This window comes from Curtobacterium sp. SGAir0471 (assembly GCF_005490985.1).
Lineage (GTDB): Bacteria > Actinomycetota > Actinomycetes > Actinomycetales > Microbacteriaceae > Curtobacterium.
Map to the genome: position 1 here is coordinate 564509 of NZ_CP027869.1, position 56381 is coordinate 620889.

The 56381-nt window shown below is 72.7% G+C and carries 55 protein-coding genes (2 of these 55 running past the window's edge); 27 read left to right on the top strand and 28 right to left on the bottom strand.

Annotation, left to right across the window (positions count from 1 at the left end; translation table 11 throughout):
• Positions 1–34: the 3' end of a hypothetical protein gene (locus C1N91_RS02700; RefSeq protein WP_137766496.1), read on the top strand. 395 nt of this gene lie to the left of the window's left edge; only the last 34 of its 429 coding nucleotides appear in the window; the start codon falls outside the window, past its left edge; the stop codon is at positions 32–34.
• An 85-nt stretch (positions 35–119) separates the two neighbouring features.
• Here the strand turns inward: C1N91_RS02700 and purF are convergent, their stop codons facing one another.
• The gene (gene purF, locus C1N91_RS02705; RefSeq protein ID WP_058727426.1) at positions 120–1577 is read right to left on the bottom strand and encodes an amidophosphoribosyltransferase; all 1458 of its coding nucleotides are present in this window, start codon (positions 1575–1577) and stop codon (positions 120–122) included.
• 71 nt (positions 1578–1648) lie between these two features.
• Here purF and purM point away from each other — a divergent pair, with 71 nt between their 5' ends.
• The gene (purM, locus tag C1N91_RS02710; protein ID WP_137766497.1) at positions 1649–2749 is read left to right on the top strand and encodes a phosphoribosylformylglycinamidine cyclo-ligase; all 1101 of its coding nucleotides are present in this window, start codon (positions 1649–1651) and stop codon (positions 2747–2749) included.
• A 432-nt stretch (positions 2750–3181) separates the two neighbouring features.
• On the opposite strand, the gene C1N91_RS02715 is transcribed toward purM, so the two are convergent.
• The 10 genes from C1N91_RS02715 to C1N91_RS02760 form a co-directional block, all read right to left on the bottom strand.
• Positions 3182–3403, bottom strand: coding sequence for a DUF3073 domain-containing protein (locus C1N91_RS02715; RefSeq protein ID WP_058727428.1), 222 nt, complete (start codon positions 3401–3403; stop codon positions 3182–3184).
• Between the two features lie 169 nt (positions 3404–3572).
• The gene (locus C1N91_RS02720) at positions 3573–4013 is read right to left on the bottom strand and encodes a DoxX family protein (protein ID WP_137766498.1); all 441 of its coding nucleotides are present in this window, start codon (positions 4011–4013) and stop codon (positions 3573–3575) included.
• A gap of 175 nt (positions 4014–4188) precedes the next feature.
• The gene (locus C1N91_RS02725; RefSeq protein WP_058727430.1) at positions 4189–4455 is read right to left on the bottom strand and encodes a DUF3072 domain-containing protein; all 267 of its coding nucleotides are present in this window, start codon (positions 4453–4455) and stop codon (positions 4189–4191) included.
• 125 nt (positions 4456–4580) lie between these two features.
• Positions 4581–5336, bottom strand: coding sequence for a hypothetical protein (locus C1N91_RS02730; RefSeq protein ID WP_137766499.1), 756 nt, complete (start codon positions 5334–5336; stop codon positions 4581–4583).
• A gap of 13 nt (positions 5337–5349) precedes the next feature.
• Positions 5350–7587 (bottom strand): APC family permease, encoded by a 2238-nt coding sequence (locus tag C1N91_RS02735; protein ID WP_137766500.1) that lies wholly within the window; start codon positions 7585–7587, stop codon positions 5350–5352.
• A gap of 140 nt (positions 7588–7727) precedes the next feature.
• The gene (locus C1N91_RS02740; RefSeq protein WP_066652167.1) at positions 7728–8309 is read right to left on the bottom strand and encodes a PadR family transcriptional regulator; all 582 of its coding nucleotides are present in this window, start codon (positions 8307–8309) and stop codon (positions 7728–7730) included.
• Positions 8306–9151: a DUF4097 family beta strand repeat-containing protein gene (locus tag C1N91_RS02745; protein WP_137766501.1), complete on the bottom strand. Its 846-nt coding sequence runs from the start codon at positions 9149–9151 to the stop codon at positions 8306–8308. The genes C1N91_RS02740 and C1N91_RS02745 overlap by 4 nt, the downstream gene beginning before the upstream one ends.
• Positions 9152–9314: 163 nt before the next feature.
• Positions 9315–10622 (bottom strand): ABC transporter substrate-binding protein, encoded by a 1308-nt coding sequence (locus C1N91_RS02750; RefSeq protein WP_137766502.1) that lies wholly within the window; start codon positions 10620–10622, stop codon positions 9315–9317.
• 106 nt (positions 10623–10728) lie between these two features.
• Positions 10729–11631, bottom strand: a complete 903-nt coding sequence (locus C1N91_RS02755; protein WP_058727436.1) for a carbohydrate ABC transporter permease — start codon at positions 11629–11631, stop codon at positions 10729–10731.
• Between the two features lie 10 nt (positions 11632–11641).
• On the bottom strand, positions 11642–12598 hold the full coding sequence (locus tag C1N91_RS02760; RefSeq protein WP_082688224.1) for a carbohydrate ABC transporter permease: 957 nt from the start codon (positions 12596–12598) through the stop codon (positions 11642–11644).
• A 139-nt stretch (positions 12599–12737) separates the two neighbouring features.
• On the opposite strand from C1N91_RS02760, the gene C1N91_RS02765 reads away from it, so the two are divergent.
• The 4 genes from C1N91_RS02765 to C1N91_RS02780 are packed head-to-tail and all read left to right on the top strand — an operon-like array spanning position 12738 to position 17150.
• A complete protein-coding gene (locus tag C1N91_RS02765; RefSeq protein WP_137766503.1) occupies positions 12738–13958 on the top strand; it encodes an ROK family transcriptional regulator in 1221 nt (406 codons plus the stop codon).
• A complete protein-coding gene (locus tag C1N91_RS02770; RefSeq protein ID WP_137766504.1) occupies positions 13955–15067 on the top strand; it encodes an ROK family protein in 1113 nt (370 codons plus the stop codon). The genes C1N91_RS02765 and C1N91_RS02770 overlap by 4 nt, the downstream gene beginning before the upstream one ends.
• A gap of 38 nt (positions 15068–15105) precedes the next feature.
• Positions 15106–16122: a Gfo/Idh/MocA family protein gene (locus C1N91_RS02775; RefSeq protein WP_137766505.1), complete on the top strand. Its 1017-nt coding sequence runs from the start codon at positions 15106–15108 to the stop codon at positions 16120–16122.
• Positions 16119–17150, top strand: coding sequence for a Gfo/Idh/MocA family protein (locus tag C1N91_RS02780; RefSeq protein ID WP_137766506.1), 1032 nt, complete (start codon positions 16119–16121; stop codon positions 17148–17150). The genes C1N91_RS02775 and C1N91_RS02780 overlap by 4 nt, the downstream gene beginning before the upstream one ends.
• Positions 17151–17219: 69 nt before the next feature.
• Here the strand turns inward: C1N91_RS02780 and C1N91_RS02785 are convergent, their stop codons facing one another.
• Positions 17220–18089, bottom strand: coding sequence for a sugar phosphate isomerase/epimerase family protein (locus tag C1N91_RS02785; protein ID WP_137766507.1), 870 nt, complete (start codon positions 18087–18089; stop codon positions 17220–17222).
• Complete coding sequence (gene yczE, locus C1N91_RS02790; RefSeq protein WP_137766508.1) at positions 18032–18778, bottom strand: membrane protein YczE; 747 nt, start codon at positions 18776–18778, stop codon at positions 18032–18034. The genes C1N91_RS02785 and yczE overlap by 58 nt, the downstream gene beginning before the upstream one ends.
• Before the next feature lie 61 nt (positions 18779–18839).
• Between yczE and yczR the strand changes: the two genes are divergently transcribed.
• Both yczR and C1N91_RS02800 read left to right on the top strand, forming a co-directional pair.
• Entirely contained in the window at positions 18840–20291 is a 1452-nt protein-coding gene (gene yczR / locus C1N91_RS02795; RefSeq protein ID WP_137766509.1) for a MocR-like transcription factor YczR, read from the top strand.
• A 77-nt stretch (positions 20292–20368) separates the two neighbouring features.
• The gene (locus tag C1N91_RS02800) at positions 20369–23761 is read left to right on the top strand and encodes an efflux RND transporter permease subunit (protein WP_137766510.1); all 3393 of its coding nucleotides are present in this window, start codon (positions 20369–20371) and stop codon (positions 23759–23761) included.
• A 124-nt stretch (positions 23762–23885) separates the two neighbouring features.
• Here the strand turns inward: C1N91_RS02800 and C1N91_RS02805 are convergent, their stop codons facing one another.
• Complete coding sequence (locus C1N91_RS02805) at positions 23886–24140, bottom strand: hypothetical protein (protein WP_058728551.1); 255 nt, start codon at positions 24138–24140, stop codon at positions 23886–23888.
• Positions 24141–24231: 91 nt separating this feature from the next.
• Positions 24232–25293 (bottom strand): alpha/beta hydrolase, encoded by a 1062-nt coding sequence (locus C1N91_RS02810; protein ID WP_175415886.1) that lies wholly within the window; start codon positions 25291–25293, stop codon positions 24232–24234.
• A 363-nt stretch (positions 25294–25656) separates the two neighbouring features.
• Here C1N91_RS02810 and C1N91_RS02815 point away from each other — a divergent pair, with 363 nt between their 5' ends.
• Both C1N91_RS02815 and C1N91_RS02820 read left to right on the top strand, forming a co-directional pair.
• Complete coding sequence (locus C1N91_RS02815) at positions 25657–26538, top strand: polyphosphate kinase 2 family protein (RefSeq protein ID WP_137766512.1); 882 nt, start codon at positions 25657–25659, stop codon at positions 26536–26538.
• Positions 26539–26803: 265 nt separating this feature from the next.
• Positions 26804–28825 carry a DEAD/DEAH box helicase gene (locus C1N91_RS02820; RefSeq protein ID WP_137766513.1) on the top strand — a complete coding sequence of 674 codons (2022 nt, stop codon included), beginning with the start codon at positions 26804–26806 and terminating at the stop codon, positions 28823–28825.
• 77 nt (positions 28826–28902) lie between these two features.
• On the opposite strand, the gene C1N91_RS02825 is transcribed toward C1N91_RS02820, so the two are convergent.
• Positions 28903–29412, bottom strand: a complete 510-nt coding sequence (locus tag C1N91_RS02825) for a mycothiol transferase (protein WP_137766514.1) — start codon at positions 29410–29412, stop codon at positions 28903–28905.
• Between the two features lie 20 nt (positions 29413–29432).
• On the bottom strand, positions 29433–29987 hold the full coding sequence (locus tag C1N91_RS02830) for a MarR family winged helix-turn-helix transcriptional regulator (protein WP_175415887.1): 555 nt from the start codon (positions 29985–29987) through the stop codon (positions 29433–29435).
• 258 nt (positions 29988–30245) lie between these two features.
• On the opposite strand from C1N91_RS02830, the gene C1N91_RS02835 reads away from it, so the two are divergent.
• From C1N91_RS02835 to C1N91_RS02850, 4 genes are all read left to right on the top strand, one after another.
• Complete coding sequence (locus C1N91_RS02835) at positions 30246–30845, top strand: hypothetical protein (RefSeq protein ID WP_137766515.1); 600 nt, start codon at positions 30246–30248, stop codon at positions 30843–30845.
• Between the two features lie 43 nt (positions 30846–30888).
• Positions 30889–32121, top strand: coding sequence for a S24/S26 family peptidase (locus C1N91_RS02840; RefSeq protein WP_137766516.1), 1233 nt, complete (start codon positions 30889–30891; stop codon positions 32119–32121).
• A gap of 91 nt (positions 32122–32212) precedes the next feature.
• Positions 32213–33376: a metallophosphoesterase family protein gene (locus C1N91_RS02845; protein ID WP_137766517.1), complete on the top strand. Its 1164-nt coding sequence runs from the start codon at positions 32213–32215 to the stop codon at positions 33374–33376.
• Complete coding sequence (locus C1N91_RS02850) at positions 33376–36396, top strand: AAA family ATPase (RefSeq protein WP_137766518.1); 3021 nt, start codon at positions 33376–33378, stop codon at positions 36394–36396. The genes C1N91_RS02845 and C1N91_RS02850 overlap by 1 nt, the downstream gene beginning before the upstream one ends.
• 19 nt (positions 36397–36415) lie before the next feature.
• Here C1N91_RS02850 and C1N91_RS16585 read toward each other — a convergent pair whose 3' ends face one another.
• Positions 36416–36592, bottom strand: a complete 177-nt coding sequence (locus tag C1N91_RS16585) for a hypothetical protein (RefSeq protein WP_158407726.1) — start codon at positions 36590–36592, stop codon at positions 36416–36418.
• Positions 36589–37395 carry a class E sortase gene (locus tag C1N91_RS02855; protein WP_254678317.1) on the bottom strand — a complete coding sequence of 269 codons (807 nt, stop codon included), beginning with the start codon at positions 37393–37395 and terminating at the stop codon, positions 36589–36591. Before C1N91_RS02855 ends, C1N91_RS16585 begins: the two co-directional genes overlap by 4 nt.
• Positions 37396–37506: 111 nt before the next feature.
• On the opposite strand from C1N91_RS02855, the gene C1N91_RS02860 reads away from it, so the two are divergent.
• A complete protein-coding gene (locus C1N91_RS02860; protein ID WP_137766519.1) occupies positions 37507–37938 on the top strand; it encodes a GNAT family acetyltransferase in 432 nt (143 codons plus the stop codon).
• A 1-nt stretch (position 37939) separates the two neighbouring features.
• Here C1N91_RS02860 and C1N91_RS02865 read toward each other — a convergent pair whose 3' ends face one another.
• Complete coding sequence (locus C1N91_RS02865) at positions 37940–38944, bottom strand: EamA family transporter (RefSeq protein WP_137766520.1); 1005 nt, start codon at positions 38942–38944, stop codon at positions 37940–37942.
• 35 nt (positions 38945–38979) lie between these two features.
• Between C1N91_RS02865 and C1N91_RS02870 the strand changes: the two genes are divergently transcribed.
• The 6 genes from C1N91_RS02870 (at position 38980) to C1N91_RS02895 (ending at position 45470) form a co-directional block, all read left to right on the top strand.
• On the top strand, positions 38980–40110 hold the full coding sequence (locus C1N91_RS02870; RefSeq protein WP_137766521.1) for a CPBP family intramembrane glutamic endopeptidase: 1131 nt from the start codon (positions 38980–38982) through the stop codon (positions 40108–40110).
• A 9-nt stretch (positions 40111–40119) separates the two neighbouring features.
• Positions 40120–41964, top strand: coding sequence for a DNA helicase RecQ (recQ, locus tag C1N91_RS02875; RefSeq protein WP_137766522.1), 1845 nt, complete (start codon positions 40120–40122; stop codon positions 41962–41964).
• A 139-nt stretch (positions 41965–42103) separates the two neighbouring features.
• Positions 42104–42817: a lysophospholipid acyltransferase family protein gene (locus C1N91_RS02880; protein ID WP_082687369.1), complete on the top strand. Its 714-nt coding sequence runs from the start codon at positions 42104–42106 to the stop codon at positions 42815–42817.
• Between the two features lie 121 nt (positions 42818–42938).
• Positions 42939–43322 carry a hypothetical protein gene (locus C1N91_RS02885; protein WP_137766523.1) on the top strand — a complete coding sequence of 128 codons (384 nt, stop codon included), beginning with the start codon at positions 42939–42941 and terminating at the stop codon, positions 43320–43322.
• 499 nt (positions 43323–43821) lie between these two features.
• Complete coding sequence (locus C1N91_RS16830; protein WP_217496453.1) at positions 43822–44487, top strand: M23 family metallopeptidase; 666 nt, start codon at positions 43822–43824, stop codon at positions 44485–44487.
• A gap of 116 nt (positions 44488–44603) precedes the next feature.
• Positions 44604–45470 (top strand): NAD(P)-dependent oxidoreductase, encoded by an 867-nt coding sequence (locus tag C1N91_RS02895; RefSeq protein WP_217496454.1) that lies wholly within the window; start codon positions 44604–44606, stop codon positions 45468–45470.
• A gap of 56 nt (positions 45471–45526) precedes the next feature.
• On the opposite strand, the gene C1N91_RS02900 is transcribed toward C1N91_RS02895, so the two are convergent.
• Together C1N91_RS02900 and C1N91_RS02905 are read right to left on the bottom strand one after the other, a co-directional pair.
• On the bottom strand, positions 45527–45799 hold the full coding sequence (locus tag C1N91_RS02900; protein WP_137766525.1) for a hypothetical protein: 273 nt from the start codon (positions 45797–45799) through the stop codon (positions 45527–45529).
• A gap of 9 nt (positions 45800–45808) precedes the next feature.
• Complete coding sequence (locus C1N91_RS02905; RefSeq protein ID WP_137766526.1) at positions 45809–46330, bottom strand: MarR family winged helix-turn-helix transcriptional regulator; 522 nt, start codon at positions 46328–46330, stop codon at positions 45809–45811.
• Between the two features lie 147 nt (positions 46331–46477).
• Here C1N91_RS02905 and C1N91_RS02910 point away from each other — a divergent pair, with 147 nt between their 5' ends.
• On the top strand, positions 46478–47371 hold the full coding sequence (locus tag C1N91_RS02910; RefSeq protein WP_137766527.1) for an alpha-E domain-containing protein: 894 nt from the start codon (positions 46478–46480) through the stop codon (positions 47369–47371).
• A 162-nt stretch (positions 47372–47533) separates the two neighbouring features.
• Here C1N91_RS02910 and C1N91_RS02915 read toward each other — a convergent pair whose 3' ends face one another.
• Together C1N91_RS02915 and C1N91_RS02920 are read right to left on the bottom strand one after the other, a co-directional pair.
• Positions 47534–48880 (bottom strand): MFS transporter, encoded by a 1347-nt coding sequence (locus tag C1N91_RS02915; RefSeq protein ID WP_137766528.1) that lies wholly within the window; start codon positions 48878–48880, stop codon positions 47534–47536.
• On the bottom strand, positions 48877–49296 hold the full coding sequence (locus C1N91_RS02920; protein ID WP_058748673.1) for a MarR family winged helix-turn-helix transcriptional regulator: 420 nt from the start codon (positions 49294–49296) through the stop codon (positions 48877–48879). The genes C1N91_RS02915 and C1N91_RS02920 overlap by 4 nt, the downstream gene beginning before the upstream one ends.
• A 119-nt stretch (positions 49297–49415) precedes the next feature.
• Between C1N91_RS02920 and C1N91_RS02925 the strand changes: the two genes are divergently transcribed.
• Positions 49416–50168: an SDR family NAD(P)-dependent oxidoreductase gene (locus C1N91_RS02925; protein WP_137766529.1), complete on the top strand. Its 753-nt coding sequence runs from the start codon at positions 49416–49418 to the stop codon at positions 50166–50168.
• A gap of 157 nt (positions 50169–50325) precedes the next feature.
• On the opposite strand, the gene C1N91_RS02930 is transcribed toward C1N91_RS02925, so the two are convergent.
• The 3 genes from C1N91_RS02930 to C1N91_RS02940 are packed head-to-tail and all read right to left on the bottom strand — an operon-like array spanning position 50326 to position 52726.
• Positions 50326–51285 (bottom strand): acetamidase/formamidase family protein, encoded by a 960-nt coding sequence (locus tag C1N91_RS02930; protein ID WP_137766530.1) that lies wholly within the window; start codon positions 51283–51285, stop codon positions 50326–50328.
• 21 nt (positions 51286–51306) lie between these two features.
• Positions 51307–51579 (bottom strand): hypothetical protein, encoded by a 273-nt coding sequence (locus C1N91_RS02935; RefSeq protein ID WP_137766531.1) that lies wholly within the window; start codon positions 51577–51579, stop codon positions 51307–51309.
• Positions 51580–51589: 10 nt separating this feature from the next.
• Entirely contained in the window at positions 51590–52726 is a 1137-nt protein-coding gene (locus tag C1N91_RS02940) for an inorganic phosphate transporter (protein WP_137766532.1), read from the bottom strand.
• Positions 52727–52813: 87 nt separating this feature from the next.
• On the opposite strand from C1N91_RS02940, the gene C1N91_RS02945 reads away from it, so the two are divergent.
• The 3 genes from C1N91_RS02945 to C1N91_RS02955 all read left to right on the top strand — a co-directional run bounded on the left by C1N91_RS02945 (position 52814) and on the right by C1N91_RS02955 (position 55218).
• Positions 52814–53683, top strand: a complete 870-nt coding sequence (locus C1N91_RS02945; protein ID WP_137766533.1) for an alpha/beta hydrolase — start codon at positions 52814–52816, stop codon at positions 53681–53683.
• A gap of 83 nt (positions 53684–53766) precedes the next feature.
• Complete coding sequence (locus tag C1N91_RS02950; RefSeq protein ID WP_137766534.1) at positions 53767–54816, top strand: lipoate--protein ligase family protein; 1050 nt, start codon at positions 53767–53769, stop codon at positions 54814–54816.
• 72 nt (positions 54817–54888) lie between these two features.
• A complete protein-coding gene (locus C1N91_RS02955; protein ID WP_137766535.1) occupies positions 54889–55218 on the top strand; it encodes a hypothetical protein in 330 nt (109 codons plus the stop codon).
• A 19-nt stretch (positions 55219–55237) separates the two neighbouring features.
• Here C1N91_RS02955 and C1N91_RS02960 read toward each other — a convergent pair whose 3' ends face one another.
• On the bottom strand, positions 55238–55522 hold the full coding sequence (locus C1N91_RS02960; protein WP_137766536.1) for a GNAT family N-acetyltransferase: 285 nt from the start codon (positions 55520–55522) through the stop codon (positions 55238–55240).
• 93 nt (positions 55523–55615) lie between these two features.
• Between C1N91_RS02960 and C1N91_RS02965 the strand changes: the two genes are divergently transcribed.
• A protein-coding gene (locus tag C1N91_RS02965) for a hypothetical protein (protein ID WP_137766537.1) crosses the window boundary here: on the top strand, positions 55616–56381 show its 5' portion. It continues 569 nt past the right edge of the window; 766 of the gene's 1335 nt are visible here — the first part of the coding sequence; it begins with the start codon at positions 55616–55618; the stop codon falls past the right edge of the window.

Consider the following 56381-nt stretch of genomic DNA (forward strand, 5'->3'; position numbering starts at 1 on the left):
CGTGACCGGACCCGTCGAGCGCACCGACCGCTGACGGTCGCTACCACACGACGGACGGGAGGCCCGGTACCAGCTGGTACCGGGCCTCCCGTCCGATGCGTGTCGCGTCGCGACGCGACTCAGCTGAGCTGGTTCGCCTCCACCCACGACAGGTACTCCGGGGTCACCGTGCCGGTGACGTACTCGCCGGTGAAGCAGCTCATCTCGAGGTCGGTGACGTCCGAGCCCTCGATGATCGCGTCGCGCATGTCCGCCACCTCCTGGTAGATGAGGTGGTCGCTGCCGAGCACGCGGTTGATCTCCGGGATCTTCCGGTCGTGCGCGATGAGCTCGGCGCGCGTCGGCATGTTGATGCCGTACACGTGCGGGTAGCGCACCGGGGGAGCGGCGCTCGTGAACGTGACCTCGTTCGCACCGGCGGCGCGGGCCATCTCGACGATCTCGCGACTCGTCGTGCCGCGGACGATCGAGTCGTCGACGATCAGGATGTTCTTGCCCTTGAACTCGGACGACATCGCGTTGAGCTTCTGGCGCACCGAACGCTTGCGCTCGGCCTGCCCCGGCATGATGAACGTGCGGCCGACGTAGCGGTTCTTGAAGAAGCCCTCGCGGTAGTCGATGCCGAGCTTCTGCGCGACCTGCATGGCGGCCGGCCGGCTCGAGTCCGGGATCGGCATGACCACGTCGATGTCCCCGGTCGGGGCGTACTGCGCGATCGTGTCGGCCAGGCGGTTGCCGAGCCGGAGCCGGGCGTCGTACACGGAGATGCCGTTCATCACCGAGTCGGGACGCGCGAGGTAGACGTACTCGAACGAGCACGGCACCAGGCGCGGGTCCTTCGCGCACTGCCGGGCGTGCATCTGGCCGTTCATCTCGATGAAGACGGCCTCGCCCGGGGCGATGTCGCGGACGATCTCGTAGCCGCCCGACTCGAGCACCAGGGACTCGCTCGCGACGACCCACTCCGGCTGCCCGGCCTCGTCGAACTTGTGCCCGAGGATCAGCGGCCGGATGCCGTACGGGTCGCGGAACGCCAGCAGGCCGTGCCCGGCGATCGTGGCGATCGTGGCGTACGAGCCCTCGACGCGCTCGTGCACGCGCTCGACGGCGTCGAACACCTGACCGGCGTCGAGCTCGCTGCCGCGGACCTGGCCCTGGAGCTCGTGCGCCAGGACGTTCACCAGCAGCTCGGTGTCGCTCGTGGTGTTGAGGTGGCGGCGGTCGATGTCGAACAGCTCGCGGGTCAGCTCGCGGGTGTTCGTCAGGTTGCCGTTGTGGACGAGCACGATGCCGTAGGGCGCGTTCACGTAGAACGGCTGGGCCTCTTCCTCGTTGCTCGCGGCACCCTTCGTGGCGTACCGGACGTGCCCGAGGCCCATCGTGCCGAGCAGGGCACGCATGTCACGGGTGCGGAATGCTTCTCGGACGTGTCCACGCGTCTTGTGCATGTGGTGGACGCGACCCTCGACCGTGGCGATGCCCGTCGAGTCCTGGCCCCGGTGCTGCAGCAGCAGCAGGGCGTCGTAGATGGATTGGTTGACGGGCCCCTGCGCAACGAGGCCGACGATGCCGCACATTCGCGGTGTGCTCCAGACCGTAGGATCGGGTGGTACCGAACAAGTCTGCCATGCTCCGCGGAGGACCACGCATGCCGAACCCGTACGCTGCCGCCGGCGTCGACACCGCCGCCGGCGACCTGGCCGTCGAGCTCATGAAGTCCGCCGTCTCGGCGACGCACAACGCCTCGGTGCTCGGTGGCGTGGGTGGCTTCGCGGGGCTCTACGACGTCTCGTTCCTGAAGGACTACGACCGCCCGCTGCTCGCGACCTCGACCGACGGCGTCGGCACGAAGGTCGCCATCGCGCAGGCGATCGACAAGCACGACACCATCGGCCAGGACCTCGTCGGCATGGTCGTCGACGACATCGTCGTGGTCGGCGCGAAGCCGCTCTTCATGACGGACTACATCGCCTGCGGCCGCGTCGTGCCGAACCGCATCGCCGACATCGTCGCCGGGATCGCCCGCGGCTGCTCGGCGACGGGCACCGCGCTCGTCGGCGGCGAGACCGCGGAGCACCCGGGGCTGCTCGGGCCGGACGACTACGACGTGGCCGGCGCCGCGACCGGTGTCGTCGAGGCCGACCGGCAGCTCGGCGCGCACCTGGTGCAGGACGGCGACGTCGTCGTGGCGATCGAGTCCTCCGGTCTGCACTCGAACGGGTACTCGCTCGTCCGGCACATCCTGTCCGGCAAGGGTGTCGGTTACACCGACCAGCTGGCGGAGTTCGGCACCGGGGTCTCCGTCGGCGAGGCGCTGCTCGAGCCCACCCGGCTCTACACCGCACCGCTGCTCGACCTGCTCGAGGCCCGACCCGGTGTCGTCCACTCGCTCTCCCACGTCACGGGTGGTGGCATCGCGGCGAACCTGGCGCGCGTGCTGCCCGTCGGCACCTGGGTCGAGGTGGACCGCTCGACGTGGACGCCCCCGGCGGTGTTCCGGGTGCTCGCGGACATGGCGGGGACGCCGGTCGAGGACACCGAGGGCACGTGGAACCTCGGCATCGGGATGTTCGCCGTGGTCGCTGCTGCCGCGGCGCCGGCGGTGCTCGAGGACCTGCGCGCCGCTGGGCTTCCCGCGTGGACGGTCGGCACGGTGTCGACCTCGGCGCGGGAGCTGGCCGGGTTCGAGCAGGGCGCCAAGGGCGTCGACGGCGGGGCCGTGCGGCTCGTCGGTTCCTACGCCGGCTGACGCCCGACGGCTGACGCCCGGGCCGGGCAGGCTGCCACGGTGCCGGCGCTGTGACCCTTCCGGTCGCACGACGTGCCGCGCGCGGTCGTTCGGGTCGTAAGACATGCCGCTCACTTCGGAGTTGAGCGGCACGTCGTGCGACCAGGGGACTCGGCAGCGTCCGACGGGGCTGCCGGGTCGAGCGGACCCATGCGGGCCGTCGACCTCGCCCTCCGTCGTCGGCGTGACCGTTCCGGTCGCAGGACATGCCGCGCGTGGTCGTTCGGGTCGCAGGAACTGCCGCTCACTTCGGAGTTGAGCGGCAAGTCGTGCGCCCGGAAGCGCAGGGGTGCCGAACCCGGGTGCGCCGAGCCCCGGTGCACCGGGCGCGGGCGCCCGCGCACACGACGACGCCGCGCGACCCCGGAGGGTGCGCGGCGTCGACGGTTCAGGTCAGGCGGACTTGTTCTGGTCCTGCTGGGGCTCGAACTCGTCCTCGTCGTCACCCGGTTCCTCACCGTACTGGTCAGCCCAGCGGTCGACGTAGGAGTCTTCGTCCGAGTGTTGCCCGGCGGAGAGCTCGCGTTCGAGCGCACCGTAGTTCGTGTCCGGACTGAAGTACTTCAGCTCCCGGGCGACCTTGGTGTGCTTTGCCTTCTGACGGCCGCGCCCCATGCGTGACCCCCTCGTGATCGGCTCTGGTCCGGTCCTGGCGGGTGCGTGGTTGCCACCCGGGGAACCGAACGGTTCGTGGTTTGAAATCTGCCGATCACTCTACCATGTACCCCGTTCCCCACCTGCCCGTCGGCGTCCCCCGCGGGTCGGCCGAAGACCTGATCAGGACTCAGGCCGGGAGTGGTTCGGGAACGCCGCGCTTCCGGCGAGCGGCCCGCAGCACGAGGGCGTCGACCGAGAACCGCCCGGGCCCGGTCAGGGCGATCGCGAGCGAGGCGACGGCGAGCACCAGCACGTACTCGAAGCCGCCGTCCTGCGCGAAGAAGCCCGCCGTGGCGTGGGCGAGCAGGCCCGCGACGACCATGTCGACGGCGAGCAGCAAGCCGACGATCCGCGTGGCGACGCCGAGCACGAGCAGGACACCGCCGACGAGTTCGAGGCCGGCCACGACGGGGGCTGCGACCTCGGCGAGCGGGACGCCCATGCCGGCGAAGCCCTGGGTGACGCCGGGGATGCCCTGGGCGAACTTCTGGGCGCCGTGGGCGATGAACACCGCGCCGAGGACGATGCGGAGCGCGGTCAGGCCGATGGAGGTCGATGTCGTTCGCATGGCGCCGACGCTATGCGGTGACGTGTCATCGACCGGGTTGCCGCGGCGGATTGACCGGACTCCACCAGGGGTCGTCCAGACGACGGTCCACCGAAGCGGGGACCGGCGCTCAGGAACGACCGAAGCCGGTCCGCAGCAGTGCGGACCGGCGTCGGATGAGCGGGAGGGGGGTAGGTCAGGAGTCCGCGCCGCGCCCGGTCTGCTGCTGCAGGCGGTCGATGTGCTCGGACGCCTCGGCCTTCGTCAGGTCAGCGGGGAGCTCCTCGCCGGCCTCGCGGGCCAGGGTGTCGAGGTAGCTGCGCTGCGGGCCGGTCATCGGCTCGTCGCCGGTCACCCACTGCTCCGGGTCCTTGCTCGCGGTCGTCGAGGGGTCGGGACGCTCGCCGCCCAGGGTCTCGCCCTGGTGCGACTCGTCGGGGGTCTGGTCTGCTGCGTCGGTCATGGCGCCGAACCTACGCGCGACGGCGGGCACGACACGCAGCGACGGCGTCCCCCGGACGACCCGGGCCGAGCACCCGAGACGACGACCCGCCCCGCCGCCACGGCGCCCCCGCCGACGGGCGACGCTCAGACGGGCGTCGCCGTGTACCGCACCAGGTCCGGCCCGACGCCGCTCGTGGCGATCGGCACCTCGGCGTCGCCCTGACGGATCCAGATCGTCGCCGCCTGCTCGTCGATCCGGACGACCTCGTGCAACGACCCGTCGAGCAGCACCGCCGCACGCACCGACACCTGCCCGGTGGACGCCCGCGGCGGGAGGCCGACCACGTCGGCGTCGTACGCGGCGTGCCGGCCGGGGGAGAGGAACGGCGACACCGGCGTGGTCACCACCTCGAGCCCGTCCTCGACCGCCCGCACCGCGACCAGCCGGACCGCCTGGTCTGTGGGCAGGGGGACGTCGACGACCGGGGCGTCGACCGGGCCGGCCAGCGCGCGGAAGGCGGGCCGACCGTCAGGGGCGAGCCGCGCCTCCAGGCCGTCGATCCGGACGCGACCGCGGCCCCGCGAGTCGGCGTAGAGCCCTGGTTCGAGCCCGGAGCGCCGTGCCTCGAGCCGGGTGACGACGACGCGGTCGGGCCGGTACCAGTCGCGGAGCGTGGCGGGGTCCACCCAGCCGATGCTGGCGACCCCGCGGGCGAGGTCGGCGCCGTCGTCGGCGGGTCGTTCGTCGAGGGCGCCGAGCGGGTGCTCCCCGCGCACGGCGACGAGTCCGGCGTACGGGCCGGCCGCCGATGGTTCGTGGTCGAGCACCTCGACGCGCTTCGAGACCTTGCCGCCGTGGCCGTCGAAGGTCGCGAAGGTGCGCAGGTCGGAGATCGTCATGTCGCCGACGATGCTACGACCGGCCGCCGTCACGGCGTGCAGGTGCGGGGACGAGGAGGCGTACCTCGCCCGTGCACGCGGTCTGGTCGACGCCCTCGGCGGGCCCGGCGGGACGCGTCGCGCGCCGTGCCCGGGCGCCGTCGCGGAGCACGGGTTGCACGCTGTTCCGCTGCACCGAACGGAGCACCCGGTCCTCCTGCGCCTCGTGGTGGAACACGCCCTCGGGTGAGCGGCGGAGCGCAGGACGGATCGGCTCGCCGCGGCGCTCCTGGCCGGGCAGCGGCCGCGAGCGTCGCCCGTACAGCAGCTCGGACGAGTCGAGCAGCCACGGCACCAGGGCCACGGTCACCCCGTGCACGAGCAGCAGCTTCTTGCGGATCCGGCGGCCGCGGTGGTTGTGCAGCAGCGATTCCCACCAGTGCCCGACGACGAAGACCGGCGTGTAGACGGTGACGACCTCGGACCCGTGCTCGGCCCGGTGCGCCTTGATGTACCGGATGAGCGGCATCGAGATGTCGCGGTAGGGGCTCGGCACGACGGTGAGCGGGACCTCGATGCCGTGCTCCGCCCACTGTTCCTGCAGTCGTCGGGCCTCGGCGTCGTCGATCGCGACGTGCACGGCCTCGAGTCCGGCGTGCTGCGCGGCGATGGCGTAGTCGATGGCCTTGAGCACCGGCTTCTGCAGCCGGTTGACGAGGACGATCGCGTGGTCGCCGGTCGCGCCGAACTGCGTATCGACGTCGGCCTCGATCTCGTGCGAGACGTCGCGGTAGTACCGGTTCACGCCGAGCATGAGGACGAACAGCACCGGCATGATCACGAACACGAGCCAGGCGCCGTGCGTGAACTTCGTGATGGTGACGATGACGAGCACCACGAAGGTGAAGGTCGCGCCGATCGCGTTGATGGTCAGCGAGCGCCACACCTGCCCGCGGTCGACCGGGCCGTCGGCGGTGCCCTCGCGGTCCGAGCGCAGCAGCCGCAGCCAGTGCCGGACCATGCCCGTCTGCCCGAGGGTGAACGACACGAACACGCCGATGATGTACAGCTGGATGAGGCTCGTGACGTTCGCCCGGTAGACCACGAGCAACGCGACCGCGACGAGCGCGAGCACGATGACGCCGTTCGAGTAGATGAGCCGGTCGCCCCGCGTCGACAGCGCCTTGGGGGCGTAGGAGTCGCGCGCCAGGATCGAGCCGAGCAGCGGGAAGCCGTTGAACGCCGTGTTCGCGGCGAGGAGCAGCACCGCGGCCGTCGTCGCCTGCACGACGAAGAACAGGATGCTGCCGTCGCCGAAGGTCGCGGCGGCGATCTGCGCGATGAGCGAGCGCTGCGGGGTGGTGGCGCAGGCGGTGAAGCCCTGCAGGTCGCAGGCGTGCTCGGCGTAGTGCACGCGGGAGACGAGTGCGAGCGTGATGAGCCCGACGAACAGCACGATTGCGATCGAGCCCATCAGCACGAGCGTCGTCTGGGCGTTCCGGATCTTGGGCCGCCGGAAGGCCTGCACACCGTTCGCGATCGCCTCGACGCCGGTCAGGGCGGAGCAGCCGGACGCGAAGGCGCGCAGGAGCAGCAGCACGAAGGCGGCCTGGGTCGTGTGCTCGACGTTGTCGATCGTGTACGCGGCGGACTCGGCGACGGGGGCGTTCCCGAGGGCCGTGCGGACCAGGCCGGTGACGACCATGACGAACACCGAGCCGACGAACAGGTAGGTCGGCACCGCGAACGCCTTGCTCGACTCGCGGACGCCGCGCAGGTTCACCCCGGCGAGCAGCACCACGAAGGCGACCGCGATCTCGATGCGGAACGGGTCGAGGCCGGGCAGCGCCGAGATGATGTTGTCCACGCCGGACGCCACCGACACGGCGACGGTCATCACGTAGTCGACGAGCAGGGCGCTCGCCACGACGAGGCCGGCCTTCTCTCCGAGGTTCCGGTGCGCCACCTCGTAGTCGCCGCCGCCGGACGGGTACGCCTTGACGAGCTGTCGGTAGGACGCGACGACCACGACGAGCAGCAGCACCACCACGGCGGCGACCCCCGGCGCGAAGGTCAGGAACGCCATCCCGCCGAGCAGCAGGATCATGAGGAGCTCCTGCGGCGCGTAGGCCACGCTCGACAGCGGGTCGCTCGCGAAGATCGGCAGCGCCAGGTGCTTCGGGAGGAGCTGTCCCTCGAGCTTCTCGGAGGGCAGGGGATCCCCGATCAGTCGCGCCTTCAGCGACCGGATCTCGTTCGTCACGAGCGGCAAACCTACTCAGTTGCGCGCACGAGTCAACACTGTGGGAACGGACAGGCAGTACGGCCCGCGCGACGGGCGCGCGGTCGGCGTGCGCCGACGGAGCAGCGGACGGGAGGCGCGGATCGCCACCACCCGTCCGCCGGCGGCCGTCAGACGGAGCGGCGCAGGGCCTCCAGGCCGTCCCGCAGGCGCGTCACCGTGTCCTCGGTGAGCGTCCCGCGCGTCGCCCGGCGACGCAGGTCCGCCCGGACCTGCTGGCGGAACGCCGCGATCGCCATCTCCACCTCGCGCAGGGCGCGGGCGCCCTCCGTCGGGACGTCGACGGGCTCGTCGGCGGTCTGCCCGCGCGGGGCCTGCGCGCTCGCGGCGAGGTCCGCGCGGAGGGAGCGCATGGCCTCGCCGACCGAGGCGCGGACGCCGTCGGCGAGGGACCGCACCGAGTCGGCGACCCCGGACTCGACCGCGGCGAGCTCCTCGGCGCGGGCGTCGAGCTCGGCACGACCGGCGTCGGTGATGGCGTACACGGTCTTGCGGCCGTCGACGGTCTTCGTGACGAGCCCCTCGGACTCGAGCTTGGCGAGCCGCGGGTACACGGTGCCGGCGCTCGGGACGTACGCGCCGCCGAAGCGCTCGCCGAGGGCCTGGATGAGCTCGTAGCCGTGCATCGGACGGTCGGCGAGCATGGCGAGCAGCGACAGGCGCAGGTGGCCGTGCGCGAACACGGGGCTCATTCGGGCACCACCGTCTCGTCGATCGCGGTGTCGGTCGTGGCGGGCGCGGGCGGCGCGTGCAGGACCGCGATGTCGCCCGAGACCGAGTTGACCTTCAGGTCGAGCCACTGCCCGGACAGCTCCCCGCCCTGCTTGACGTACGAGCCGCGGACCCCGCGGATCTCGGAGTCGTCGAACTGCAGCTTGCCGGACGCGGTGCTGACGGTGCAGCGGTAGGGGACGCCGTCCTCGAGCCGGACGCTCACCGAGCCGGAGACCGTGTTGATGCGGGCGGCGTCGGGGGTGCCCTGCAGGTCGAGCACCACGTCGGCGTTCACACCGTCGGCCGTGAAGCGGGGGATCGCTCCCGTCGCGACGACGTCGCCGGACACGGTGCGGAGGGTCAGCGCACCGTCGAGGTCGCGGACCGTGGTCGACCCGGAGACGGCGTGCACGGCGAGGTCGCCCGCGAGCCCGTCGACGACGACGTCGCCCGAGACGGTGTTCAGTGACGCGCCGCGGTTCGTGCCGGAGAGCAGGACCCCGGCCGAGACCACGCCGATCGTGACCCGGGCGTCGCGGGGGACGAGCACGCTGACGTCGGCGGTGGCGCGGCCGCGGAACGACTTGAGGAACCCGAGCGGGTCGTCCCACCGGATCTGCGGGTGGTCGATGGTGAGCGTGTCGCCGTCCAGCTCGATCTTGAGCGGCTTGCCGGACACGCCGTGCACCTCGACCCGTGCGGTCGGCTCGTCGTGCGCCACGACGTCGACCTGTCCGCCGGCGAGTCCGACGCGCAGGGCGCGGACGATGCCGGTGTCGATCACCTTGGGCTCCTCGACGAGCCACTTCTCCTGGGCCATGTTGCCTCCTCGAACTCGCGTTGTATCGCGTCTGTGAAGTCACGATACATCGCGTTCCGCGAGTTGTCACCGGGTCGCGGCGCGGAACGGCCGGTCGTCGCCGGGGCGCGACGCGGGACGGCCCCGCTCCCGGTCGGGAGCGGGGCCGTCCTGAGGGCAGGGCCTACTTCGCGGCGTCGTCCAGTGCCGCCTGGGCCTTCTCCGCCGCTGCGTCGAGGGCCTCCTTCGGGCTGGTCTTCAGCAGCATCGCGGACTGCAGCTGCGTCGACAGGGCGGCGCTCACCTCGCCGTACGCGGTGATCGACGGGCGGGCCTTCGCGTACTCGAGCTCGTCGGCGAAGGCCTTCAGGCGCGGGTTCTCGTCCAGGTACTTCTTCCACGTGGCGTTGTCCGCCGTGGCCTGGTTCGCGGGGAGCAGGCCGGTCGCGATGTCCCACTTCGCCTGGGTGTCCGGGCTGAGCCACCACTGCAGGAACTTCCACGAGGCGTCCTGCTTCGCCGACGTCGTCTTGATGATGTACGAGTTGTTCGTGCCGAGGTTCATCGCGGGCTGCTCGATGCCGGGCAGTGCGAAGACGCCGACGTTGTCCTTGCCGAGCGTGCTGTCGATGGTCGACAGGTCGTACGCACCGGTGATCGCCATCGCGGCCTTCTTCGACGTGAGCGCGGGGACGGCGCCGTTCGTCGAGGTGGTGAGGAGCGACTGCGGGTAGGCCGAGCCGTCCTGCAGCATGTCCGTCCACGCCGTGAGCGCCTTCACGCCCGCGTCGCTGTTGAACTCCACCTTCGTGTTGTCCTCGTTGAGGAACTCGCCGCCGGCGCCCCAGAGCATCGACTGCCACGTGAAGACCGGCCACTCACCGGTGCCGATCGGCAGGTAGGCGCCGTACTGGGTCGTGCCCTTCGTGAGCTTCTTCGCGTCGTCCTGGAACTCCGCCCACGTCTTCGGGGTGTCGGTGATCCCGGCCTCCTTGAACATCTCCTTGTTGTAGACGACGGCGTAGTCACCGATGTCGGTCGGCAGCGTGTACTGCTTGCCGTCGAACTCGCCGGTCGAGAGCATGCCCTCGGTGAAGCTGTCCTTCGTGACGTCACCGCTGGACAGGTAGTCCTCGAGCGGCAGGACCTTGCCGGTCTGGATGACCTCGCCGGTCTGCTGCGGCGTGCTGTCGCCGAGCACCATGTCGGGGCCCGTGTCGTTCTTCAGCGCGTTGATGAGCTTCGCGTCGAACTGGTCGGACGAGGCCGCGTACTGCGGCTGGACGTCGATCTTGTCCTGCGAGGAGTTGTACTCGTCGATGAGCTTCTTGACCTCGGTGGCCTGGGGCCCCGTGTAGTTGTGCCAGACCGTGATCGTGGTCTTGCCGCCGCTGCCGCCGGAGTTGCCGGTGACGGAGCCGCCGGAACACCCGGACAGGGCCAGTGCGGCGCCCACGGCGAGGGCCGTGGCACCGAGCAGTCGCTTGCGCATGAGTCGTCCTTTCTCGGACTTCGGGTGGAGCGAAGGTGGCTTCGCGTGGTGCGAAGGGTGATGAGGAGGAGTGGAGCGAGGGATGGTGCGGAAGGGGGGAACGGGATCAGCGGAGTCCGCCGGCCATGGCCGACACGATCTGCTTCTGGAAGATGATGAAGACGATGAAGACCGGCAGGATCGCCAGCGTCGAGCCGGCCATCAGCAGGTTGAAGCTCTGGCTCGCGTTCGCCGACTGCAGCTGCGTGAGGCCGACGGAGACGGTGAAGAACTCGGTCCGCGACGCCACGAGGAACTGGAAGAAGAAGTTGTTCCAGTTGTAGACGAACGACAGGACCGCGAAGGAACCGATCATCGGGGTCGCCATCGGCGTCACGACGGACCACATCCGCCGCCACACCCCGGCGCCGTCGACCCGGCTGGCGTCCTCGATCTCGCTCGGGAACGAGGTGAAGAACTGCCGGAACAGGAAGGTGCCGAGGATCGACGGGATGTTCGGGACGATGAGGCCCTGGTAGCTGTTCAGCCAGTGCAGCGACGACAGCAGGGTGATGAGCGGCGTGAACACGACCTCGAACGGCACGAGGAGCGCGGCGAGCAGGACGACGAACACGATGTTCTTGCCCTTGAACTTCAGTCGCGAGAACGCGAAGCCCGCGGCGAGGCTCGTCACGATCTGCCCGGCCGTCGTCGCGATGGCCACGACGGTCGAGTTGAAGAAGTACAGCCCGAAGGGGGCGACGGTGAAGATGTCGGTGTAGTTCGACAGCTCCCACTGCCGCGGCAGGAAGGTCGGCGGGAAGGCGAGCGCCTCCTCCGAGGACTTGAAGCTCGTCAGCAGCATCCAGAGGAACGGGCCGAAGAACAGCACGACCGCGACGAGCAGGATGACGTGCCGCAGGACGGCGGGCGAGTGCTTGCGGAACAGCACGCCGAACGGGCGGCTGCGGTGCGGACGGGAGGCGCGGCGCGCGTCCGACGGGAGGGCGCGGGAGGCGATCTGGGTCACGGTGGCGGTCCTAGTTCAGCTCGATGGGGTCGCGGCGGTTGATGACCCGCAGCTGGACGACCGCGACGAGGATGCCGACGATGAGCAGGAGGACGGCGGCGGCACTGGCCGAGCCGCCGTGGAAGAACACGAAGCCCTGGTTGTAGATGTAGTAGAGGATCGTCTCGCTCGAGTTGATCGGGCCGCCCTGCGTCAGGACGTAGACCTGTGTGAAGACCTGGAGGGCACCGATCACCCCGGTGATGGCGAGGAAGCCCGTGGTCGGCGCGACCAGGGGGAGCGAGATCCTGAAGAAGCGGCGGATCGGGCCGGCGCCGTCGAGCGTCGCGGCCTCCATGTAGGAGGCCGGGATGTTCGTGAGCGCGGCCGAGTAGATGATCATCGTGTAGCCGACCCCCTGCCAGATCGAGAACACGATCACTGAGACCAGCGCCCACGGCTCCGAGGTCAGGAAGCCGATCGGGGGCGCGCCGAGCGCGGTCACGACGCCGTTCACCAGCCCGCCGAGCGGCGACAGGATGAAGCTGAAGATGAGCGCGCTGCCGACGATCGGGGCGATGTACGGCACGAAGAGCAGGGCGCGGTAGACCCCGCGGCCGCGGAACGGCTGGGCCAGCAGCGCCGCGAAGAACAGCCCGAGCGCCATCGTGATCGGCACCACGACCACCACGTACAGCGCGGTGTTGCCGGCGGCCCGGAGGAACTCGCCGTCCTGGAACAGACCGGTGAAGTTCGACAGGCCCACGAAGCCGTTCGTCTCGCCGGACGCGGGGTTCCAGTCCGTGAACGAGTAGTAGACCGTCTGCGCCAGCGGGTACAGGTAGAACAGCGCCAGCAGCACCGTCGTCGGGGCGATGAGCACGTAGCCCGCCCGCCCCTCGCGTCGTTCCATCCGGCTCGCGTCCGCGGTGGACGACCGTCGACCGGGAACGCGCACCCTGGTCGGGTTCTGAACCGCACTCGTCATGCGGACCTCCTCTTGGCTCGTCGTTGAACGCTAGGAATCGGCTGTTTCGAGCAGATTACCGTTCGATCACCAAAAGTAAATAGTCGAATCTGCAACGACTTCGTTCGGCAATCGACCGTTTCCTCGCTACAGTGACGGCATGCACGAGCAGCACTTCCAGGACATGGACCGGAGTCCGGGGTCCGTCGGGGACGTCCTCCGACTGATCCGCGTCTCGGACACGACCTCGCGCTCGAGCATCGCCAGGAGCACCGGGCTCGCCCCCTCCACCGCATCCGCCCGGGTCGATGCGCTGACCGCGCTCGGACTCGTCCGCGAGAGCGGCGCCGAGGGCTCCCGCGGTGGTCGACGCGCTCGCCGCCTCGAACTCGTCGCGGACGCCGGCTACGTCGCCGCGGCCGACCTCGGCGCCCACCACGTGCGCATCGTGCTCACCGACCTGGCCGGCCGGATCGTCGCCGACACCGACGCGCTCGAGCACGGCGCAGCGACGGTGCCGGTCGCCGCGGGGCCGCGCGCCTCGGTCGCCGCGCTGTGGGACCGGTTCGTCGAGCTCGCCCGCGACAGCGGCCTGGACACGACCCGCTTCCGGGGTGCCGCGATCAGCGTGCCCGCACCCGTCTCGTACCCGGGCGGCAGCATCGCGACCCCGTCCTTCGAACCGTCGTGGCACGGCGCCGTGCTGCCCGAGCTCTTCGCCGAGCACACCGACGCCCCGGTGCTCGTGGAGAACGACGCGAACCTCATCGCCTTGGCCGAGCGTCCGGGCCCGGACCGCAAGGGCACCCTCGTCGCGGTGAAGCTCGGCACCCGCATCGGTTCGGGTGTGCTGCTCGACGGGCGACTGCACCGCGGGGTGAGCGGCGCCGCCGGCGAGATCAGCCACACGCCCGTCGACGGCGAGGCCGCGATCGGCTGCACCTGCGGCGTACCGGACTGCCTCGAGTCGGTGGCGTCCGGCGGCGCGATCGTCGCCCGGCTGCGCGCGGCCGGACGGCAGGTGAGCGGGACGAGCGACGTGCTCGCGCTCGCCGCGCAGGGCGACGCGGTCGTCCTCGACGAGCTCCGCCGAGCGGGGGAGCACATCGGTCGGGTGCTCTCCGGCATCGTGAACTTCTGCAACCCGAGCGAGGTCGTGCTCGCGGGCGCGATGTCGGCGTCCTCCGTGCTGGTCGCGACGATCCGCGGCGAGCTGTACCGGTCGTGCCTGCCGATGGTCGCGGACGCCCTCGACGTCCGGGCGAGCGCCTCGCCGCGCGATGCCGGCATCCGTGGTGCCACGGTGCTCGCGATCGACGAGGTCCTCGCACCGGCGCGGATCGACGAGCTCGCCCGGGCGGCGGCGGAGCGCAGCGCATGACGAGCGGCGCGCAGCGCACGACGGGCGGCGCGCAGTGCGTGACGAGCGGCGCGCAGCGCACGACGGGCGCAGCGCAGCGCCCGACGAGCGCATCGCGACCCGGCAGCCCGGAGCAGTCCGGGGCGATCGTGGCCGTCGACGTCGGCGGGACGACCGTCAAGGGGATGGTGCGGGTCGGCGAGGTCGTCCTCGACCGCGTGGTCGTGCCCACCCTCGGGCCGGTCGACCCCGCCGACGCCGTCGGTGGCCCCGCGCTCGCCGCCGTCACCGCCGTGGTCGACCGCCTCGCCACGGCCGCCACGACCGCGGGGCACCCGCTCGCCGCCATCGGCCTCTGCACACCGGGAGTCGTCGACGCCGAGACCGGGACGGTGCTCGTCGCCGTCAACCTCGACTGGCACGACCTGCCGCTCGCCGCGCTCCTGCGCGACCGGTACGGCGTCCCCGTCGCCGTCGCGCACGACGCCCGCGCCGCCGCGACCGCCGAGATCGCCGCCCGCACCGCGGCTGGTCGGGACGTCACCGAGATGGTCTTCATCCCGATCGGCACCGGGGTCTCCGCGAGCCTGGTGGTCGACGGTCGCCTGGTGGTCGGCGCGGCGGGCGGTGCCGGCGAGGTCGGGCACGTCTGCGTCCGACCGGGCGGCGAGCAGTGCACGTGCGGGCAGCGCGGCTGCGTCGAGGTGTACGCCTCCGCACGGAACATCCGGCGCCGCTACCGCGAGGGCGGCGGCACCATCGACGGAGCGACCGACGAGATCGTCGCCGCCGTCGACACCGACCCGGTCGCCGCGGCGGTGTGGGACGACGCGGTCGACGCGCTCGCCGCCGGCATCGCGATCCTGTCCGCCGTGCTCGACCCGGCCGTGGTCGTCGTCGGCGGTGGACTCGGCGAGTCCGGGGAGCGCCTGCTCGCCCCACTGCGCACCGCGGTGGACGCCCGGCTCGGCTGGCGTCCCGCGCCCCGCATCGAGCAGTCCCTCGCGGGCTCCGGCGCCGGCCTGGCGGGAGCCGCCCTGCTCGCCCGCACCGCCGCGGGGTCGAGCCCCGCCGCGACGACGCCGTCCGCCGCGACGACGCCGGCCGCCGGACAGGACCCCACCCCATGACCACGGACACCGCTCCACCCACGAACCAGGAGGACCCCATGACCGCTCAGCGACTCCGGATCGGACTCGTCGGCGCGGGGGTGATCGCCCACGCGCACCTGCCGAACCTGCTCCGCATCGGGGACGTCGTCGTCTACTCCGAGGTCGGCGCCGAGGACCTCGTCGCGGCACACGGCGGCGAGGTGGTCGACTCGCTCGACGAACTCCTCGCCCGTGTCGACGTGGTGGACGTCGTCGTCCCCACGCACGCCCACGCCGAGGTCGTGCGCGCCGCGCTCGCCGCCGGCAAGGACGTCATCAGCGAGAAGCCGCTCGCCCGCACCGACGCGGACGCCGACGACCTGGTCCGGCTCGCACACGAGGCCGGGCGCCAGCTCTACCCCGCGCACGTCGTCCGCTACTTCCCGGAGTACGTCCGGCTGAAGGCCGCGGTCGAGGCCGGGCAGCTCGGCGAACTGGCCGTCCTGCGCTTCGTCCGCTCCGGCGCGTTCCCGACCCGGTCCGCCTGGTTCGCCGACCCCGAGCTGTCGGGCGGCATCATCATGGACCAGATGATCCACGACCTGGACATCGCCCGGTGGATCGCCGGCGACGTCGTCCGGGTCAGCGCCGTGCACGTCCGCAAGGGCACCGTCGACCACCCCGTCGAGGCGGCGCACGTGCTGCTCACCCACGAGTCCGGGGCGATCAGCCACGTCGCCGGCATCTGGGGACCGGCGCACCTGCCGTTCGTCACCGAGTTCTCGGCCACCGGGACGCTCGGCAGCCTGTCGCACGACTCCCGCGCCGAGCGGAACTACACGGCCGAGCTCCTCGACGAGGCGGGCGTCGGCGGGGACCTGCCGGAGCTCGACCCCGCCGAGGACCCGTACTTCCTCGAGATCCGCGAGTACCTCGATGCCTTCCGGGGCGGCGCCGTGCCCCGTGTCTCCGCCGAGGACGGCGCCACCGCGGTCCGCATCGTCAACGCCGCGCTGCGGTCGGTCGCGACGGGGCAGCCCGTCGACCTCGGGCCCGTCCCGGCCACCGGGACGCACGAGGGGGCGACGGCATGAGCGCCCTGCGCATCGGTGTCCTGTCCTTCGCGCACACGCACGCGCTGTCCTACCTGTCGGCGCTGCAGGCGATGCCCGACGTCGAGGTCGTCGGCACCGACCCGGACGGCACCTCGACGGGCACCGAGCTGGTCGACCTCCGCGGTCGCGAGCTCGCCGACGCCCTCGGGGTCGCGTACGTCGACACCGTCGAGGAACTCCTGGCGAGCGGGGTCGACGCCGTCGTGGTCACGAGCGAGAACGCCCGGCACCGTGCGCTCGTCGAACAGGCCGCCGCCGCGGGGGCGCACGTGCTCTGCGAGAAGCCCCTCGCCACGACGTGGGAGGACGGGCTCGCCATGCGCGCCGCCGCCGAGGCCGCTGGCGTACTGCTCATGGTCGCCTTCCCGGTCCGGTTCGCGAGCACGTTCGCCCGGCTCGCCGCGACGAAGCGGTCCGGCCGGCTCGGCGAGGTCGTCTCGGTCCGCGGGGCGAACAACGGCATGCTGCCGCTCACCCGCTCGTGGTTCACCGAGCCGGAGCTGTCCGGCGGTGGCGCGATCGTCGACCACGTGGTGCACATCGCCGACCTGCTCGACGAGCTGCTGGACGGCACCCAGGCCGAGACCGTCACCGCCGTGACGAACCGCGTGCTGCACGCCTCGCGCGCGCAGGCCGAGACCGCGGGCCTGGTCACGATCACCTACGCGGACGGCACGATCGCGGCGATCGACTGCTCGTGGAGTCGTCCGGACACCTCGCCGACGTGGGGCGGGCTCGCGCTCACCGTCGTCGGGACCGAGGGGTCGGTCGACGTCGACTTCTTCCGGCCGAGCGTGCGGGGTCTCGACGCGGCGTCCGGGCGCTCGGTCGTCCTGCCGTACGGGCCGGACTTCGACGCGGCACTGCTCGACACCTTCGTCGCCGCGGTCCGCTCCGGCCAGCAGCCCCAGCCCGACGCGGCCGTGGGACTGCGCACCCTGGCGATCGTCCTGGCGGCGCAGGAGTCGGCCGCAACCGGCGAGACGGTGCGGGTCCGGTCCGTCTGACCCGACCGAAGACGGTCTGGAGGCGCGTGGCTGGCCCGCCACGCGCCTCCCGTCCGTCACGCGGTCGGTTCAGGAACCGCCGGCCGCCGCCCACAGCCGGCGCGCGTTCGCGAGTCCGCGCTCGACGGCGTCGACGTCGTCCTCGAGCCCCTCGAACTCGATCGACACGGGCCCAACGAACCCGCTCGCGACGATCCGCTCCACGATCCGGCCGAGCGGCAGGTCACCGTGCCCGACGACCGTGCCGAGCACCGCGCGACCGGCCAGCGTGGTGAGCCAGCCGTCCGCCGCGGGCGGGGTCTCGCGCACCAGGAAGTCCTTGAGGTGCACGACCGCCGCGACCGGCAGCACCCGCTGCACCGCGCGGAGCGGGTCGTCGTCGAGGCACACGAAGTTGCCGACGTCGAGCAGGGCGCGGAAGCTCGGGTGGTCGACCTCGTGCACGAGCCGCAGGATCCGCTCGCTGTCGTTGAAGGCGAAGCCGTGGTTCTCGACCATCGTCGTGATGCCCAGCGTCGCGGCGTGCTCGGCGACCGCGCGGCAGACCGGCACGACCTGCGCGAGCACCCGCTCGAACTCCGCGTGGTCGGCGTCCCGCCAGGCCCACGGGACGACGTCGTGGCGCAGGTGTGTGATGCCGAGCCGGTGCGCGACGTCGAGGTGCTCGCGGACGCGGGCGACCTCGGCGTCGACGGTCGCCGGGTCCGAGAAGTCCGCACCGATCACGTGGTTCGCGAGTCCGATCCCGCGGGCGGCGGCGTGCTCACGCAGCCGGTCCACGAGCTCGGGCTGCCGGGGCAGGTCGTCGCCGAACCCGCCCGCCGCGATCTCGAGGTGCTGGCCGCCAGCGTCCGCGACGCGGTCGACGACGTCGAAGATCGTCAGCGCACCGCGCTGGAGCGAGCGGGCGTAGCTGTAGGACGAGACTCCGAGTCGCATGGCGCGACCCTAGCGGCAGCGGTCTCGTCGCCACCAGGGGTCGTTCCGGATCCGTGGACGGAGCGGGTCGTCCCGTCGTCCGTCCGCGTCGGGGACCACGGCAGGCGGCGGAACAGCGGCATGAGCGGCTGCACCATCGGGCCGATCGCGAACGCCGCGACCACCGTGCCGACCCCGACGTCGCCGCCGAGCAGCCACCCGACCAGGACGACGGTGACCTCGATGACGGTGCGCGCGAGCCAGAGCGGCCAGCCGAACCGCTCGTGCACGCCGACCATCAGGCCGTCCCGGGCGCCGGCACCGAGCCCGGCGCCGATGTAGCAGGCCGTCGCGACCGCGAGCAGCGCGAGCCCCGCGGCGAACAGCAGGACCCGGGGGACCAGGCCGTCGGGCTCCGGCACGAGCCAGAGCACCAGGTCGGCGGACGGGCCGATCGCCAGCACGTTGCAGAGCGTGCCGATCCCGGGCTTCTGGCGGAGCGGGATCCAGAGCAGCAGGATGACGACGCTCGACACGACGGTGACGACGCCGAACGACCACGGCAGGACGTTCTCCAGGCCCTGCGTGAGCACCGTCCACGAGCCCACGCCGACGACCGCGCGGACCTGCAGCGCGGTCGAGGCGCCGTAGAGGAAGAGCCCGACGGCGAGTTGGACGAAGCGGAGCACGAGAGCGGTGGAACGGGGCATGAACTGATGCTGGCTCCCGATTGGCCTGGCCGTCGAGAGCCAATCGCGCTAGCGTGGACCCGTGCCCCCGGTCTCCCTCAGTGCTCGCGCCGCCGCCCTGCTCCTCGCTGACTGGCGGGACGGCACCGACGCCCCCGCGTACGAGGCGCTGTCCGACGCCGTCCGCGTGCTCGTCATCGACGGGCGGGTGCCGCTCGGCGTGCGGCTCCCCGCCGAGCGCGGACTCGCCGAGGCCCTCGGCGTCTCGCGGACCACCGTGGCGAACGCGTACGCCCGGCTGCGGGACGACGGGTTCGTCGTGTCGCTGCGCGGGTCCGGCAGCGTCGTGCACCTGCCGCGCGACCTGGCCGGCCGGCCCGATCCCGAGCGGCTCGGCGGCGTGGTGCCCGGCGACCTGCTCGACCTCCGGAAGGCCGCGCTGCACGCCGCACCCGAGGTCGCCGAGGCCGTCGAGCGCGCCGTCCGGCACGTGCCCGCGGCGCTCGCCGGCATCGGCTACGACACCGTCGGGGACCCCGGGCTCCGCGCCGCGATCGCCGACCGCTACACGGAGCGCGGGCTCCCGACCGACCCCTCGCAGATCGTCGTCACGATCGGCGCCCAGCACGCGATCGCGCTGCTCGCGCGCGTGCTCGTCCGCCGCGGCGACACCGTGCTCGTCGAGTCGCCGACCTACCCGCACGCGCACGAGGCCTTCCGCGAGGCCGGTGCCCGGCTCGTCGGTGTCCCCGTGGACGCGCGTGCCGGGTGGGACGCGGCGGCGCTCGAGACGACCCTGCGCCGGACCGCCCCGGCGGTCGCGTACGTCATGCCCGAGCTCCACAACCCGACCGGGGCGACCATGGCGCCCGACACCCGACGGTTGCTCCTCGACGTCGCGGCGACGACCGGCACGACGGTGGTCGTCGACGAGACGATGGGCGAGCTCCGCATCGACGGGGACCCCGCGCCGCCGCTCGCCGTGGCCGACCCGTCGGGCGCCTCGGTCGTCATGATCGGCTCGGCCGCCAAGGTCTTCTGGGGCGGTCTGCGCATCGGCTGGGTCCGTGCAGCCCCGGAGTTGCTGCAGCGCCTGCTGCTCGCCCGCCCGACGGGCGACCTCGGCACGCCGGTCCTCGACCAGCTCGTCGCGCGCGAGCTCGTCCCGCGCACGGCGGCCGTCCTGGAGGCACGGCGCACCTTCCTGCGCACCGGTCGCGACGAGCTCGTGGCCGGTCTCCGCGCGCGGGTGCCCGAGTGGGACGTGCCGTCCCCGGCAGGTGGGCTGACGACGTGGGTCGGGCTCGGCCGTCCGGTGTCGAGCGCACTCGTCCTCGCCGCTCGGGCCGAGGGGGTGGTGCTCGCCTCCGGCGGGGTGTTCGGATCCGACGGCGGCTTCGAGCGGTTCCTCCGCGTGCCCTACACGATGGGCGCGACGGACCGGGAGCGCCTGGTCGACGTGCTCGAGCGCGCGTGGTCGCGGATCGGCGGTGAGGGTGCAGGCGCCCGGGGGTCGCTGGCCGCGGTGGTCTGACCGCTCGGTCGCGCGGTCTCTCCACAGATCGTCGGTCGGCGGTCTGGTTCGCAGGTGGAACTGCGAGGATCAGCGTCGTGCACCTCCTCTCGGTCTTCAGCCTCCGCAACCGGGCCCTCATCGCGCTCGTCACGATCGTCGTCGCGGTGTTCGGCGGCGTCGCGCTGACGAACCTCAAGCAGGAGCTCATCCCGAGCGTCCAGTTCCCCCAGGTGGCGATCGTCAGCGCCTACCCCGGAGCCACGCCGGAGGTCGTGTCGAACGACGTGTCGACGAAGATCGAGCAGGCGATCCAGGTCGTGCCGAACCTCGAGTCGACGAGTGCGACGTCCTCGACCGGGCAGAGCGTGGTGTCCGCTTCGTTCGACTACGGGTCGAACCTGGCCAGCGCCGAGGACAAGATCCAGACCGCGGTGAACGCCCTGTCGCTGCCGGACACCGTGCAGACCCAGATCGTCACCGGGTCCTTCGACGACCTGCCCGTGCTCCAGCTCGCCGTCACCGCGTCGGGCAACCAGGAGCAGCTCGTCGACCGGCTCAACGCGACGGCGGTGCCCGACCTCGAGAAGCTCGACGGCGTGCGCCAGGCCGACGTCTTCGGCAACCCGGGCCGACGCATCGTGATCACCCCGAACGAAGACGAGCTCGCGGCGCGGGGCCTCACGACGCAGTCGATCTCGAACGCGCTCGACGACAACGGCACGCTCATCCCCGGCGGCACGATCACGCAGGACGGCAAGACGCTCTCGGTGCAGACCGGGCAGCGCATCGCGTCGCTCGACGACATCCGCGGGCTGCCCCTGACGGCGTCGAGCGGTTCGGGTTCGTCGGGGTCCTCGGATTCGTCCGGATCGTCGAGCGGCGGGACGGCCGCGAGCGGGACGGCTGCGGGCCAGCGCCAGGGCCAGACCGGGGCGAGCGGTACCGGGACGACCGCGACGGGCGGAACGGGCGCGACCGGCGGGACGGGCGCGACCGGCGGGACGGGCGCGACCGGCGGGACGGGCGCGAGCACGGCCTCCACGCCGACCTCGCTCGGTGACGTCGCGACCGTGCAGATCGAGGAGTCGCCGCGCACCTCGATCAGCCGGGTCGACGGCAAGACCGCGCTCACCATCGCGATCACGAAGACGCAGGAGGCGAACACGGTCGACGTCTCCGAGACCGTGAAGGACGCCCTGCCCGGCATCGAGGCAAAGGTCACCGGCGACCCGCAGTTCACCGTGGTGTTCGACCAGGCGCCCTACATCCAGCAGTCGATCGACTCCCTGGCAGAGGAGGGGCTGCTCGGCCTCGGCTTCGCGGTCGTCGTGATCCTGGTGTTCCTGCTGTCCTGGCGCTCGACGCTCGTGACCGCGATCTCGATCCCGACGTCGGTGCTGCTCGCCGCGATCGGCATGCAGGCCGCCGGGTACACCCTCAACATCATCACGCTCGCCGCGCTGACCATCGCGATCGGCCGCGTGGTCGACGACTCGATCGTCGTCATCGAGAACATCAAGCGGCACCTGCAACCCGGTGTCGACCGTGGGCGGGCGGTGCTCGACGCCGTGCGCGAGGTCGCCGGTGCCGTCACCGCATCGACGCTCACGACCGTGGCGGTCTTCCTGCCGGTCGCGTTCGTCGCGGAGCTCGTCGGCGAGCTGTTCCGGCCCTTCGCGTTGACGGTCACGATGGCGCTGCTCGCGTCGCTGTTCGTGTCGCTGACGATCGTGCCGGTGCTCGCCTACTGGTGGCTCCGGGCGCCGAGGACCCACCGGCACGCCGCGACGCCGACCACGGGGTCGATCGAGACCACGGGGCCGGGCACGTCAGGGTCGCCGACGGCTGCGTCGCCCGCGGCTGCCTCGTCGTCGACCGGGGCGCTGGCGTCGGCCGACGACCTGCACGACGCCGGCACGTCCGACCGACTGCGTCGCGGGTACCTGCCCGTCCTCCGCTGGGCGGTCGGCCGTCCGGCGCTCGTCCTCGTGCTCGCCCTGGTCGTCCTCGGTGGCACCGCGGCTGCCGTGCCCTTCGTCAAGACGAACTACCTCGGCGACTCGGGGCAGAACACCTTCACCGTGACGCAGGACCTCGAGCCCGGCACCAGCCTCGACGAGCAGTCCGACGCCGCCCGCAAGGTCGAGCGGGTGCTGCAGGACGTCTCCGGCGTCGAGACCGTGCAGACCACGATCGGCTCGAGCGGCCAGTCCATCCAGGCCGCGTTCGGCGGTGGTGCCTCGGCGTCCGTGCAGTACAACGTCACGACCGATGCCGGCGCCGACCAGGCGACGATCCAGTCGACGGCCCGCGATCGCATCGGGCGGATCGACGGCGTGGGCGAGGTGAGCCTGTCGAGCGCGGGTGGTGGCTTCGGTGGATCGAGCGACATCGAGGTCGACGTCACCGCACCGACCCAGTCCGAGCTGGAGACGGCGGCGAAGCAGGTCCTGACGAAGATGCGCGACGTCGACGGGACGACCTCGGCGACCAGCAACCTGTCCGCAGCCGAGCCGTACCTGGCGGTGCGGGTCGACCGGACGAAGGCCGCCGAGCGCGGGCTCACCGAGACCCAGGTGGGCGGGATCGTCGCCGCCGCGGTCTCGCCGCGGGACACCGGCAGCGTCGAGATCGACGACGCCACCCTCGACGTGTACATCGCCGACCCGCAGCCGCCGACCACGATCGACGCGCTCGAGTCGCTGTCGATCCCGACCGCGAGCGGCGAGGTCCCGCTGACCGACGTCGCGACGGTCGAGCAGTCCGACGGGCCGACCACGATCACCACGTCGAACGCCGTTCGCACCGCGACGATCACCGTGACGCCGGACTCGACGAACCTCGGTCAGGCCGTGCAGAACGTGACGCAGGCCGTCGACGCCCTCGACCTGCCGAAGGGCGCCTCGGCGACGATCGGCGGGGTGGCGTCGAGCCAGTCGTCCGCGTTCAGCCAGCTGCTGCTCGCCGTGCTCGTCGCGATCCTCATCGTGTACGTGATCATGGTCGCGACCTTCCGGAGCCTGCTCCAGCCGATCCTGCTGCTGCTGTCGGTGCCGTTCGCCGCCACCGGAGCGCTGCTCCTGCAGATCGTGACGGGCATCCCGCTCGGGGTCGCCTCGCTCATCGGTCTGCTGATGCTCGTCGGCATCGTCGTCACGAACGCCATCGTGCTCATCGACCTCGTCAACCAGTACCGCCGCCGAGGGCTCCGCGTGCGCGAGGCGCTGATCGAGGGCGCGACCCGTCGACTCCGGCCGATCCTGATGACCGCGCTCGCGACGATCTTCGCGCTGCTGCCGATGGCGATCGGGCTGACCGGCAAGTCGGGGTTCATCTCGCAGCCGCTCGCACTGGTCGTGATCGGCGGTCTGGTGTCCTCGACGCTCCTGACCCTCGTGGTGCTGCCGGCGCTGTACTCGGTGGTCGAGGGCTTCCGGGAGCGTCGGGCCGACCGGAAGGCGGAGCGGGAGGCCACGACGGAGCACTGAGGCGGCCGCGGCGCGGTCTCCGCACGGCTCGGCGCGGTCTCCGCACGGCTCGTCGATCGCCGTCGGTCGCGGCGGCCCGCTCGTCGCTCGTTGTCAGTCGCGGCGACTGGCTCGTCGGTGGCCGTCAGTCGCGGCTGCCGGACTCCTCGGCCTCGACCTGGCGGAACCACGACACGAGCACGCACGTCAGGGTGACGAGGAACACGATCGCGGCGCCCTGCGCGGCGATCGCCATGTGGCCGGTGACGGCCGAGTAGCCGCCGAAGGCCACGGCGGCCGTGAAGGACAGTCCGAGCAGCAGCTCCGCGTACGTCCGGACGGAGGTCCGGGCGGGCCACTCGGTCACGGGGCGCGCGGTGCGGGTCGTGGTGTCGGTCACACTCCGAGTCTGCGGTCGCCGCTCGACCCCCGCACACCCGAGTCCGGGTGCCACCCGCACGGGGCACGGCCCGACCGTGTCCAGTCGTCCGTCACCGGAGCCGGTCGCGGAGGAACCCCACCACCCGCTCGCTCATTGCCCGGTCGAGCTGCACGATCGAGTGCGCCGTCCCCTCCACCGCGACGAACGTCACCGGGACGTCGTGCTCGCGGAGCGTGGCGACGAACTCCTGCGACTCCCACAGCGGGATGAACTCGGCGGTGGAGTGGCCGACGAAGAACGGGGCGGTCTCGTCGGTGACGTGGTACCCGGGCGAGGCGGCCCGTGCGGCCGGGCAGTCCTCGTAGCTCCGGCAGCCGAGGTACAGCAGCTGCTTGCGCTGGAACGAGGCCGACACCCCGTCCGGCTCGGTCGAACGCGTCGTGAGGTCGGTCGGACCGCTCAGGTCGACGACCGCCCGGATGCGGTCCCCGGCCGCCCACGCAGTCGACTCGTGGTCGGTCACCGCGAGCATCGCGACGAGGTTGCCGCCCGCGCTTCCGCCGAAGAGCCCCACACGGTCCGGATCGATGTCGTACGTCTGCAGCGTCGCGGGCCGGAACACCCAGTCGAGCGCTCGTCGGGCGTCGTCGAAGCCTGCCGGGAAGGGGTCCGTCGGCGCCAGGCGGTAGTCGATGTTCACGGTGACGAACCCCTCGGAGGCCAGGTACTGGCACACCGCCCGGTACGCCGCGGTGGCCTTGTCGCCGTGCGACCAGCTCCCGCCGTGGACGAGCATCACCGCGGGGCGCCCGTCGCGAGGCCGGTCGGCCCGGGTGTCCCGACCAGCACCTCCGTCGGTCGGTTCCTCGGTCGCGACGTCCGACACGGAGGGCGACGGCGACGGGCGCGGGGTCGTCGTCGGGGTCGCCGTGGTGTCCGGTGCGCTGTCCGGCGGCAGGCACACGTCGAGGCGCTGCAGTGGCTCCCGGCCGTAGGGCACGTCGGCGACGACCTCGATGCCGGGGTAGCGCAGCGACAGCGGGTAGATCACGGGATCGGCGGTCACGACGTCGTCGCGGTCGGCCACCGGCGCACCGCTGCACGACCCGAGGGCACCCGTCGCCACGACCGCGGCGAGGAGCGCGAGCAGTGTGCGGCGGCCGGACCTCATCGCCGTCCACGCTAACCCCGCCCGATCGACACCGCGTCCGTCGACAGGGTGAGCGGCCTCCTCCTCGCGGTGGCTGCGGTGCCTGGTCGAACCGGGCGTACCGGGTCGAACCGGGCGTACCTGGTTGAACCGGGCGAGCCTGGTCGAACCGGGCATACCTGGCCGAACTGATCGACCCGGTACGCCCGTTCCCGCTCGGTACGCCCGGGAGCACCAAGCACCTGAGACCGCCGGGGCCGCCAGGTATGCCCGCAAGCACCAGGTACGCCCGGAATCGCCCGGCGACCACGGGCGCCCGCACCCCGCCCGCACCTCCCCGCGTCCGGTGCCGCCGGGTGCCGCCGGGTGCCGCCGGGTGCCAGGATGGGCGATACACCCGCAGGAGGACCCGTGAGCCGTCGCAAGGCCTGGAACACCGACCCCGAACCGCTGCTCCGCGTCGAGGAGGGCTTCCGCCTCGACCGCGTCGATCCCGACGGCACGCCGGGCTACCCCGGGCGCAAGATCGACGGGCTCGAGTCACTCGCCGCAGGGGCCGATCGCCTCGCCGCGCTGCAGGAGCGCCTGTACGCCGCGAGCACCGCCGGCGACCAGCGTCGCGTGCTCCTCGTGCTGCAGGCGATGGACACCGCGGGCAAGGGCGGCATCGTCTCGCACGTCGTCGGCGCGGTCGACCCGAACGGCGTGCACTACGCCGGCTTCAAGGCCCCCACCGACGAGGAACGCGAGCACGACTTCCTCTGGCGCATCGAACGGCAGCTCCCCGCGGCCGGGCAGCTCGGCGTTTTCGACCGGTCCCACTACGAGGACGTCCTGATCCAGAAGGTGCGCGCCTTCGCCCCGCCCGAGGAGATCGACCGCCGGTACGGCGCGATCGTCGACTTCGAGGACCGGCTGGTCGAGCAGGGCACCACGATCGTCAAGGTCATGCTGCACATCTCGAAGGACGAGCAGCGCGAACGGCTCGGCGACCGCCTGGACCGCCCCGACAAGCACTGGAAGTTCAACCCCGGGGACATCGATGAGCGCCTCCTCTGGGACGAGTACCAGCAGGCGTACCAGACCGTGTTCGACCGCACCTCGACGGTCCGCGCGCCCTGGTACGTCGTCCCCGCGAACCGCAAGTGGTACGCCCGGCTCGCCGTGCAGCAGCTCCTGCTCCGCGCGCTCGAGGACATGCAGCTCACCTGGCCCGCCGCAGACTTCGACGTGGCCGAGCAACGTCGGCGGCTCGCCGAGTCCTGACGGCCGCTCCGGCCTGGAGGCACGATCCACCTCCGCCCCGTCGCCCGGCCCGGCCACGGGGCTGGTCAGGCGCGCCCGGGTCGCGTAGACTCTCTCGGTCGGCCTTCGGCACCGCGGCATCGTGACCGCGGGATTCGTTTGGGTGTGTGTGCGCTCGAGGGCTGGATTCACGTCGGACCACGACGGGAAGAACCCCCTCTCCGCCTCAGAGCCCCCGCCGATGTCGCTGCCGGGTGCGCGGACGTCTGCACCCCGGAAAGTAGCAATGGCCCCGTACGACAAGGGCGCGCGTCAGCGTGCCGACGACCGAGTCCGCCACGCGAACGGCACGCCCGCCGCGCGCAGCAGCAAGCACCGCGGCTACCGCGCCGCCGATCCGTCGCAGCCGCGGCAGAAGCAGCGCTGGGACGCCGAGGAGCGCCGCGGGCGTTCCGCACAGGGCGAGCGCCCCGCACGTCCGAACTGGGAGCCGCGTGACGGCGGCCAGCGCCGTGACGACCGCGGCGGACGCGGGTACGACCGTGACGACCGCGGTGGCCGTCGCTCCGACCGGGACGACCGTGCCCCGCGCCGGTTCGACCGCGACGACCGTGCCCCGCGCCGGTTCGACCGTGACGACCGTGCCCCGCGCCGTGATGACGACCGTGGTGCCCGTCGGTTCGACCGGGACGACCGTGCCCCGCGCCGGTTCGACCGCGACGACCGTGCCCCGCGCCGTGATGACGACCGTGGTGCCCGTCGGTTCGACCGGGACGACCGTGCCCCGCGCCGCTTCGACCGGGACGACCGTGCCCCGCGTCGCTTCGACCGCGACGACCGCCCGCAGCGTCGCTCGTTCGACCGTGACGACCGTGCGCCGCGCCGGTTCGACCGTGACGACCGTGCCCCGCGCCGTGACGACGACCGTGGTGCCCGTCGCTTCGACCGCGACGACCGCCCGCAGCGTCGCTCGTTCGACCGTGACGACCGTGCGCCGCGTCGCTTCGACCGCGACGACCGCGCCCCCCGCCGTGACCGTGACGACGCGCGTCCGGCCTACGTCCCCGCGGACGACGTCAAGCTCGAGAAGCTCCAGGCCGAGGCGACCGTCGCGGCCGACGTCGAGGGCGTGACCTTCGCCGACCTCGGCATCGGCGGCAACATCTCCCGCACCCTGGCCGAGATGGGTGCCACGAGCCCGTTCCCGATCCAGGCCGCGACGATCCCCGACGTGCTGTCCGGCAAGGACGTCCTCGGCCGTGGTCGCACCGGTTCCGGCAAGACCATCGCGTTCGGTGCGCCCCTCGTCGAGAAGCTCATGGAGCACGGCGGCGGCACGAAGCGCAGGATGGGCCGCGCCCCGCGTGCGCTCATCCTCGCCCCGACCCGCGAGCTCGCCCTGCAGATCGACCGCACCGTGCAGCCGATCGCCCGCTCCGTCGGTCTCTTCACGACGCAGATCTACGGCGGCGTGCCCTACGGCCGCCAGGAGGGTGCCCTCGAGCGCGGCGTCGACATCATCGTCGGCACGCCGGGCCGTGTGCAGGACCTCATGAACAAGGGGAAGCTCGACCTCAGCGAGGTCGTCGTCTCCGTGCTCGACGAGGCCGACCACATGTGCGACCTCGGGTTCCTCGAGCCGGTGCGCGAGATCCTCTCCGCGACGGCCGAGGTCACCCCGCAGGGCGACCGCGCGCAGAAGCTCCTGTTCAGCGCCACGCTCGACGCCCAGGTCGCGTCGCTCGTGTCCGAGTTCCTGCACGAGCCGAGCGTCCACGAGGTCGCCGGTGAGGACCAGGCATCCTCGACCATCGACCACCGCGTGCTGGTCGTCGAGCAGCGCCAGAAGGACCAGGTGCTCGAGGAGCTCGTCGCCGGCGACGGCAAGACGATCGTCTTCGCCCGCACCCGCGCCTACGCCGAGCGTCTCGCCGACCAGTTCGAGGACGCCGGCATCCGCGCGACCTCGCTCCACGGTGACCTCAACCAGTCCCGCCGCACGCGCAACCTGCAGCTGCTCACGAGCGGCCGGGTGAACGTCCTCGTCGCGACCGACGTCGCCGCCCGCGGCATCCACGTCGACGACGTGTCGCTCGTCGTGCAGGCCGACGCCCCGGACGACTACAAGGCGTACCTGCACCGCTCGGGCCGGACGGGTCGTGCCGGCAAGGAGGGCACGGTCGTCACGCTCGTGCCGCGTGGTCGTCGCCGCAAGATCGAGGGCATCCTCGAGAACGCCGAGATCGAGGCCGACCTCGTCGACGCCGCCCCCGGTGACGGCATCGTCGCGGAGCTCGCCGCGCGGTAGACGCGACCACACGACGCAACGGGAGGCTCGGTGCCAGTGGCACCGGGCCTCCCGTTCGTCTCAGCCCAGCTCAGGCGTCAGCGCGAGAAGAAGAGCAGTCCGCGCACGTAGCCGGCCTGGCCGGCGTGCTGCGTGCAGTCGTCGAGGATGCTGACGAGTCGCGCACCCCGGGTGACGGGCGGGTCCCACGCCTCGTCGACCACCTCGTCGAGGTCCTCCGGGGCGAGCGTGCCGAGGTACGCGACCGTGCGTTCGTGCACGGCCCGCAGGTAGCCCTTCAGCAGCTCGGCGGGGGCGCGCACCCGGCCGACGTCCTCGCTCGACATCCCGTAGCCGAGCGCGTCGGCCGGGAACGGCAGGCCGAACCGCTCGACCCAGCCGTCGGCGGTCCAGACCTGCTCGGTGCCCGCGAGGTCCGCGACCTGCGCGTCCTGTCCGCGGGCGGTGTGCCACGCGAGCCAGGCGAGGGTGTTCGCGCCGGCGGCCGGTCGGGTCGCGAGCTGCTCGGTCGACAGGCCGTCGACAGCGCGCTCCACGGTCTCGGGCACGCGGGCGAACGCTTCGGTGAGGAGTTCCGCTGGGGTCATGCGGCCGACGCTACGCGGGCTCAGCCCGCGGTGGCCGCCCGGTGACGTCGTTCGAGGGCGTCGCCGACGCCCTCGAGCGCGAGTGCGACACCCGCTCGTTCGGCCGGTGCCACGGCGTCGCGGAACGCCGCGGCCCAGGTGGCCGCGACCTCACGCGCGACCGCCGTGCCCGACGGCGTCAGGTGCACGAGGATGCTCCGGCGGTCGTCGGGGTTCGGGCGGCGCTCCAGGTGCCCGTGGCGCTCGAGCCGGTCGAGCAGCGACGTCGTGGCACCGGTGCTCAGCTCGAGCTGCTCGCCGGCCTGCTTCGGCGTGGTGCCCGTCGGCCCCGCGGCGGCGAGGTGCAGCAGCAGGCGCGTGTCCGTGGTCCCGAGGCCCCGCGTCGCGCTCTCGTGCGCGAGCACCCGTCCGTGCTGCACCTGCAGCGCTCGGAAGGCCTCGAGCAGCCGGGTGACGCCGGGGTCGTCGACGTCGTCGACCGGGGCGATCACCTCGACGTCGGGGGAGACCGGTGCGGGCGGCAGGGTCAGCGGCGACGGGGGCAGCGGCGGCAGTGCGGGGGAGGTGTCCGTCACGGGTGCTCTTCTCGGGTGCGTGACCGGGGGTCGGTCAGGGTTGTGAGCGGACCCGGGTCAGGGGTCCTCGTGCTCGGTCCCAGGCAACAGGTGTCTCGACGATCAAGCTACCCCCAACAGAGGGGGTATTTCTTCACTTGTCATCATCACGTCGAGCAAGTAGCTTGATCGTCGTACCAAACAGGCACCGTAGCGCGACCAACCACCGCGGGTCCGGAGCCGCCACCGATCAGGATCTCTCTCCTCTGGAGGACAACCATGTCCCGTGTGTCCCCTCGCGCCGCTCGCCTCGCCGCCTGGATCGCCGTGCCCGCCGCCCTCGTCGCCTCGGGCGTCGTCGTGTCGACCGCCTCGTACTCGGCGTTCTCGGCCACCACCACCAACCCCACCAGCAACTGGACGGCCGGCACCGTCGCACTGACGGACGACGACGCGAACACCGCGCTCTTCACCGCCACGAACCTCAAGCCCGGCTCGACCGACAGCAAGTGCATCACCGTGACCTCGACCGGTTCGCTGCCGTCGACCGTGAAGCTCTATGCCACCTCGCCGTCCACCTCGTCCGTGCTCGCGCAGAACACCACGATCAAGATCGAGCAGGGCACCGGCGGCGGGTTCTCCTCGTGCTCGGGCTTCACCCCGGCGGCGACCGGCGGGACCCTCTTCGAGAACACGCTGCCGAACCTCGGCACGCAGGCGACGAACTTCGCGTCGGGCCTCGGCGCCTGGACCACGACCGGCGCCGCCAGCGAGACCCGCGTCTACCGGGTGACGTACACGGTGTCCGCGAACACCCCGAACACGGCGCAGGGCACCACCGCGTCGATCGGCCTCACCTGGGAGGCCCAGAACAACTAGCAGGACGTCCCGTCGGAACGTACGCCCCCGGTCGAAGGCAGTCATGGTCAGCATCGCAGTGCACGGTGGTCACACCCCGCACGACGTGCTGCACGACGCCGTCGACTGGGGGCGTGTCGTCGTCGCGACGGCCGCCCGGGCCGTCGTCGCCACGCTGCTCGGGCTCGCGCTGTGGGCAGCCGCGCCGGCGCTGATCGGGTGGCACCCGACGACGGTGATGACCGGTTCGATGGCTCCCCGGCTCGTGCCCGGCGACGTCGTGGTGTCGCGGCCGGTCACGCCCGCCGAGATCCGACCCGGGCAGGTCCTGCTCGCCGACGACCCCGACCAGCCGGGACACCTGCGGATGCACCGGTTCGTGGAACCCGGCCCGGACGGCACCGTCGTCACGAAGGGCGACGCCAACCCGCAGGCGGACTCGACGCCGACCGAGCGGTCCGCCGTGCACGGTGTGGCCGTCCTGCGGGTGCCGTCCGTCGCCACTCCGGTGCTCTGGGTCCGCGAGGGCCGCTGGGTCGAGGTCGGGACCGCCGCGCTCGCACTCGTCGCCGTGCTGCTGCTCTGCACGGTCGACGCCCCGCTGCGTCGGCGTGGCGCCCGGCACCGTGGAAACGGTCCGGCCGCGGGCGGTGGCGGTGGTGCCAGCGGTCGCGGACGGACGGGCGGCGGCCGGGAGGCGCGGCTCGCCACCGCCCCGTCCCCTGCGGTCAGCACCGCGACAGGTCCGCGCCGCTGGTCGCCCCGCCCCGTCGCGCGCCACGCCCACGTGCACGGCCGCTCCGCGGCCGGCGCCGCCGTCCAGCGCGTCCGACAGGTCTGGCGGGGCGGGACACCCGGTGCCCTCGCCGTCGTCATCACCGTCGTCGCCGGGGCGGGCGTGGTGCTGCCGGCCGCGCGGGCGGAGGCGGCTCCGTTCGGTCGGACCACGAGCACGGCCGCCCAGTTCGCTGCCGCCACGGTTCCGGTCGTTACGGGCCTGTCGTGCGCGGACTCGAACGGCTCGGTCGTGATCGGGTGGACGTACGCCGGCGACCCGCCCCGGTCGTTCACCCTCACCGACAACACCGGCGCCGTGCTGGCCACAACGGCCGACGGGCAGGCCCGGAGCGCGACCGTCGCGCTCAGCGGCGCGCTCGTCCTCGGTGCCCAGCGCACCGTGCGGGTGCAGACCAACGCCGCTGCGCCCGGCGCGTGGACCTCGGTGCAGAGCTCGCCGGTGGCGATCCAGTACACGTCCATCCTCGGACTCGGTTCCGGCACGACCTGCGTGCGCTGACGTCCCTGCACCGGAACGCCGTGGTCCCCGGTCCTCCACAGGGCGGCACGGGGTCGCCGGTGATGTCCCCGGCCGCCGCTACCGTGACGGCATGCGGATCCTCCACACCGGCGACTGGCACCTCGGCCGCACGTTGCTCGGTGCGGACCTGCTCGGACACCAGTCGGTGTTCGCGGACTTCCTCGTCGACACCGTCCGCGAGCGCTCGGTCGACCTCGTCGTGATCGCCGGCGACGTCTACGACCGAGCCATCCCGCCGGTCGATGCCGTCCGGCTCCTCTCCCGGACGCTCGAACGGCTGGCCGCGACGGCGACGGTCGTGCTGACGCCGGGTAACCACGACTCCGCCGCGCGACTCGGCTTCGGCGCAGGGGTGATGCACGACCGCGTCAGGATCCTGGCGGAGCCCGCCGGCATCGGCACACCGGTGCTCCTGAGCGACGACGACGGGCCGGTCGCCGTGTACGGGATCCCGTTCCTGCACCCCGACCTGACGCGCTACGCCCTGGCCGAGGTACCCGACGAACCCCTCGCCCGGTCGCACCAGGCGGTGGTCGGGGCGGCGACCAGACGGATCCGCGCGGACCTCGCGACGCGCCCCGGCACCCGCAGCGTCGTCGTCGCGCACGCCTTCGTGAGCGGCGCTGCACCGAGCGAGAGCGAACAGGACATCCGGGTGGGCGGGGTCGACCAGGTCGCCGCGTCGGTGTTCGACGGCATCGACTACATCGCGCTCGGCCACCTCCACGGGCCACAGCGGGTCGGCGCGGGCGACCGCATCCGGTACGCGGGCTCGCCGCTGGCGTTCTCCTTCGGGGAGCGGCAGCAGCGCAAGAGCGTCACCCTCGTCGAGCTCGACGCCGACGGTGCGGTCTCGGTCGAGCTCGTGCCCGCTCCGATACCGCGTCGCCTGGCCGACGTGCGGACCACCATGACCGCGATCGAGTCCGGCGAGCACCGCGGGGACGCCGACGCGTGGGTCCGCGTGGCGGTGACCGACACGGTCCACCCGGAGCGGATGTACGCCCGCGTGAAGGACCACTTCCCGCACGCCCTGGCGATCACCCACGAGCCTGCCGACCGCCCGGAACGGCAGACCGTCCGGGCGGTGACTGCGACCTCCGACCCGGTCGAGGTCGCCGCCGACTTCGTCGCGTTCGCCACGGGCGCGGCTCTGAGCGAGGACGACCGCGCGGTCCTGACCGAGGCGTACGAGGCAGCCGTCCTCGCCATGCACGACGACCGGGGGCGTTGATGTACCTGCACCGACTCGAACTCCGCGCGATCGGGCCGTACCCCGAGCTCGTCTCGATCGACTTCGCGGCGCTCGCCGCCTCCGGGGTGTTCCTGCTCGAGGGGCCGACGGGGTCCGGCAAGTCGACCATCATCGACGCCGTGGTCTTCGCGCTCTACGGCGGCCTCGCGGGCGAGGGCTCGACGCACGACCGCCTGCACAGCCAGCACGCGGACCCCGGGGTCGAACCCTTCGTGGAGCTCGTGTTCGAGACCGGGGCCGGCGTGTTCCGGGTCCGTCGGACGCCGCAGTACGACCGACCGAAGCAGCGCGGTGCCGGGACGGTCCGGCAGCAGGCATCCGCGCAGCTCTTCCGGCTCGCGAGCCCGGCGGACGCCGTGGGCGAGCCGGTGTCCTCGCGCATCCCGGAGATCGGGCTCGAGGTCACGCGGGCCGTCGGACTCGACCGTGCGCAGTTCCTGCAGACGGTCGTGCTGCCGCAGGGCGAGTTCGCCCGGTTCCTCCGCGCGCCGGGCGAGGACCGCCGGAAGCTCCTGCAGTCGCTCTTCGGCACCCAGGTCTACGACCGCACCGCCGACGAGCTCGCCGCACGCCGTCGCGAGGTCCAGGCCGAGGTCGAGTCCGCCGACGCCCGGGTCCGGGACGCGCTCAACCGGTTCGCCCAGGCGGCCGGTGAGCCGGAAGCGACCGAGGACTCGGTGGCGGGGACCCTCGATGCACTCCGGGCTCGGGCGGAGGACACCGCAGCACGTCGCGCCGCGGCGGTGGCGGCGGCGGACCGTGCGCGGCTGCACGAGCACGACGTGGCTGCACGGCTCGAGGCACGGGCGCGGCGTGCGGCGCTCCTCGAACGCCGCCGCGCCCTCGACGACGCTGCAGCCGGGGTCGAGGCCGCCCGCGACCGGCTCGCCCTCGCCGACCGGGCCGCCCGGGTCACGACGCCGGCCGACGGCCTCGACGCCGCCCGCGTCCGTGCGGACGAGCACCACCGCCGGGCGCTCGACCTCCGGACGCGCCTCGGGGTCCCGACGGACGTCGACGTCGCTGCACGGCACGCCGACCTGACGGCCTGGGCCGCAGCGATCCGACACCTCGTCACGATCGAGGCCACGCTCGACGACCGCCGCCGAGCGCGCGCGGACGCCGCCGCCCGGGCCGCGGTGCTCGTCGAGCGGGTGGCCGAGCTCGACCGCGCGCTCGCAGTGCGTCCCGCCGGACGAGCGGCCCTGGTCGAGGAAGCCCGGTCCGCCGCCGCCGCGGCGGGTGACGGCGAGGCCGCCCGAGCCGAGGTCGAACGCCTGCGGCGGCTGCGCGCGGACCTCGACGCCCGCGACGCCGCCGCTGCCGCCGTGCACCGGGCGGAACAGGCGGTGGCCGCCCGCCGGCGCCACGCCGAGGAGCTCCTGCGTGCCGAGCAGGCCCTGCGGACACGACGCATCGCCGGACTCGCCGGCGAACTCGGTGCAGCGCTCGTGCCTGGTGACCCCTGCCCGGTGTGCGGCGCGACCGAGCACCCGGACGTCGCCGTGCCGCAGGACGACCACCCCGACGCGGCAGCCGTGAACGCCGCCGCCGACGCCACGCGTGCCGCCGACGGTGCCCTCGCCGAGGCAGCGGCCGTCCTCGCGGTCGAGCGGGCGGACCTCGAACGACTGCGCGCCGCGGTCGGGGACACCGACGCCGACGCCCTGGCGGACCAGGTCGCGGCAGCCGCCGCTCGCGTCGACACCGCCCATGCTGCCGCCGTCCGCGTCGCCGAGGTCGAACAGCGCCGCGCGGCACACGACGACGACACCCGGGCACTCGAACGCGAGCACAACACCGTGCAGGCCGAGCACGCGGTCCTCGTCGCGACGAGCACGGCCGAGGGGGAGCGGCTCGACCACGACACCGCCGCCGTCACGGACGCACGGCTGGGCGCAGCCGCCCTCGCCGCCGACCCCTGGGTGCCCGTCGACGACCGCGACCGGACAGCGGACGACCGCTCGCTCGCGCAGGTCGTCCGTCAGCTCGACGACCTCGCCTCGCGGGCCGTCGAGGTCGCCGCTGCCGAGGCTCAGGCGGCGTCGGCCGCGCAGACCGTGGTCGAGCGGACCGCCGAGGTAGCCCGCACGCTGGCGGAGCAGGGCTTCGACACCGTCGACGCGGCCCGGGCAGCGCTGCTCCCGCCGGACCGGGGGACCGCGCTGCAGGCCGAGGTCGTCGCGGCGGACCGCGAGCGTGCCGTCGTCGACGCGGGCCTCGCGGAACCCGCGGTGGTCGCCGCGGCCGACGACCTCGACGCCGGACCGGACACCCCACTCGATCTGGAGGCCGCACGTGCAGCGCACGTCGCCGCGGCCGAGCAGGCCGACGACGCCGCGCGCTCGGCGGTCTCGGCGTCCGATCGGGCCGAGGCCGCGGCCGGCTGTGCCACCGAGGTCGACCGCGCCGTCCGGGCCCGAGACGACACGTCCGCCCGGAGCCGAGCGATCGTGCGACTGGCCGACGTCGCCAACGGCGTGACCGCGGTGAACCCGAGCGGCGTCACCCTCGGCACGTACGTGCTCATGCGGCGCTTCGAGGACGTCGTCGCGGCCGCGAACGACCGGCTGCGGGGGATGCTCGGCGGGCGGTTCACCCTCGAGACCTCCGACGAGCGCGAAGCCGGCTCACGGGCACGCAGGACCGGTCTCGCCCTCGCGGTCCACGACCACTCCACCGACACCCGGCGGGCACCTGGGAGCCTCTCCGGCGGCGAGACCTTCACGGTGTCGCTCTGCCTGGCGCTCGGGCTCGCCGACGTCGTGCAGGCCGAGGCCGGCGGGGTCTCGCTCGGCACCCTGTTCGTCGACGAGGGCTTCGGCACCCTCGACCCCGAGACGCTCGACGACGTCATCGGGCAGCTGGCACGGCTGACCGCCGGTGGACGTCAGGTCGGGATCGTGAGCCACGTCGAGGAGCTCAAGCAGCGCATCCCCGAACGCATCGCCGTGCGGCGCACCGCCGAGGGCGGCTCGAGGGTCACGACCACCGTCTGACGATCCGCGCGGACCGCGGTCAGGGGGACGGCGGTGCGTCCACCGTGCCGTCGGGCGGCGGCAGGATGTCGGCCGCGATCCACGGGAACACCCACGTGAACAGCGCGTAGACGATCACGGCGAGCAGCACGAGCAGCTCGAGGACCTTCAGGGCGGCGGGTCCGGGCAGGATCCGCCAGACGAACGGGAAGATCACTGCGGCGTCTCCGAGAGTTCCTTGGGGGTGCCCTCCGAGACGGGCATCCAGTAGTCGAGCTTGGCGTGGGTGATGTAGCGCTCCTTGGCGGACCACATCGGGTGGCACGCGGTCAGGGTGAGCCAGCGGTCCTCGGCCGAGGGGGTGACGCCGGGCTGGTTCGGCACCGGCGCGATCGTCTCGATCTTGTCGGGCGTGACGATCTGCGAGTCGGTGACCTTGTAGACGTACCAGACGTCGAAGTCCTTCTCCTTGTCGGTCACCCGGACGACGATCGCGTCGCCGGTCTTCAGCTCCGCGATCTGGTTGAGCGGCTTGCCGTACGTCACGCGGTGCCCGGCGACGGCGAAGTTGCCCTCGGCGCCCGGCATCGCGGTGTCCTGGTAGTGCCCGAGCCCGATCGTGTTGAGCACCCGCTCGCGGTCCGTGCCCTCGCCGATCGGTCGCAGGTAGTCCGCGCCGAAGCGGGGGATCTGCATCGTGCCGAAGACGCTCGTGACGTCCGGCGGTTCGGGGAGGACGGGGGCCTCGCCGCGGTGCTCGGAGCCCTCGACCTTCGGTGCCGCGCGCTGCCCGAGGTCGTCGACGAGCTTCGTCTGCTCGTTCACGGCGACGACGTCGGTCCACCACGCGGTCCACGCCACGTAGAGGCCGGTCCCGGCGCCGGCGATGATCAGCAGCTCCGCCAGCAGGGACACGAGTGCGCCGCCGACGGTCTGGCGAGGCCTGGTGCGCCGTGGCGGCCGCGTGGCCTCGTCCTCGCGCACCGAGCGGCGCGTCGGGGCGGTGTCGTGTGCGGTCACGGTGCTCCTGATCCGGAAGAGGTGGTCGGACAGGTCTATCAGACCACGACGACGAGCACGTGACGAGTCCTCGAACCTGTGGATGCACACGTGTCCCGCTAGCGTGGCGGGATGACCCCGGTGTTCCGCCCCGACGACACCGATGCGGTCGTCGCCCTCTGGGACGCCTGCGGACTGCTGCGGCCGTGGAACGACCCGCGGCGGGACATCGCGCGCAAGGTCGCCGAGCAGCCGGAGTTCTTCCTGGTCGCCGAGCAGCCCGACGGTGAGGACGCGACCGCGGTCGTCGGCGTCGGCATGGCGGGCTACGACGGGCACCGCGGCTGGGTCAACTACCTTGCGGTCCGCCCCGACCTGCAGGGCTCCGGGCTCGGACGGGCGTTCATGGCGGAGTTCGAACGTCTCCTGCTCGAGCGCGGGTGCCCGAAGATCAACGTGCAGGTGCGCGAGGGCAACGAGCAGGTGCTCGGGTTCTACGCCTCGCTCGGGTACGCCCCGGACCGCGCGGTCTCGCTCGGCAAGCGCCTCATCGCCGACGACTGAGCTACGCCAGCGCCAACCCGACCGAGGCCACGAAGGCGAGCACGATCCCGGTCCACTGCACCGCGGTGAGCCGTTCGCGCAGCACCACGCCCGCGAGCACCACCGTGCCGATCGGGTACAGGGCGTTGAGGACGCTCACCACCGGCAGCGCAGCGCCGCCCGAGCCGACGTGCAGCGCCGCCTGGATGCACGCGTTCGCCAGGGCGTCGAGCACCCCGCAGGCCACGACGGCGACCACGGTCCGCCGCGACCACCGCGACCAGCGCGACCAGCGCGACCAGGACGAACAGCGGGACCGGCCCGACCACCGCGACGAGCCCGGCCGCCGCTGCCCACGGACACCGCCCGCGGCAGACCGCACGGCGGACGCCGACGGGGCGACGTGGTCCGCGCCTCCCGTCCGGACCGGTCCCGACCGCACCGCCACCACGATCGCCACCGCCCCGAGCAGCACCGTCTGCACCACCCGGCCGACCAGGAGCGTCGCGACCCCCGCGTCCCCGGGTGCCGCGTCGTAGGCGAGCACGATCCCGCCGAACCCGCACCCTGCCACCAGAGCCGTCACGATCCCGACCGCGGTCACCCGCGCACCCGAGGTGTCCCGCACCGCCGCGACCAGCACGACCGCGACCACCGCCACCACGAGCGCGACCGAGGCGGCGAGCGACAGCACCGTCCCGCCGAGCAGCGCGACCGCGACGGGGGTGACCGCGGCGAACACCGCCGTCAGCGGGGAGAGCACGCTCATCGGGCCGACGGCCAGCGCGCGGTACAGCAGCAGCACCGCGACCGACCCCGAGACGCCCGCGGCGACGCCGGCTGCGACGGCCGCGCCGGAGAACGCTGCTCCGACGACCGGGACCCCGACCGCGAGCGGGACCAGCCCGACCGCCGCCGCGGCGGCCGCCACGGTGACGGCCCGGACCCGGCGGGCGGCGAGGCCACCGAGGAAGTCCGCGGCCCCGTAGACGACCGCGCCGGTCAGGCCGAGCAGGACGGAGAGCACGGCTCCCATCCTGCCCGGGCCGGTAGCCTGCGCGGGTGAGCGTTCCGTACCACCGCCTGCCCCGTGTCGATGCCCGTTGGCGCTGGTGGCGTCCGCTCGTCGCGCTCGCGTTCCTGGTCGGGTACTACATCGCGACGCAGGTCGTCCTGGCGATCGCGTACTTCGTGCCGGTCGGTGCGACGCAGGGCGCCGAGGGGCTGACGGGCTTCCAGGACGACCTGACGAGCGGCGCCCTCGACCCCACCGACCCGCTCATCCTGTCGCTGACCCTGCTGTCCCTGGTGGTGCTGCTGCCCGGTGTCCTGCTCGCGGTCAAGATCGCCCGGATCGGCCCGGCGGGCATCCTGTCGTCGACGCGCTTCCGGGTGCGCTGGCGCTGGACGCTCTGGTGCCTGCTGCCCACGATCGTCATCGCGATCCCGATGTTCCTGCTGCAGACGTGGGGGATGTTCTCGTTCGACGGCGGCTTCGGCTGGGACCACGACGCCATCGGGCAGTCGACCGTGTCGCCCGCCACCCTGACGCTCACGATCGTGATGGTCCTGGTGCTCGTGCCGTTCCAGGGCGCGGCCGAGGAGTACGTCTTCCGCGGCTTCCTCGTCCAGACGATCGCGTCGTGGATCCCGGTCCGGGTCGTCGGTGTCGTCATCGCCGTCGCGGTGTCGACCGTCGTGTTCGCCGCTGGGCACATCCCGAACGGCTACAACGTGTGGGGCATCCTCGACGTCGGCTCCTTCGGCCTGATCGCCGCGATCATCGTCCTGCGCACCGGCGGCATGGAGGCCACGGTCCTGCAGCACGCCTTCAACAACATCATGATCTTCGTGCTGCAGGCCCCCGGCTGGTCGAAGATCGACCTCGACGCCTCGGACGGCACCGCGGGCGGCTTCCTGGTCACGCTCGCGACCTCGCTCGCCTTCTGGGGGATGATCGAGCTCCTGGCGACCTGGCGGAGGCTCGATCGTCGCTTCCCGGGACACGAGGCGCCCCGCTTCCGCGGTCCGGCCCCGGCCTGGGCCGAGGGGCGGCAGTGGACCCGCCCGGGAGGCACGGGCTGGGCGGTCGCGCCGGCCCGCGGTCCCGAGACGGACCGCCGGGCGACCGTGGCCGGCTCGTCCGCCGGTGCGCCTGTGGACGAGACGGTGGGTGTCGCCCCGCGCTCGTAGGCTGGGTGCATGAGCACGACGACCCCGACCTCGCCGTCGCCAACGCGGGCTGCCGCGCTCGACGTCCTGCACCGGGTGTGGGGCTACGACGCCTTCCGGGGGCAGCAGGCCGCGATCATCGACCAGGTCGTGTCCGGCGGCGACGCCCTCGTGCTCATGCCGACCGGCGGCGGCAAGTCGCTCTGCTACCAGGTACCCGCGCTCGTGCGCGACGGCGTCGGGGTTGTCGTGTCGCCGCTCATCGCCCTCATGCAGGACCAGGTCGACGCCCTCGCCGCGAACGGGGTGCGTGCGGCCTTCCTCAACTCCACGCAGGGCCCGGACGAGCGTGCCCGGGTCGAGCGGGCGGTCGTCTCCGGCGAGGTGGACATGCTCTACCTCGCGCCCGAGCGGCTGCGGCTCGAGTCCACCCGCTCCCTGCTCGACCGCGCGCGCATCGCCCTGTTCGCCATCGACGAGGCGCACTGCGTCGCCCAGTGGGGGCACGACTTCCGGCCGGACTACCTCGAGCTGAGCGTGCTCCACGAGCGGTGGCCGACGGTGCCACGCATCGCCCTCACCGCGACGGCGACCCCGCAGACCCACCGCGAGATCTCCGGTCGGCTCGGGCTCGACGACGCCGCACACTTCGTGGCCGACTTCGACCGGCCGAACATCCAGTACCGCATCGAGCCGAAGACCGGGGCGCTGCAGCAGCTCCTGACCTTCATCAAGACCGAGCACGGCGGCGACGCCGGCATCGTCTACTGCCTGTCGCGGAACTCGGTCGAGCGCACCGCGGCGGCGCTCGCCGACCAGGGGATCCCGGCGCTGCCGTACCACGCCGGCCTCGACGCGAAGGTCCGCGAGCGCAACCAGTCGACCTTCCTGCGCGAGGACGGCGTCGTCATGGTCGCGACGATCGCCTTCGGCATGGGCATCGACAAGCCGGACGTCCGCTTCGTGGCGCACCTCGACCTGCCGAAGTCGGTCGAGGGGTACTACCAGGAGACCGGGCGTGCGGGCCGTGACGGGCTGCCGTCGACGGCGTGGCTCGCGTACGGGCTGAACGACGTCGTGCAGCAGCGGCGGATGATCGACCAGTCCGAGGGCGACGCGGCGCACCGCAGGCAGCTCAGCGCCCATCTCGACGCCATGCTGGCGCTCTGCGAGACGATCGAGTGCCGCCGGGTCCGGCTGCTCGCCTACTTCGGGCAGGAGTCGACGGCGTGCGGCAACTGCGACACGTGCATCGCGCCGCCGGAGCCGTGGGACGGCACGGTGCCCGCGCAGAAGTTCCTGTCGACGGTGGTGCGCCTCGAGCGCGAGCGTGGTCAGCGGTACGGCGTCGCGCACCTCGTCGACATCCTGGTCGGCAAGCAGTCGCCGCGCGTGCAGGAGCTCCGACACGACTCGCTCGCCACGTTCGGCATCGGCAACGACCTGGGCGAGGGGGAGTGGCGTGCCGTCGCGCGGCAGCTGCTCGCGCAGGGCTACGCCGCGGTGTCCGGGGACGGCTTCGGCACCGTGGTCCTCAGCCCGACGAGCGCCGAGGTCCTGAGCGGCCGGACACGCGTGCTGATGCGCCGCGACCCGGTGCGCGCTCCGCGGGCCTCGCGTGCACGACGCCAGGCGGTCACGGACGTCCCGCAGGAGGCGATGGGGCTGTTCGAGGCGCTCCGTGCGTGGCGGGCGGCACAGGCGCGCGAGCAGGGGGTCCCGGCGTACGTGGTGTTCAACGACGCGACGCTGCGCGGGATCGCCGCGGTGAAGCCCGCGGACGAGGACGCCTTGAGCGAGATCTCCGGGATCGGCGGTGCCAAGCTCGAGCGGTACGGACGGGCCGTGCTCGACGTCGTCGCCTCGCACGGCTGAGCGCTCGCGCAGCAGCATTCGCAGCAGAGTCCGCAGACGCATTCCGCAGTCGGAATGTGGCCGCGACGGTGCTCACTACACTCGGAACCTCCCACGACGAGGAGGCCCGGTGCCCGGTACGACGAAGTTCGCCACCACGATGAGCCGAGCGGTGGTGACACCGCTCGCGCGTCTCGTCTGGCGCCCGCGCATCGTCGGACGGAAGAACGTCCCCAGGCACGGGCCGGTCATCCTCGCGAGCAACCACCGCTCGTTCATCGACTCCCCGGCGATCACGCTGATGGCGCCGCGCAAGGTGTCGTTCCTGGCGAAGCAGGAGTACTTCACCGGCACCGGTCTGCGTGGTGCCGTCTCGCGGGCGTTCTTCGGCGGGATCGGCGCGATCGGCGTCGAGCGCGGGGCCGGAGCCGCGGCGCAGCACGCCCTCGACCTGGGGCTCGAGCGGCTGCAGGCCGGCGAGGCCTTCGCGATCTACCCGGAGGGCACCCGGTCCCTCGACGGTCGGCTCTACAAGGGTCGGACGGGTGTGGCCTGGCTGGCGTTGACGAGCGGGGCGCCGGTCGTGCCGGTCGCCCTCACCGGCACGGAGGACGTCCAGCCCGTCGGGTCACGGCTGCCGAGGCTCGCCCGCGTCACGATCGAGTTCGGCGCGCCGATGGACCTGTCCCACTTCGGTGAAGCCTCGTCCGGACGCGCCCGGCGACACGCGACGGACGCCGTGATGGAGGCGATCCAGGCGCTCAGCGGTCAGGAACCGGCGAACGCGTACAACAACCCGCCGTCGACGATCGTCGAGCGGGTGAAGCAGGTGCTCCGACGAGACGACCCGACGCAGGCGGTCGAACCGGACTGATCTCGTACGCGCTATTGCACATTCTGCATATCAGTGGTTGAATCGTGCTCGTGCCCGAGGCACGAGCCCAGTCGGACCGCCCAGGACGGTCCGGACCACCACTGACCGGAAGGCAAGCAGCATGTCCTCCACGCCCCTCTTCGACTCGATCTCGCAGCGCGCTCCCCGCGCCGGCTCCACCGCGAAGGCAGCGGCTCCGGCGTCGCAGGCTCCGGCGGCAGCGGTCTCGGTGACCGCCGCGCGGACCCGGGTCGTCCCCGCGCCCACCTCGCCGCTGACGGCCCCGGTGTCCCCGATGCGCTCCGCCCTCGTGCCGGCGGCCCTGGTCGCCGCGATCGACGAGATTCCGCAGCGGGTCGGCACCGCGCTCCCGCAGGAGGTCGCGGTCACTCCCGACCAGCTCGCCCTGGTCGAGGCGGTGACCGACGCCATCACCCGCGCGGTCGTCGATGCCGTCGTCGGGGAGCTCGAGCGGATCACCCGCGACGGCGTGGTCCGCGGCTGAGCCGGACGACACCGCGCCGCGGTCCGACGACGTCCGAGCGACCGAACCCGTCCGAAACGACACCACGACCCCAACGACCACCGACACGATGACCACGACCGACAGCGCCCTCGCCGCGCCGCCGAGACGATCGGTACCGACACAGCCGGCATCGACACGGCCGGCACCGACGTCGCCCATCCGTCCCCGCGGAGCGGCGCGCCGGGCGGCGAACGACGCCGTCGCCCGGTCCGTCCGAGTCGGCCACCAGACCACCGGGGCGGCGGTCCCCCCTGCCGCCGCCCCGGTGTCCACCACCACCCCACACGCCCGGCGCGAGGCGCCCCTGCCGCGCCGCCGCGACCTCCGCGAGCGAGGCCGCGGGCTCCGCGAGCGCGGCCACGGGCTCCGCGAGCGCGGGAGGTCGGCGGCCACCTCCGGATCCGTCGTCACCGAGCGGACGCGGCACCCTGCAGGGCTCCCGACTGCACGTTCAGGATGGTCGGCGCGGCGCCTCCCGGTGACCGCCTCGGCCCTCGCCGCCTGCCTGGTCGTCTCCGGGGCGACCCCGGCCGCGGCGCTCGACGACCCCACCGGGCTCGGCCTCGTCACCGAGCGGACGGCTGCGCCCACTCCTGCGCGCCAGGTCGCGCCCGCACCGGGGCAGCACTACCGCGTCGCGTCCGGGGTCACCGTCACCGTGACCCGCGACGGCTTCGACGTGCGGCAGGCCCGCGCGGGTAGTGCCCGGCACGGCGGTGTGCAGATCACGACCGGCGCGGGCGCGGTCCGCCCGGTCGCGGGCACGATCCCGACGGCCGGAGGCTTCGGTGGACGCCAGGTCGCCGGGTGTGGTGCCTGTTCGACGAACCACCACGGCCTCGACTTCGCCGCGGCTGCCGGCACGCCGGTGGTCGCCGTGATGCCCGGACGGGTGGTCTCCGCCGGACCCCTCGGCGGGTACGGCAACCAGGTGCTCCTCGCACATCCCGACGGCACGCAGACCCGGTACGGGCACCTGTCGCGCATCGACGTCCTGCCCGGTCAGACGCTGTCGGCCGGCGAGCAGGTCGGCGCCGTGGGCAGCACCGGCATCTCGACCGGGCCGCATCTGCACTTCGAGGTCATCATCGGCGGGACGCCCGTCGACCCCGCGCCCTGGCTCGCAGCGCGCGGCCTGCTCTGACCCGTCGTCCTGATCGATCGGCCTGTGGTCCGGCACGGTCGGTCGTCCCCTCGCAGGCGTAGCGTCGAGATCGTCGCCGGCACGGTGCCGGACGAAGGACGGAGACACTGGTGCGCGTGACGGTGCTGGGCACGGGGACGATGGGTGCAGGGGTCGCGAAGTCCCTGCTGCGCGACGGGCACCAGGTGACCGTCTGGAACCGCAGCGCCGACAGGGCTCGTCCGCTGGGCGACGACGGGGCGACGGTGGCGACGGATGCCGCCGCCGCGGTCACCGACGCCGAGGTCGTCCTGCTGACGCTCTTCGACACCGACGCGGTGGTCGACGTCCTCGAGGCCGCCGCGGGTGATGCTCCCGCCGACGCAGTGTGGGTGCAGGCGTCGACCGTCGGGGTCGCCGGCACCGAGACCGTCGTGCAGCTCGCCGAGAAGTACGGCATCACCCTCGTCGAGGCGATGATGCTCGGGACGAAGGCCCCCGCGGAGCAGGGGAAGCTCACGATGCTCGCCGCGGGCCCCGCGGACGTGCTCGAGCGGATCGACCCGGTGCTCGACGCCGTCGGCGCGAAGACCGTCCGCGCGGGGGAGCGGGTCGGCGACGGGACGGCACTGAAGCTCGCCGCCAACGCCTGGATCGCGTCGATCACCGCGGCGACGGGGCAGTCGCTCGCGATCGCCCGTGCCCTCGGCCTCGACCCGCAGCTGTTCCTCGACGCGATCGACGGCACCGCGAGCGACTCGCCCTACGCGCACACCAAGGGTGCCTCGATGATCGGCGGGGACCTCGCGCCGCAGTTCGCCCTTGACGGTCTCCGGAAGGACATCGGCCTGATCGGCGATGCTGCTCGGTCCGCGGGCGTGTCGACGACCCTGCTCGATGCGCTCGACGGGGTCTACGCGCGGGCGAGTGCCGACGGTCACGGCGCGGACGACATCGCGGCCGTCGGCACGGCGTTCACCGACGACCGGCCGCAGTCGGCCTGAGCGAGGACCGGCCGAGTCCGGTCCGCCTGCACGGCGACCGCCCGGCGGTCACGGGGTCAGTCGCGGCGGAACCACCGCAGGACTGCGCCGCGCAGCCGCCCGACGGCCTCGTCGTTCATCGTGTTCGCCAGGTCGAAGGCCTCCCGTGCGGGGTCGGCACCGTCCCGGATGCGCCGGAGCGCGGCGTCCGCGCGAGCGCGTGCGTCGAGCTCGGCCAGGGGCATGTCGTCCTCGGGATCGCGCGGGTGGTGGTCGACGGGGCCGCTCGGCTGCGGATCGCCCGTGCCGCGCGGTGGAATCCCGACGGGCTCCTCCGGAGTGCTGCGCATGTGCCGAGGCTACGCGGAGCGCTCCGTCGTGGTCTCGTCCTCCTCGTGGTCCACGACCCGTGCCATCTCCTCGAGGAACGCGACGACGACGCCCATGTCTTGTTGCGGGAGGTGCTCGGCGACCTCGATCGCGCGGGTGTCGAGCTGGTCGATCACCTGCAGCACCTGTCGCATCGATCCGCCCGACGCGGTGAGGATCACCCCGCGGCGGTCGTGGGGGTCGGCGTGCCGCTCGACGTGGCCGCTGCGGACCAACCTGTCGACGAGCGCCGAGGTCGACGCCGGCGTGATCTCGAGTCGGTCGGCGAGCTCCTTCGCGTTCACGGAGCGCCCCTCGGACTCGGCGTCCAGCAGGATCCGCAGCGCGAGCAGGGCGTTCTCCCCGATGCCCAGTGCCTCGCGCGCCCGGCGCTGCGCGGCACTCTCTGCGCTCCGGTACCTGCGGAGCGCGTTCAGTACGTCCACCGCGTCGACCCTGGATCCTGCCCCGTACCAGAAGCCCGTGGTGGTGTTCGTCACCTCGGTCGTCATACCGACAATGCTAGACGCTCTAGTTAGATTGTCTAGCGAGCATGTGCTGGGAGCGCGCCCGACGGATCCGGTCGCAACACCCGTGACGCGGCTCCGAAACACTGTCGCAACGCCAGGTCGGTAGCTTCGCCGCATGCAGGAGCCGACGTGCTGAGCCGACTCGCGGGGAGCGTGTTCCACGTCGGGAGCGCGGTCGAGCGTGCAGACGTCGTCGCGCGGATGCTCGACGTCTACGTCGTCCGACCCGACGCCGGTGTCGTCGACGAGGAGTCCGTGGTCGGCTCCGCGCTGCACCGCGTCGTGGGTGCACGCTCGTCCGGGCGTCGTCGCGACCGGGCGGCCGTCCTCGAGTCGCTGGCACTCGACCGGCACGAACCGGCATCGGTCGCCCACGCCGTCGGCGTCGCGCGCGACCACGCCCGCCGTGCTCGGGAGGTCGTGTCCACGGAGCTCTGGGACTGCCTCGACGTCACCCGCTCGCGCATGCCCCGCAAGGTGGCCGTCGACCGCGCGCACGAGTTCCTCGGTTGGGTGCGGGAACGCAGCGCGCTGGCGGTCGGAGTCGTCGAGGGCGACGTCAGCCGCGACGAGGTGTGGGAGTTCTTCACCCTGGGCAGGTCCCTGCTGCGGTGCGGGCTGACCGCGCGGCTCCTCGCGTCCCCGCTCGTGGACGCCGGCTCGTCGGCGTCGTGGACCACCGCGCTGCGGGCGTGCGGGGCCGGCGAGGCCTTCCGACGGGGGCGCGACCACGCCGGCGTCGCCCCGCAGGAGGCCGCCGGGTTCCTGCTCCACGAATCGCACAGTCCGCGGTCGCTCGCGTTCCTCGCCGCGCGGGCGGACGACTGCCTGGCCGACGTCGCGCCGGCCTGCGTGGACGACCAGGTCGAGGCGTTCCGGATCGCGCGATCGGCGCTCGGGCGGGTGGACGTCGGTGCTCCGGACGGCATCCGTGCCGCCGCGGACGGGCTCGCCGCGGCCGTCGGTGCCGTCGTCGGGGCGCTCGAGGATCGGGTCTTCGCGGTGGCGGCACCCGCTCGCTGAGCAGCGCCACCGCCGTCTCCGCTGCCGCCACGATCGGAGCAGCTCCTGTCGGCGACGTCGTGACACCGGACGGGAGGCTCGTGGCGGGGTCTCCCCGCGCCTCGGGGCCGGCACGTGGTCACGGTGCGCGCGTGGCGGCGGTGCGCCGCGCCTCCCGGCCGGTCAGACCGCGCTGGACCGGTCCGCCACCGCCTCGTCGCGCTCCAGGTCGCGCCGCACCGCGGCGCGGGACGCCCGCGTGCCGACCACCGGCACCGCGTGCGTGACCGCGAGGTGCAGCCGCGCGTCCGCGTCGTACCGCAGGCGCAGGTGCTCCCAGCGGATGAGCCAGACCAGGGCGATCGCGAGGGCGACGAACCCGGAGGCGGCCCCGACGACGATCGCCCACCGCGGTCCCCAGGCATCGGCGACGGCGCCGACGATCGGGGCACCGATCGGGGTGCCGCCGGCGAAGATCGCCATGTAGAGCGCCATCACGCGACCGCGCATCGCGGGCTTCGTCGTGGTCTGCACCAGCGCGTTGGCCGTCGTCATGAAGGTCAGCGAGGCCAGGCCGACGAACACCAGCACGACCGCGAAGGTCCAGTACGTCGGGGCGACCGCGGCCGCCGTGCAGGCCAGTCCGAAGCCGGCCGAGGCGATCACGAGCGTGCGCATCCGTGGGCGGTCCCGCCGTGCGGAGAGGAGCGCGCCCGCGACCGAGCCGATCGCCATGACCGAGTTCAGCAGGCCGAACTCGCCGGCGCCCTTGCCGAACTCGACCCGTGCCATCGTCGAGGTGAAGATCGGGAAGTTCACGCCGAACGTGCCCACGACGAAGATCATGCACAGCACCACGATGATGTCCGGCCGGGTCCGTACGTAGGTGAAACCGGCGATGATCTGCCCCTTGCCGCGCTTCGGGCGAACCCGTTCGGCGAGCTGCGCGGGGTCGACGAAGCGGAGCGCGACGAGGACGGCCAGGAACGAGCCGGCGTTGATGACGAAGACCCACCCGGAGCCGATCGCGGCGATGAGCACGCCCGCGACCGCCGGGCCGATGAGCCGCGCGGCGTTGAACGACGCGGAGTTCAGGGCGACGGCGTTCGACACGTGCTCGCCCTGCACGACGTCGGAGACGAAGGCCTGTCGGATCGGGGTGTCGAACGCAGCGACGATGCCGAGTGCCAGGGCGAAGCCGTACAGCGACCAGAGCGTCGCCGTGTCGGTGAGGACCATGATCCCCAGGCCGAGCCCGAGTGCGCCCATCAGTCCCTGGGTCAGCATGAGCATCCGGCGCCGGTCGAAGCGGTCCGCGGCCAGTCCGGTCAGGGGGAGCAGGAGCAGCTGCGGGCCGAACTGCAGCGCCATCGTGATGCCGACGGCGATCGCATCGTTGTCGGACAGCTTCGTCAGGACGATCCAGTCCTGGGCGGTGCGCTGCATCCAGGTCCCGACGTTGGAGACCAGGGCGCCGGCGAACCAGATGCGGTAGTTGCGGGCGGACAGGGAGCGGAACACGGCGGTCACTGCTGGGCCAGCCTCCTCATGATCTCGGTGGCCTCGGCCAGGGTGTGCCGCTCGGTCTCGGTCAGGGCGCCGAGGCGCGGGGAGAGCCAGTCGTCGCGGCGCCGCCGGGTCTCCTCCACGAAGGTCGCCCCGGCCGGGGTCGCGGCGAGCAGCACCTTGCGGCGGTCGTCGCCGTGGTCGACCTTCGACACGAGGCCGCGGTCCACGAGCACGGCGATCGACTTCGTCATGCTCGGCGGGGTGACGCCGTCCTGGCGGCTGAGCTCGGCGAGGGTCATGGCGCCCTCGCGGTGCAGTCGGGCGAGGGCCGAGAACTGGCCGTCGGTCATGCTCGCGTCGACCTTCTGCGCGCGCAGGGTCCGCGACAGTCGCGCCACGGCGACGCGGAGGTCGGCGGCGAGGGAGGTGTCGGGCATGACCGTTAGCCTACCTCATTAGTTCAGCGAACGAACTGGATGCCCTCCGGGTGTACGCTCGTTGTGCAACAGGTGTTGCTCAGTACACGATCGACGGAACGTCGAGGAAGAAGGAGAAGATGTCCGAGTTCGAGGGCAGGGTCGCCGTCGTCACCGGCGGTGGCAGCGGCATCGGGGCCGCGATCGCGAAGGAGCTCGCCGCGGCGGGCGCGGAGGTCGTCGTCACCGACATCAAGGCCGAAGCCGCACAGCGCGTCGTCACCGAGATCGAGGCCGCGGGCGGCACGGCGAGTGCGTTCGAGGCGAACTCCGCGGTGGCCGGCGACAACGAGCGGATGGTCCAGCACGCGGTGGACACGTACGGCGCGCTCCACCTCGCCGTGAACAACGCCGGCATCGGCGCCGCTCCGCAGCCCATCGGCGAGTACGACGTCGAGGCGTGGGACCGGGTCCGCGCGGTCGACCTCGACGGCGTCTTCTACGGGCTCCGGTACGAGATCCCGGCGATCCTGGCAGCCGGCGGCGGCGCGATCGTCAACATGGCGTCGGTGCTCGGCTCGGTCGGGATCGCGCACAACGCCGCGTACGTCGCGTCCAAGCACGCGCTCGTCGGGCTGACGAAGGTCGCCGCGCTCGAGTACACGGCGCAGGGCGTCCGCACGAACGCGGTCGGTCCGGGCTTCATCGACACCCCGCTGGTCCGCGCGTCCCTGTCCGCCGAGGAGCTCACGGCGCTCGAGGGCGAGCACGCGGCCAAGCGGCTCGGCACCGATGCCGAGGTCGCGGCGCTCGTGCTGTTCCTGCTGAGCGACAAGGCCTCGTTCATCAGCGGCAGCTACCACCTGGTCGACGGCGGGTACTCCGCGCACTGACGGGCACTGCCTCGCCTCTCCTGGTCCCTCCGGCCGTACCTGGTCGGAACGGGCACACCTGGTCGGAAGACCTGACCAGGTGTGCCCGTTCCCACCCGGCGTCGCACGTGCGACGGGAGGGAACGGGCGAACGGGAGGCGCGGCTCGCGTCGTGCGCTCAGGTCGCGTCGGGACCGAGGGTCGCGTCGGGACCCAGGATCGCGTCGTGGGGGAGCAGCGCGTGCACGCCCCACGTGCGGTTCGCGACCTGGGTCACGCGCATGCTCACGGCGACGCTCGCCATCGCCAGGGCCTGGCCGCGGGTGATCCCGTGCAGTCCGGCGATCCAGTCCACCATCCGGTCGAGCGCCGTCGTCGTCGCGGTGTTCAGGTCGGCGTCGAACCCGAACGTGATCCGCCCCGCCGGGGTGTCGGCGTGGACGCCCTCGACCGGGGCGTCGTCGAGGAACGAGAGCGTCATCGTGGTCGTCATCCCGCACTCGACCGCGGTGCCGGAGACCTCACCGTCGCCCTGCGCCGCGTGGCCGTCCCCGACGGAGAGCATCGCGTCGGCCACGGTGACGGGCAGGTACAGCGTCGAGCCGGCGACGAGCTCGCGGCAGTCGATGTTGCCCCCGCCGAGCGGACGCGGCGGGATCGTCGAGTGCTCCCCGGTGGGTTCCGGCGGGAGCCCGACCACCCCGAGGAACGGCGCCGTCCGGACGCCGAGCCCGAGCTGGTTCCGCGCCGTGCCCCCGACGGCGTCGACGTCCCAGAGCAGTGGGCCGCGTGATGCCGGGTCGGCGAGCCCGAGCGCCCGGTTGACCGGGGTGTCGACCCCGCCGGACCCGGTGTAGCCCCAGTCGTCGGGCACGAGCTCGTCGAAGCGCACGGCGAGCACCTGGCCCGGCCGCGCGCCCGTGACGGCGATCGGTCCGACCAGGCAGTGCCCGCGGCGCCCGTCGAGGAGCGTCGGTGCGTCCGCCCCGGGTGCGGCCAGCCGCTCGGTGTACCCGGCGGCACTCAGTGTCCGGACGGTCACGGTGTCGCCGCCATCGACGCGGAGCACGGGGTCGCGCTCGGCGGTGAGCACGTCGACGGCGGTCTCGGGGGAAGCGACGATCCGGTGGGAGGGCACGGGACGATCCTCCCACCGGCGCTACTGGTGGAACTGCGGGATGGTCAGCCAGATGCCGTACAGGACCGCTCCGGCGCAGACCGCGAAGCACACGATCGCTCCGGCCAGGGCGATCGGTGGGGTGTGTCCGGACCGCGGGGTCTCGTCGCGGTACTCCGTGCGCTCGCCGGCGGCGTCGACGGGCTGCCCGGTCCCGAGCAGCCGCAGGCCGAGCGTGTAGACGAGCACCACGCCGACCGCCGCGACGAACCCCACGCCGGCGACGATGCCGATGCTGCCGAAGTCGATGTCCATCGGGTCCTCCTCAGGCCGACACCGGCTCGCCGGCCGGCTGCTCGTCGTTGACGGTGTCCTTCGTGATCGGCTTCCGCCGCGCGAGGAGGAAGAAGCCGAGGCCACCGACCAGGGCGAGCACCGCGACGACCACCAGGCCGACCGTGCTCGTCGAGGCCACGAGGGTCGCGAGGGCGCCGACGACTGCGGCCGCGGGCAGCGTGATCACCCACGCCACCACGATCCGACCGACCACGGACCAGTGCACGTCGGCGAGCTTCTTGCCGAGGCCCGAGCCGATCACCGACCCGCTGGTGACGTGGGTGGTCGAGAGCGCGAAGCCGAGGTGCGAGGACACCAGGATCGTCGCCGCCGAGCTCGTCTCCGCCGCGAACCCCTGCGGGGACTGCACGTCGGAGATCCTCTTGCCGACGGTCCGCATGATGCGCCAACCGCCCGTGTAGGTGCCGAGGCCGATCGCGAGGCCGCACGCCAGGATCACCCAGAGCGCCGGCCCGGTCCCCGCGGCCTGGTAGTTCGCCGCGATGAGGGTCAGCGTGATGACGCCCATCGTCTTCTGCGCGTCGTTGGTCCCGTGGGCGAGCGACACCAGCGACGCCGAGATCGTCTGGCCGTGTCGGAAGCCCGTCGCGGCACCGTGCGTGGTCGCGTTCCGCGTGAGGGTGTACGCCAGGTAGGTCGCGACGAGCGCGATCACACCGGCGATCACGGGCGAGAGCAGCGCCGGCAGCACCACCTTCGACACGACGGTGGCCCAGTCGACCGAGTTCAGGCCGGCGCCGATGATCGACGCGCCGATCAGTCCGCCGAACAGCGCGTGCGTCGACGACGACGGCAGGCCGAAGTACCAGGTGGCGAGGTTCCACAGCACCGCGCCGACGAGTCCCGCGAAGATCATGGTCGGGCTGATCTGGATGCCGTCCTGGCCCTCGCGGATGATGCCCTGCGAGACCGTCTCGGCGACCTCGGTGGACAGGAACGCGCCGACCACGTTGAGGACGGCGGAGATGAGCACGGCGGTCCGGGGCTTCAGGGCTCCGGTGGCGACCGAGGTGGCCATGGCGTTCGCGGTGTCGTGGAAACCGTTCGTGAAGTCGAACACGAGGGCCACCACGATCACCAGCACGACGGTGACGAGGACGTCCATGGCGGTGACGGTAGGCCCGCCGAGGACCCGCTGCGTGAACGCCGGGTGAACACGCGCGCGGGCTCCGTGGTCTGCGAGGATGCACCCGTGCCGACCTTCTCCGCCGCCCGGGGCGACGCCTCGTTCACCGACGCGCACGGCGTCGAGATCGTCTACTCGACGTGGCGGGCCGGTCGGCCGAAGGGCATCGTGCAGATCGCCCACGGCGTCGGGGAGCACGGGCTCCGCTACGAGCCGCTCGCGCAGGACCTGGTCCGCGCCGGGTACACCGTGCACGCGAACGACCACCGCGGGCACGGCCGGACCGGTCTGGCGCAGTGGGGCGGCGACCACGCGCAGCTCGGGCGACTCGGACCCGGGGGTCTGCGCGCCGCGATCGCCGCCGTCGAGCAGATGAGCGTCGTCGCGCGCGAGCAGGACCCGGGGCTGCCGCTCGTGCTCCTCGGGCACTCGTGGGGCTCGCTCATGGCGCAGCGGATCGTGAACACCTCGTCCGAGCGGTACGACGGGGTGGTGCTCTCGGCCACGGCGTACCGGCTGCCCGGGTGGATGAACAGCGGCGACCTGAACGCGCGGCACGCGGGCTCCGGACCGACGAAGTACGAGTGGATCACGCGCGACCGGGCCGTCATCGAGGCCATCGCGGCCGACCCGCTCGCGGTCGAGGCAGACGTCATCAAGCTGTTCGGGGTCGCGGACGCACTGCGGCTGCTCGGGGTGCCGCGTCGCCGCATCCCGCACGACCTGCCGGTGCTGCTGCAGGTCGGGTCCGACGACACCCTCGGCGGGCCCCGCTCGGTGGAGCGGCTCGCACAGGCCTACCGCCGTCGCGGCCGGCTGTCGGACGTGCAGGTCCACGTCTACGAGGGTGCGCGGCACGAGGTCTACAACGAGACGAACCGCGACGAGGTGGTCGCCGACCTGGTCACGTGGCTCGACCGCCACGTCGCTGGCTGACGCAACGATGGTGCGGCCTGGAGGCGCGGGGCGGGGCCGCCACGAGCCTCCAGGCCGACAGGTGGCGGGCGTAGGCTCGTCCCGTGCACGGTGAGTACAAGGTCCCCGGAGGCAAGCTGGTCGTCGTCGACCTCGAGGTCGTCGACGGCAGCATCCAGGAGTTCCGGCTGGCGGGTGACTTCTTCCTCGAACCGGACGACGCGTTGCCGCTGATCGACGAGGCCGTGAACGGCCTGCCCGCGACGATCGACGCGGCCGGCATCGCCGCCGCGGTCCGCGCCGCGCTGCCCGAGGGTGCGGTGCTGCTCGGGTTCACCCCTGAGTCGGTCGGCGTCGCGGTCCGTCGCGCGCTCTCGCGGGCGTCGACGTGGCAGGAGTACGACTGGGAGATCGTGCACGAGGGGCCGATCAGCCCGAACGAGCACCTCGCGCTCGACCAGGTCCTGACCGAGGAGGTCGGGGCCGGCCGCCGCGGTCCGACCCTGCGCATCTGGGAGTGGGATCAGCCCGCCGTCGTGATCGGGTCGTTCCAGTCGCTGAAGAACGAGGTCGACCCGGCCGGAGCCGCGAAGTACGGCGTCGAGGTCGTCCGCCGCATCTCCGGCGGCGGCGCGATGTTCATGGACGCCGGCGCGATCATCTCGTACTCGCTGTACGTGCCGACCGACCTCGTGCAGGGCATGACCTTCGCGGACTCGTACGCGTACCTGGACGAGTGGGTGATCGAGGCGCTGAAGTCCCTCGGCATCGAGGCCTACTACCAGCCCCTCAATGACATCTCGTCGACGAAGGGCAAGATCGGCGGCGCCGCGCAGAAGCGACTCGGTACCGGGGCGCTGCTCCACCACGCCACGATGAGCTACGACATGGACGGCCAGAAGATGGTCGAGGTCCTGCGGATCGGGCGCGAGAAGATGAGCGACAAGGGGACGACCTCGGCCGCGAAGCGCGTCGACCCGCTGCGCTCGCAGACCGGCCTCACCCGCGCCGAGATCATCGACCGGTTGATCGGCACGTTCACGAAGCTCTACGGGGCACACGAGGGGCACGTGACCGAGCGCGAGCGCGCTCGGGCCCGGGAGCTCGTCGAGACGAAGTTCGCGACGCGGGAGTGGCTCGAGCGGGTCCCCTGATCGTGCCTCGGATCGACAGGATCATCCGCGCGGCGGAGGTCCTGGCCGGTCGACTGACGTAGCGTCGGGACCGTGAACTGGTTGATCCTCCTGGGGGCGGTGGCCGCGGCGGCCGTCGTGATGTGGGTCGCCGATCGCGTGGGGTGGATCGACCTGTCGAACAAGGCCACACGCAGCGGCGGATCCGGCGGTGTCGGCGCGATGATGGACGAGGTGTTCGCCCCGACCCGTCACGAGACGCAGGCCGAGTACGAGCGGCAGTCGCGCCTCCCGAAGGAGGCCCCGACGCCCAGCGACGACGACCACGACCTGCTCAGCGGGAACGTGCTCATCAGGGTGCCGTCGGTCGGGCACGCCGGCCGGCACGAGGCGCGACCCGGCACGCTCGACCGGACCTACTGAGCCCCGCGCATCCGCGACGCTAGCGGGTGGTGAGCTCCTGGTAGTCCGGGTGCCGCTCGATCCAGGCCTTGACGTAGGAGCAGATCGGGACGACCCGCAGGGACCCCTCGCGGACGTCGTCGAGCGCGTGCTGGACGAGGATCGAGGCGTGGCCGCCACCGCGGTGGGCGGGGTCGACCTCGGTGTGGGTGAAACGGATCTCGTCGCCGTCGACCTCGTACGCCGCGAAGCCGATGACCTCGCCGTCCTCGACCAGGGAGTACTGCTGTGCGTCGGTGTCGTTGCGGACCTCGGGTGATGCCATGCGGAGGACGCTACGCCGCAGCCCTGACCGGCGCCCGCGCCTGCCCCGAACGTGGGGCCGTCCGGCGCGGTCGGCGCGCACTACGCTCTCTCCGTGCCCGACTCCACGTCCTCGCTCCGCTTCCGCACCCCGCCGGGATGGCCGACGCCGTCCGCCGCGTGGACGGACCTGTACGAGGGTGCCGAGCCCGCTGCCGGGTGGACACCGGCTGACGGACTGCCGCCGGCACCCGCTGGATGGGTGTTCTGGGTGCCGACGCGCGAGCTGCGTCGTTCGGCAGCCCGTGGCGCGACCGTGGCGATGGTGGTCGGCGCCGCCGTGACGCTCGCCTCCTTCCTCGTCCTCGGCGTCCTCTGGGCCGCCGACGGACCGGCCGTCCTGGCGCTGGCACCCCTCATCGCGGGGGTCGCGTTCTGGGTGGTCGGCGTCTCCCGGCACGACGACGCGGTCGTGGCAGCGGCCGGCCGGGTCCGCGACCGGTCCGCCGCCCGTCGCGCATCCGGCCTGCCTGCTCCCGCGGCCGCGGCGCACTCGGACACGAACCAGGCGGCAGCCCTCGCCGCATGGTCGGCCGAGGCGTGGTCCGTGCCGTCCGCCCGACCCTTCGTCGAGGGCCCGCCCTCCCGGGTCGTGCGCCGGGCGCAGCGTGTGCTGCTGTCCGTCACCGCCGGGGTCGCGGCGGTGCTGCTCGTGGCGGGAACCTCGATGTCGCTCCTGCCCCTCGTCCCCGCGGTGCAGGACGTCGCCGCCGCGGCCTTCGGTTCCGCGGACCCGGGGTTCGGCGGGCCCGACGACGCCCAGGTGCCCGAGTGGTCCTCGGACGACGGCCACACGAACGTGACGTGGCTGGCCGGCGATG

Coding starts and splice junctions, on each gene's coding strand:
- purF (WP_058727426.1), bottom strand. CDS start 1,577: ATGTGCGGCATCGTCGGCCTCGTTGCGCAGGGGCCCGTCAACCAATCC.
- purM (WP_137766497.1), top strand. CDS start 1,649: ATGCCGAACCCGTACGCTGCCGCCGGCGTCGACACCGCCGCCGGCGAC.
- C1N91_RS02715 (WP_058727428.1), bottom strand. CDS start 3,403: ATGGGGCGCGGCCGTCAGAAGGCAAAGCACACCAAGGTCGCCCGGGAG.
- C1N91_RS02720 (WP_137766498.1), bottom strand. CDS start 4,013: ATGCGAACGACATCGACCTCCATCGGCCTGACCGCGCTCCGCATCGTC.
- C1N91_RS02725 (WP_058727430.1), bottom strand. CDS start 4,455: ATGACCGACGCAGCAGACCAGACCCCCGACGAGTCGCACCAGGGCGAG.
- C1N91_RS02730 (WP_137766499.1), bottom strand. CDS start 5,336: ATGACGATCTCCGACCTGCGCACCTTCGCGACCTTCGACGGCCACGGC.
- C1N91_RS02740 (WP_066652167.1), bottom strand. CDS start 8,309: ATGAGCCCCGTGTTCGCGCACGGCCACCTGCGCCTGTCGCTGCTCGCC.
- C1N91_RS02745 (WP_137766501.1), bottom strand. CDS start 9,151: ATGGCCCAGGAGAAGTGGCTCGTCGAGGAGCCCAAGGTGATCGACACC.
- C1N91_RS02750 (WP_137766502.1), bottom strand. CDS start 10,622: ATGCGCAAGCGACTGCTCGGTGCCACGGCCCTCGCCGTGGGCGCCGCA.
- C1N91_RS02760 (WP_082688224.1), bottom strand. CDS start 12,598: ATGACGAGTGCGGTTCAGAACCCGACCAGGGTGCGCGTTCCCGGTCGA.
- C1N91_RS02765 (WP_137766503.1), top strand. CDS start 12,738: ATGCACGAGCAGCACTTCCAGGACATGGACCGGAGTCCGGGGTCCGTC.
- C1N91_RS02770 (WP_137766504.1), top strand. CDS start 13,955: ATGACGAGCGGCGCGCAGCGCACGACGGGCGGCGCGCAGTGCGTGACG.
- C1N91_RS02775 (WP_137766505.1), top strand. CDS start 15,106: ATGACCGCTCAGCGACTCCGGATCGGACTCGTCGGCGCGGGGGTGATC.
- C1N91_RS02780 (WP_137766506.1), top strand. CDS start 16,119: ATGAGCGCCCTGCGCATCGGTGTCCTGTCCTTCGCGCACACGCACGCG.
- C1N91_RS02785 (WP_137766507.1), bottom strand. CDS start 18,089: ATGCGACTCGGAGTCTCGTCCTACAGCTACGCCCGCTCGCTCCAGCGC.
- yczE (WP_137766508.1), bottom strand. CDS start 18,778: ATGCCCCGTTCCACCGCTCTCGTGCTCCGCTTCGTCCAACTCGCCGTC.
- C1N91_RS02810 (WP_175415886.1), bottom strand. CDS start 25,293: ATGAGGTCCGGCCGCCGCACACTGCTCGCGCTCCTCGCCGCGGTCGTG.
- C1N91_RS02815 (WP_137766512.1), top strand. CDS start 25,657: ATGGGCGATACACCCGCAGGAGGACCCGTGAGCCGTCGCAAGGCCTGG.
- C1N91_RS02820 (WP_137766513.1), top strand. CDS start 26,804: ATGGCCCCGTACGACAAGGGCGCGCGTCAGCGTGCCGACGACCGAGTC.
- C1N91_RS02825 (WP_137766514.1), bottom strand. CDS start 29,412: ATGACCCCAGCGGAACTCCTCACCGAAGCGTTCGCCCGCGTGCCCGAG.
- C1N91_RS02835 (WP_137766515.1), top strand. CDS start 30,246: ATGTCCCGTGTGTCCCCTCGCGCCGCTCGCCTCGCCGCCTGGATCGCC.
- C1N91_RS02840 (WP_137766516.1), top strand. CDS start 30,889: ATGGTCAGCATCGCAGTGCACGGTGGTCACACCCCGCACGACGTGCTG.
- C1N91_RS02845 (WP_137766517.1), top strand. CDS start 32,213: ATGCGGATCCTCCACACCGGCGACTGGCACCTCGGCCGCACGTTGCTC.
- C1N91_RS02850 (WP_137766518.1), top strand. CDS start 33,376: ATGTACCTGCACCGACTCGAACTCCGCGCGATCGGGCCGTACCCCGAG.
- C1N91_RS02860 (WP_137766519.1), top strand. CDS start 37,507: ATGACCCCGGTGTTCCGCCCCGACGACACCGATGCGGTCGTCGCCCTC.
- recQ (WP_137766522.1), top strand. CDS start 40,120: ATGAGCACGACGACCCCGACCTCGCCGTCGCCAACGCGGGCTGCCGCG.
- C1N91_RS02880 (WP_082687369.1), top strand. CDS start 42,104: ATGAGCCGAGCGGTGGTGACACCGCTCGCGCGTCTCGTCTGGCGCCCG.
- C1N91_RS02885 (WP_137766523.1), top strand. CDS start 42,939: ATGTCCTCCACGCCCCTCTTCGACTCGATCTCGCAGCGCGCTCCCCGC.
- C1N91_RS02900 (WP_137766525.1), bottom strand. CDS start 45,799: ATGCGCAGCACTCCGGAGGAGCCCGTCGGGATTCCACCGCGCGGCACG.
- C1N91_RS02905 (WP_137766526.1), bottom strand. CDS start 46,330: ATGACGACCGAGGTGACGAACACCACCACGGGCTTCTGGTACGGGGCA.
- C1N91_RS02920 (WP_058748673.1), bottom strand. CDS start 49,296: ATGCCCGACACCTCCCTCGCCGCCGACCTCCGCGTCGCCGTGGCGCGA.
- C1N91_RS02925 (WP_137766529.1), top strand. CDS start 49,416: ATGTCCGAGTTCGAGGGCAGGGTCGCCGTCGTCACCGGCGGTGGCAGC.
- C1N91_RS02935 (WP_137766531.1), bottom strand. CDS start 51,579: ATGGACATCGACTTCGGCAGCATCGGCATCGTCGCCGGCGTGGGGTTC.
- C1N91_RS02940 (WP_137766532.1), bottom strand. CDS start 52,726: ATGGACGTCCTCGTCACCGTCGTGCTGGTGATCGTGGTGGCCCTCGTG.
- C1N91_RS02960 (WP_137766536.1), bottom strand. CDS start 55,522: ATGGCATCACCCGAGGTCCGCAACGACACCGACGCACAGCAGTACTCC.